Raw genomic sequence first — 55,727 nt, 5'->3', positions numbered from 1 at the left:
CCGCCAGGGTCCTGGTCCCCTCGACCCGGCTGGCGACCACCTCGCGCTTGTGGTCCTCGCTCCAGCGCCGGTCGCCGATGCCCGCGCCGGCGAGATGGATCACCGCCTCCGCGCCCTCCAGCGCCTCCCGGTCGACGACCCCCTTCGCCGGGTTCCAGAAGGCCTCGTCGTCGCCCTTCGGCACCCGCCTGACCAAACGGACCACCCGGGCGCCGTCGTCCCGCAGAGCCTTGACCAGAGCCGATCCCAGCAGGCCCGAGGACCCGGTCACTGTGATCTTCATGTCGTCCAATGTAATCGACCTCCCCCCGGATCTTCGGAAACCGGGCGTCCACCGGATTCGCGTCACCGCCGCGGGCTCTCGGAGGGCTACCGGGCCCCGAGACCCCCGGTACCGGCGAGACGCGGGAAGCCGCCCGCGCCCGGGGGAGAACGAGCCGGGCCGGCCCGCGAGATCGCGGACCGGCCCGGTGGGAGAGAACGGGTGACTAGCCGTTCAGGCCCAGCTGGTTCTCGAAACGGCCCTCCTCGAGGCGACGCTTGACCGTCGTCAGGAAGCGGGCGGCGTCGGCGCCGTCGACCAGGCGGTGGTCGTAGCTGAGCGCCAGGTACATCATCGAGCGGACGGCGATGACCTCGCCCTCGGGGGTGTCCAGGACCACCGGGCGCTTGACGACGGCGCCGGTGCCCAGCATGCCGACCTGCGGCTGGTTGAGGATCGGCGTGTCGAACAGCGCGCCGCGGCTGCCGGTGTTGGTCAGCGTGAACGTGCCGCCGCCCAGCTCGTCCGGGCTCACCTTGTTGGTGCGGGTGCGCTCGGCGAGGTCGGCGATCTTACGGGCCAGCCCGGCGATGTTGAGGTCGCCCGCGTCCTTGATCACCGGGACGATGAGGCCGCGCTCGGTGTCCGTCGCGAAGGCCAGGTGCTCGGCGTCGAAGTACGTGACCTCGTTGGTCTCGCTGTTGATCGTGGCGTTCAGCTTCGGGTGCTGCTTGAGCGCCTCGATCGTGGCGAGGGCGAAGAACGGCGTGAACGAGAGCTTGACGCCCTCGCGCCGCAGGAACTCGCCCTTCGCCTGGTCGCGCAGCCGCGCGATCTTGGTGACGTCGACCTCGACCACGCTGGTGAGCTGGGCCGAGACCTGCAGCGACTCGACCATGCGCTTGGCGATGGTCTGGCGCAGCCGCGACATCTTCTCGGTGCGCCCGCGCAGCGTGGTGTCCACCTCGACCGGCTCGGGGGCCTGCGGGGTGGACGCCTGGGCCGGAGCCTGGGCGGCGGCCTGCGGAGCCTGGGCCTGGGGGGCCTGGGCCGCGGCGGCACGCTCGCGCTGGTCGCGGGCGGCCTCCAGCACGTCCTGCTTGCGGATGCGACCGCCGACGCCGGTGCCGGTCAGCGCGTCGAGGTCGACGCCGTGCTCGCCGGCGAGCTTGCGCACCAGCGGGGTGACGTACGGGCTGTCGCCCGACGGCGGCGCGACGGGCTCGGACGCCGCGATCGGGGACGGCGGCGCGGACTGGGAGGGCTGGACGGTCTGCGGAGCCTGGACCTGGGGGGCCTGCTGCGGGGCCGGAGCCTGCTGCGCCGGGGCGGGGGCCTGCTGCGCGGGCGCCGGGGCCTGAGCCTGCGGAGCGGGCTGCGGGATCGAGGAGGCCGGCTGCGCCTGCTGCTGCGGAGCGGGCTCGGGCTCGGGCTCCGGCTCGGGGGCCTTCTCCTGCGCCGGGGCGGCAGCGCCCTCGGTGCCGTTCTCGTCGATGACGGCGAGCTCGGCGCCGACCTCGACGGTCTCGTCCTCGGCCACCACGATCTTCGTGAGGATGCCCGCCGCCGGGGAGGGGATCTCGGTGTCGACCTTGTCGGTGGAGACTTCGAGAAGGGGCTCGTCGGCCTCGACGCGCTCGCCCTCCTTCTTCAGCCAACGGGTGACGGTGCCCTCCGTGACGCTCTCACCGAGCTGGGGCATCTGTACGGACTTCGGCATGGGTTGTCTTCTCTCGCGTTCCGAGTGAGGGCTTGCGTTAGTTGTGGACGTGGAGCGGCTTGCCGGCCAGCGCCAGCATCGCCTCGCCGACGGCCTCGGACTGGGTGGGGTGCGCGTGGATGAGCTGCGCGACCTCGGAGGGCAGGGCCTCCCAGTTGTAGATCAGTTGACCCTCGGTCACCAGCTCGCCGATGCGGCGGCCGACCATGTGGACCCCGAGCACCGGACCGTCCTTCGCCGAGATGATCTTGACGGCGCCCTGCGTCTGCAGGATCTGGCTCTTGGGGTTGCCCGCGAGGTCGTAGGTCAGCTCGACGATCTCGTGGCCGCGCTCCCTGGCCTGGGCGGAGGTGATGCCCACCGAGGCGACCTCGGGGTCGGAGTAGGTGATCCTGGGCACGCCGTCGTAGTCGATCGGCATGGGGTTCAGGCCGGCGATGTGCTCGGCCACCAGGATGCCCTCGGCGAAGCCCGCGTGCGCGAGCTGCAGGGTCGGGATGAGGTCACCGACCGCGTACACGCCGGGCACGCTGGTCTGGCAGAACTCGTTCACCGTGACGGTGCCGCGCTCGATCGCGATGCCCGCCTCCTCGAAGCCCATGCCCGCGGAGACCGCGCCGCGGCCGACCGCGACGAGCAGCAGCTCGGCGTCGAGGGTCTTGCCGTTGGCCAGGCTGACGACCACGCCGGTGTCGGTGGTCTTGACGCCCTCGAAGAAGACGCCCAGCTCCTGCTTGATGCCGCGGCGGCGGAAGGATCGCTCCAGCAGCTTGGAGCTGGACTCCTCCTCCAGGGGCAGCAGGTGCGGCAGGGCCTCGACGATCGTCACCTCGGCGCCGAAGGAGCGCCAGACGCTGGCGAACTCCACGCCGATGACGCCGCCGCCCAGGACGACCACCGAGGTGGGCACCCGGTCGAGCTTGAGCGCGTGCTCGCTGGTGATGACCCGCTCGCCGTCGATCTCCAGGCCCGGAAGGGACCTGGGCGCGGAGCCGGTCGCCAGCACGATGTTGCGGCCCTCGTAGACCTCGGAGCCCACCGACACCCGGTTCGGGCCCGCGAGACGGCCCTCACCCTCGATGATCGTGATGCCCTTGCTCTTGAGAAGGCCCTGCACACCCTTCCAGGCGCGAGTGACGATCTTGTCCTTGAACGCGTGGACCGCGGGCACGTCGATGCCCTCGAAGCGGGCCTTGACGCCGTAGGTCGCGCTCTCCCGCGTCTCGTCGGCGACCTCCGCGGAGTGCAGAAGCGCCTTGGTGGGAATGCACCCGCGGTGCAGGCACGTACCGCCGATCTTGTCCTTCTCGATCAGCGCGACCGTCTTGCCCAGCTCGGCCGCCCGCAGAGCGCAGGCATACCCACCGCTACCGCCACCTAGGACGACGATGTCGTAGGGGCCGCTGCCATCAGCCACAGGAAAGCTCCTTGTCGGATCGGAATACCGTCTTCGCGGTCGCGCCCCTCGTCGTGCCCTGGACGGCCGCGCGGATCCTCGATCGCATCCACGCCGCCGCCGAACCCGGCTCGGCGCCGTGCCGGTGCCCGCCCTCGGCCTGACCCCGGCAACCGCATCTTTTCATTTGTCTGGGTTGCTTGTGACCCGCTTGCGCGGCGACGACGGTTACCGCACGGGCTCGCCCGCGTGGCGTTCGGCGAGGCCGACGAGCGTCCGGGTGATCGCCCCGGTACCGCCCTTCGGCGTGTAGCCGTGGGCCTCGCCCTTGTTGAAGGCGGGACCAGCCATGTCAATGTGTGCCCAACGGACCCCGTCCGGTACGAATTCCCGCAGGAAGATGGCGGCCGTCAGCATCCCGCCGAAACGCTCGGGGTGCAGGTTGGCGATGTCGGCCACCGGGGAGTCGAGCCCCTTGCGGAGCTCGTCGGGCAGGGGCATCGGCCACGCGGCCTCGCCCTGCTCGCCCGCCGTGGCGACGATCTCCGCGCGGAGGTCGTCGTCGTTGCCCATCACGCCCGCCGTCCGCCAGCCCAGCGCGACGATCTGCGCGCCGGTGAGCGTGGCGACGTCGACGATCACGTCGGGGTCGTCCTGCCCGGCGCGGGCGATGCCGTCGATCAGGACCAGGCGGCCCTCGGCGTCGGTGTCGAGCACCTCGACGGTCTTGCCCGCGAAGCTGGTGAACACGTCGGAGGGACGCTGCGCGGTGCCGCTCGGCATGTTCTCGGCCAGGCAGAGGTAGCCGACCGCGTTGACCTTCAGGCCCAGCCTGGCGATCGCCAGGAGCGCGCCGAAGACCGCGCCGGCGCCACCCATGTCCGACTTCATCCAGTCCATCGAGGCCGTCGGCTTGAGCGACAGGCCGCCGGAGTCGAAGGTGATGCCCTTGCCGACGTACGCGAGCTTCTTGGTGGCCTCGGGGTGGCTGTAGGAGAGGCGGACCAGCCGGGGCGGGTTGGCCGACCCCTGGCCGACGGCGACGATGCCGCCGTAGCCGCCCTCCTTGAGCGCCTTCTCGTCCAGGACCTCCACCGACAGGCCGGCCTCGGTGCCCACCTGCTCGGCGATCTCGGCGAAGCGGGCCGGCCACAGGTCCGACGGCGGGGTGTTGACCAGGTCGCGGACCAGCGAGACCGACTCGGCCAGCGTGGTGGCGCGCTCGATCGCGGCCTGGGCGCCCTCGGCGTCGCTCAGCACGGCCAGCTCGCCCACCGGGGAGCTCTGCTCTCCCACGGTGCGGTACCTGGTGAACGAGTAGGCGCCGAGAAGGCCGCCCAGGGCGGCGGCGCCGGCGTGCTCCGCGCTCGCGGCGGGCAGGGCGAGTGCCACCCGGCCGGTGCCGGCCAGGGCGCGGACCGCGGTGCCCGCGGCGCGGCGCAGGACCTCGGCGTCGTAGCCGTCGCCGGGGGCGTCGCCGAGGCCGACGACGACCAGCAGGGGCGCGGTCAGCGAGCCGAAGGTGGGGATCTTGGAGATCTCGCCCGGCTTACCCTTGGCGCCCACGCTCTCGAGCGTGGCGGCGAGTCTGCCGCCGAGCGCCTGATCGAGGCCTTCGGCCCCGGGAGCGGGGAGCAGACCGTCCGGTCCGGTGTGGACGCCGACGACCAGCGCGTCGGTATCGAACGAGACAGCGTTGTCAGTTGGGGTAAGCCGCACAGTGGTCACGTAGGCCGATGCTAGTCGGGCTGGCGCAGTACGCATAAACGAGGGTTCGTCCTACGAATCCTGCCGCCCGATGGTGCTATTCGCAGTGGCACCATTCGAGGGTTTGGTGCTAATGTCGCTAGCACTATGTTGCTCACCTTGGATCTGAACGATCCCCGGCCGCTGCACGAGCAGGTCGCCGAGGCGATCAGACGTGCCGTCGCCGAGGGTTCGTACGCTCCGGGAGACCGGCTCCCGCCGGCTCGCGACCTGGCCGCCGCGCTGGGCATCAACGCCAACACGGTGTTGCGCGCCCTGCGGGACCTGCGCGACGAGGGGGTGCTGGAGTTCCGCCGGGGCCGTGGCGTGAGCGTGCTCAGCCGCCCGAACCCGCGCAGCGTCATCGAGGAGAAGCTGCGCTCCCTGCTCGACGAGGCGGTCCAGTACGGCTACCGCCACGACGACGTCATCGAGCTCATCAGGGAACTGTCGTGACCGGGCCGGGAGCCCGGTCCTTGGAAGGGTGACCGACGTGGGTTTGCGAGCCCGATTCCTGTCCATCGCCGCCGGCTGGGTCGCACTGGTGACCGCCGCACTGATCGCCGCGCCGCTGGCGCTGCGGGACCGGCTGCCCGATCCGATCGCCACGCACTGGGGGCCGTCCGGCGCCCCCGACGGTTCGATGCCGTTCACCGCCTCGCTGCTGTTCCAGGCGGGCCTGTGGGCGCTGCTCGCGGGCGGGGCCCTGGGGTTCGCGCTCGTCAACACCGCGATGTTCAGGCGCAGGGCGAGCCGCATGGCGATCGGCGCCCTGCTGGGCGGTGCCGGCCTGTTCTTCCCGGGGTTGCAGGCGGTCACGCTGGTGGCCAACCTCGACGCGCCCGACTGGGAGCGGGCCGCCGATCTGGGGTGGGGGGCGCTGCTCGCGGTCGCGGGATTGGTGCTGGGCGGCTGGCTCGGCGCCCTCGCCGCCCGCCCGGGGCCCGACGACCGTCCCGAGCCGACCGCCGTCCCCACGCGGCGGCTCCCGCTCCGCCAGGGCCAGCGCGCGGTGTGGGTCTCCTCGGTGGGCAGCGGCCCGCTCTCCGCGTTCGGCGGCTCCGTCCTGGCCGCGGGCCTCGGGCTCGCCGTGCTCGCCCTGGCCGGCGGCGACGGCGCGCCGTGGATCCCCGCGACGATCATGTTCCTGGCGGGCCTGCTGGCGCTGACCTTCAGCTCGGTGCGGGTGCAGATCACCGAGGAGGGCGTCGTGCTCTTCTACGGGCCGTTCCGCCTGCCCCGCAAGCACATCCCGATCGAGCGGGTGGAGCGGGCCTGGTCGGAGGAGCGGTTCCCGTCCAACGTCGGAGGCTGGGGGATCAGGGGCCTGCCCGGGGCCGTGACGGTCATGATCCGCGGCGGGGAGTGCCTCGTGGTGGACTACGTCTCCGGTGGCCGCTTCGCCGTCTCGATCGACGACGCCGAGAGCGGGGCCGCCCTGCTGAACACCTTCGTGGACCGGGTGTCCACCGGGCCGGCCGCCCGCTGACCTCCCGTGGCCGTCTCCGCTGCTTTCCGCTCCTCCCGTTCTCCCGCGCCCAAGCCCCCGAAGGCGGTGTCATGTTTCGCCGATCCCCTGACCTGTGGCTGTTCCTGCTCGTCGCGTTCGGCCTGTCCTGGTTGTTCGCCCTCCCCATCTGGCTGACGGACGCGTCGAGCAGCACGCCCGTGTTCCTGGCGATGGGGGTGGCGATAATGTTCACCCCGACGCTCGGGGTCCTCGCCGTCCGGCTGCGCGGCAGGCGGTTCGGGGATCCCGCCACCGGGCGCGAGTGGGCCGTGCGGACGGGCCTGTCGGCGGGCGGGAGCAGGGGCCGTACGCTCGCGCTGGTCGCGCTGGCCTGGTTCGGCATCCCCGCGCTGGTCGTCGTCGCGATCGCGCTGAGTGCCGCCCTCGGCCTGCTCTCCGTCGACCTGCGAGAGTTCAGCCTGTTCCGCGAGAGCCTGGCGGCCACGCCGGGCGGGCCGCCCCCGGTGGAGGCCGGAGTCCTGGTGGCCGTGCAGGCCTCGTCGATGGTTCTGATCGTCCCGGTGGTCAACTCGGTCGCGGCCTTCGGCGAGGAGTGGGGGTGGCGAGGCTGGCTGCTGCCGCGCCTGACGCCGCTCGGCACCTGGCGGGCGCTCCTGGTGTCCGGGGTGATCTGGGGGCTCTGGCACTTCCCGCTCACCCTGCGCGGATACAACTACCCCGAGCTCGAGGCGTGGGCCGCGCCGATGTTCATCGTCTTCTGCGTGACCTTCGGAGCCCTGCTCGGCTGGCTCCGCCTCTATTCGGGAAGCGTCTGGCCCGCGGTCGTCGGGCACGGATCGCTGAACGCCTCCGCGGGCCTGATGCTGCTCGTCGGTGACGCGGCCGAACCGCCGGTGTTCACCGTCGCGGGGATCACCGGCCTGGTCGGCTCGGCGCTGCTGGCCGTGGTCTCGGCACTGCTGTTCAAATACCGTCCGGTCGGGCGGCCGGTCCCGGTCGCCGCGTGAGATCCCGGGTGAGGGCCGCGTGAGGGCCGCGTGAGATCCCGGGCGGGGAAGGTTTCCCGGTCCCCGCCCCCCGGCCCTCGGGTCCCGGCCCTCGGGTCCCGGCCCGGGCCCGGGGAAAGTCAGTTCACGAGGATCGTGCAGGCCAGCAAGGTCGTCGCGGCGGTGATCTCGACGAGGGCGCCGAGTACGTCGCCGGTGACGCCGCCGAGCCGCCGCACGGCCCTGCGCCGTACGGCCCAGGCCGCCAGCAGCCCCACGAGCATGGCCAGGGGAAGACCCAAGGGGACGAGGAACGGCCCCAGGCCCGATATCAGACCCACACCGTGGGTGCCCGCCCCGAGGAAGTCGCGGTCTTCGGAATAGGTCATGTCCACATAGGCCACATAGCCCCATCCGCCGGAGGACTCGGACGGGGAGCCGGAAGACCACAGGTCGAGGGCACCGATGCCGTGGAGGTAGACCAGCGCCGTCGCTCCCGCGAGCACCAGCGCGGTCACGGCGACCGCGACGCTCCGCCGTACGGTGCCCGCGACCATCGCGCCGAGCCCGTCGGGGCGTGCCGGGGGAACGCCCGCGCGGCACGCCCAGGTGAGGGCGAGCCGTCCGGCCGCGCAGGCCGCGACCAGGGTGATCGCGCCCGCGCCCGCGCCGGCACGGGTGACGGCCTCCTGCAGGGCCGTCACCTGGACCAGCAGGACGAGGACCAGCGTCACCACGCCGAAGGGGCCGATGTCCGACCGCTTCATGATCTCCAGCGCCCGCTCGGCGGGTTTCCCGCTGCCCAACCCGTCGGCGAGGTCGGCCAGCCCGTCCAGATGCAGTCCCCGGGTGAGCAACGCCACGATCGCCACGGCCAGCACCGACGCCGGAAGCGGTGTCATCCCCAGCCACAGGGAGATCACCAGCACCAGCCCGCCGGCGGCCCCGATCGCCGCTCCCACCAGCGGCGCCAACGTCATCGCGATCCCCCCTGCCCGGCGGTCGACCGCTCCTGGACGGACCGGGAAGACGCTCAGCGTGCCGATCGCGAGGCGCACCCCGTCGGCGAACGTGGACGGGCCGTCCTTGGGAGGGGGCGAGGAGTCGGACATGACCGACGATCGTAGCCTTCGGCCTCTCCGGCGCCGTGCCCGTGTACGTCCATCGGGTCCGGCGGCGTGCCGTCTCGGGGACGGCCTCGGCCGGAGCCGTGCTGGAAGCCCGGTGAGGGCTGCCGGTCACAGTGTCAGGAAGGCCAGACAGGCAGGAAGGCCGGACAAACGGGGGTTGCCACGGGAGGGAGCGGGTGGGGGAGGTCAGAGGGGAAGGGGACCGCGGGACAGAGCGGAGGGGGAAGGCCAGGTGGGCGGGCATCAGACGGGGAGCGGGAGGAGACGGCCGGAGACCACGAGGGTGGCGTCCTCCGACTCCAGGGCGAGGCGCTGGTTCAGCCGGCCGAGGGCGTCCCGGAACATCCGGCCGGCGGCGGTGCCGGGCACCACGCCGAGCCCGACCTCGTCGGAGACCGCCACGACCCGGACCCGGGTCTGCCTCCAGGCCGCCACCAGGTCGTCGCACCGGGCCGCGACCGCCTTACCGCCGTTCCCGCCATCGCCGCCGTCCTCGCGGGTGGAGCCGTCGCCGCCCGGCCAGGCGTCGCACTCGTCGAAGACGGCGGCCACCCAGGTACCGAGCCCGTCGATCAGCAGCGGGACGTCGGCGGACCGCAGCAGCCCGGCCAGGTCGGTGGTCTCGACGGTCCTCCAGTGTGCGGGCCTGCGGTCGCGGTGCGCCCGGACCCGGCGCAGCCACTCGGGGTCGCCGGCGCCGGACGGGCCTGTCGCGACGTAGAGCACCTCGGGCTCCGCCGCCAGTCGCAGTTCGGCCTCCGCCGACTTGCCCGACCGGCTCCCCCCGAGCAGCAGGGTCCTCTTGGGCGGGGGAACCCGAGCGGGCGGAGGCTCGCCGGTGTCGACGATCGTGCCGTCCGGTACGACGCGCACGCCCCACAGCGCGGCCCGCCGGATCAGTTCCGCCTCCGTGGGGACCCGGTGGTCGACGCCGACGGCCACCACGTGTGTCCGCTCACCGACCAGGCCCCGCCGGCGCAGGTCCCCAAGCCGTTCCGGCCGGTCCAGCACGTCCAGCAACACCAGATCCAACGCCCCTCCCGCGCCCCCGGCGTCCCCCTCCCGGACGCCCCGCTCGCCGCGCGGAGGCTCGCCGTACGCGGGAGAGCCGGGCGAGGAGGAAGCGGCGTGGAGGACGCGCCGGCCGCCGGGGGTGGTGACGGCGAGGCCGTCCGGGCCGGTCGAGGTGTGGTAGCCGGGCGGAAGCGGGCCGGCCGGCGGCAGCCGCGCGAGACCGCCGGGTGCCGTAGAGCCGCCGGGTGTTCCCGAACCACCGGGCGTCACCGAACCGTCGAGGGGTACCGAGCCGCCGGGGCCGACGAGCGGCATCGGATCGCCGGGCATCAGGGCGCCGCCGGGTACCACCGGGACGTCGAGTATCACGGAGACGGGGCGGCGGCCCGGCGTGACACGGGCGCAGGAGGCGCACCCGCAGTCCGGCGCCGGCCATCCGCCCGCGCTCGCCGTGCCGGAGATCAAGATCTTCACGCCCGCTCTCCTGTCGGGTCGAGGAGCCGGTCGAGAGGTCGCGCGCCTGCGTATCCGGGCGGACGCCGACGACTCCCGCGGCGTGCCGGGGGCGCCGGGAACGTCCCGGCGGCGGAGCACGAGGTCATGATCTCGCCTTCATGCCCGGGAGTGCCCGGGAGAGGTAGTGTTCGCTGAGCCGCCGAGGGGCACCGGCAGGACCCGCGAGAAGGAGCTATGGCATGACGTGGCGCTGGCGTTACGAAAACGCGAATGGTGGCGAGGTGGTCGAGGGTGTTTCGCCGTCCGACACGTTCCCGAGCCAGGCGGATGCCGAGTCGTGGCTCGGTGAAAGCTGGCGTGAGCTGCTTGAGTCCGGAGTCGAGAAGGTCACCCTGCTCGAAGGCGAGCGCGTCGAGTACGAGGGAATGTCACTGCGCCCGGAGTGAACCCGGATGAACGGAGAACCCCTCGGACCCTCGGTGAAGATGAGGAACCGAGGGGTTCTTTCCCGTTCCACGCCCGCGCACGAACGCGACAGGCCCGATCAACGCCTCCGGCGTTCGCCCGAGGTCACCGCGCTACGGACGCCGCTCGGGGCTCACGGTCTTGGCGGGGTCGCGCTCGACGATCGGGCCGAGGATGTCGTCGATCTTCTTCAGCACCTCGGACTCCAGCTTCACCCCGGAGGCCTTGACGTTGTCGCGCACCTGCTCGGGCCTGCTGGCCCCCACGATGGCGGAGGACACGTTGGGGTTCTGCAGCACCCAGGCCACCGCGAGCTGGGCCATGGTCAGGCCGAGGTCGGCGGCGACCGGCTCCAGCTGCTGAACGCGGGTGAGCACGTCGTCGTTGAGCATCCGGGCGATGAAGTTCTTCCCTCCGGATTCGTCGGTGGCCCGGGAACCGGCGGGAGGCGGCTGCCCCGGCCGGTACTTACCGGTGAGCACGCCCTGGGCGATGGGGGAGAAGACGACCTGGCCGAGGCCCTCCTTCTCGCTCAGCGGCACGACCTCGGCCTCGATGACCCGCCACAGCATGGAGTACTGGGGCTGGTTGGAGACCAGGCGGTCGAAGCCCATCTCGTCGGCGATCTTCAGTGCCCGGCCGATCTGGTCGGCGGTCCACTCGCTGACACCGATGTAGAGGACCTTGCCCTGGCGTACGAGATCGTCGAAGGTCTTGAGGGTCTCCTCGAGCGGCGTCTCGTTGTCGAAGCGGTGTGCCTGGTACAGGTCGACGTAGTCGGTCTGCAGGCGGCGCAGCGAGCCGTGCAGTGACTCGGTGATGTGCTTGCGCGACAGCCCCCGGTCGTTGGGGCCGGGTCCGGTCGGCCAGTAGACCTTGGTGAAGATCTCCAGGGACTCGCGGCGAACCCCCGCGAGAGCGCGGCCGAGAACCTCCTCCGCCTTGGTGCCCGCGTACACGTCGGCGGTGTCGAAGGTGGTGATCCCCTCGTCGAGTGCCGCTCGCACGCATTGCTTGGCGGCGTCCTCCTCTACCTGGGAACCGTGTGTGATCCAATTGCCGTAGCTGATCTCACTGATCATGAGACCGCTGCGGCCAAGGTGACGGAATTCCATGGTCCGACATTAGTAGGCACCGTATTTCGGAATGATTCGGGATACCCTGCCGGGCGTGTTGCGGTTGATCACTTCTCGGAGGGTACGGTTCGCGCTCGCCGCGGCGGCGCTGGCGGCCGTCGTCGTGGCGGTCGCCCGCCTGTGGCGCCGGGCGGAGGACCGCCGGGCCGCCTCCCCGGTCGAGAGATCCGGGATCGCCTCCCCGGCCGGGGGATCGGGCTCCGGAGCCGGGCGCGCGCCGCGATGGCCCCCCGCGCCCATCCTCGGCACCCCCACGGACGAGGACCTCAGGCGGTACGCCGGGCCCCCCTCCGCCGTCCGGACCGCCGTCGAGCGGATGTTCGAGCGGGGGCCGCGGACGCCGGGAGAGCCGCTGGACGAGGCGGCCCGCAGCCGCCTGGTCCGCTGGGGCGCCGTGGGGATCGGGCTGTGCCTGCTCGCCTTCGGCACGCAGGTCCTGGAGAGCGCGGTCTTCTCGAACGGGGTGGAGACCGTCGAGGCGACCGGTTTCCGGAGCGCGGACGAGCAGTGCGAGCCGGAGCCGGACACCCCGCTGGAGCCGGGGTTGCGCTACCCGGCCGACGCGGAAGGGGCGGTCCGGTACGCCCGGTGTGTGGACGCGGAGGAGTTCCACCACATCGAGGAGCCGTATCCCGGCACGGAGTGGTACCCCCAACCGGCCGACCCCGTCCGGCCGGAGGAGACCCCGGTCCCGGAGGTGACCGCCGAGACCTCCGTGACCGTTCCCGACGCCGACTGCCACCCGCGGGCGCGGGCCGCGCGGGTGCGGGCGGTCGACCCGAGGGTGACCCGGGCGGTGAACCGCCAGTGGCGCCGCATCGAGAGGTGGCTGGAGGCCAACGCCCCCGCGAGCCTTCGCACGCTGGGCAAGCCCGCCAGAGCCCGTACGATCGCCGTCGCCGAGGCGCAGATGGGCCTGCGCTTCCCCGATGATCTACGTGCCTCCCTGCTGCGCCACGACGGGGCCTCCGCCGTGGCCGACACCTGGCCGTTCGGGTTCCTCGGCAACTGGAACCAGGGGGTCCGCGAGATCCGTGACACCTGGCGGCGGCTGTGCGAGATAGAGGGAGAGGTCAGGGGCGACGCCGACGCGCGGACGGAGTGGTGGGACGGGCGGATGATCCCGTTCGGCGCCGACGGGAGTGGCAACCACCTGGTGATCGACTCCGTGATACGTGACGTCGGCGACACCGATCACGAGGGCATGATGAGTTTCGCGCCCGGCGGCACTTGGATCGCTTCGTACTACGTCCTGCTGCGGGCGACGGCGAACGCCCTGGAGACCGGCGGGTCCATCGGGTTCTGGAAACCGGTGGTCACCGGCGGCGAGCTGGACTGGACCGTCGTGGAGGAGTGACCGTCGTCCAGGATGACGCTCGTCCGGTTCGCGAGCGGGGTGCGCCGGCGGGGACGCGAAGAACCCCGCCCCCTCGTGGAGGGGACGGGGTCCGGGAACGCGCTCGGCCGCGGTGCCTGCCGGGCTCCGCTGTCTCCGTGGCCGGCTTCGCCGTCAGTTCTTCGGCGGGACTGGCCTGCCGCCGGGCAGCACGGCGGGCGGCGGGAAGCGCAGCTTGCGGATCTGCAGCGCCCGCATGGCGGCGTAGAAGCCGACACCCTTGAGGTTCTCGTTGGGGAACTTCTCGGCGGTCAGCTTCTTCACCTTCCAGGACACCCAGATCGAGGTGAGGAGCACGCCGACCATCATGAGCGGCCAGCCGACCGTGATCACCGCGACGTAGACGTACCCGCGGATGTCAGCGGGGAAGGGGATCCAGGTGAGCAGCAGGATGAGGAGGGAGAACGGCAGGAAGTACTGGCTGGCGAGACGACGGGAGTCGACCCAGTCACGCGCGAACTTCCTGGCGGGCCCCTTGTCCCGGGCGGGGAAGTAACGCTCGTCGCCACGCAGCATGCCCTCGCGCGCCTTGACGCGTTCGCTGGCCTGGCGTTCGCGGAGGTTCTTGTAGGCCTCTTTGCGGTTCTGGGGGGCGTTCACCGGCTGCCGGCGACGGCCTTCGGCGTCCCGTCGCTTGGGTGTGGGACGCCCCTTGCCCGCAGGCTTAGGATCGTTGGCGGAGGCGGGGGAGTCGTCCGCGGTGGTCTGGGTACGTCGGAACACAACGTCAGCCTACCGGGAGTGCAACTTAGTGACGCCCCCGCGCGTTATGCGTAGGGTGAACCCTATGGTGGCTCCGGTGCTTTTCGGGGGGCTGGACTCACTTGGGGTGACCCGAAGCGCACTTGAAGAAGGGGACGGCCGACGCGCATGAGCGTGATGAAGAGACTTTCGCTGATCTTCAGGTCCAAGGCGAACAACGCGTTGGACAAGATGGAAGATCCTCGCGAGACCCTGGACTACTCATATCAGCGCCAGCTGGAGTTGCTGCAGAAGGTGCGCCGTGGTGTGGCGGACGTCGCCACCTCGCGCAAGCGCGTGGAGCTTCAGATCAACCAGATCGAGGCGCAGTCGCGCAAGCTTGAGGAGCAGGGCCGCAAGGCGCTCGGAGTCGGCCGCGAGGACCTGGCCCGTGAGGCGCTGACCCGCCGTGGCAGCCTGCAGACCCAGATCGCCGACCTCCGCGTGCAGCACGACAACCTGCAGGCCGAGGAGGAGAAGCTCACCACGGCCTCCCACCGGCTGCAGGCCAAGGTCGACTCCTTCCGTACGAGGAAGGAGACGATCAAGGCGACCTACACCGCCGCCGAGGCGCAGACGCGGATCAACGAGGCCTTCTCCGGCATCTCCGAGGAGATGGGCGACGTCGGCCTGGCGATCCAGCGCGCCGAGGACAAGACCGCCTCCATGCAGGCCCGCGCGGGCGCCATCGACGAGCTGCTGGCCAGCGGCGCGCTCGACGACTTCAGCGGGCAGCGCGGCGACGACATCCAGGCCGAGCTCGACCGCATGGGCGGCGGGCACGACGTGGAGCTGGAGATCGCGCGGATGAAGGCCGAGCTCGGCCAGGGCCCCGCGCCGCAGGGCGCGATCACGCCCGGCCCGGCCCAGCCCCACCAGCAGCCCCAGCCCCAGCAGCCGCCTCAGCAGCAGTCGCAGTCCAACCAGACGCAGCAGCTGCGCCAGCCGGGGGAGGGCCTGTGATCGTCCGCATCATGGGGGAGGGGCAGATCGACATCGCCCCCGCAGACCTCGACGTGCTGAACGCGCTGGACGCCGAGCTGGAGGCCGCCATCGAGGCCGGCGAGGAGGAGGCCTTCCGGGTGCGGCTGCACGCCCTGCTCGACAAGGTCCGTCACGTCGGCAAGGCGCTGCCCGACGACAGCCTGGAGTCCTCGGAGCTGATTTTGCCTCCGGCCGACGCATCCATGGACGAAGTGCGGGAGATGCTCGGCAATGAAGGGCTGATTCCCGGCTAGCTTGGGCATATGGCACAAACCCGGTTCGCCCCGGACCGGGGCCTGACCAGGCGCATGGTGATCACCATGTTCCTGCTCGGACTGCTCTACGTGATCTTCGTGGCCGTGTTGATCGCGCTGGGCGTCCGGGCCGTCGTGGTGCTGCTGATCGCCGGCGGCATCCTGCTCGTGCAGTACTTCATGTCCGATCGCATCGCGCTGTTCGCGATGCACGGACGTGTCGTCTCCCCGCAGGAGGCTCCGGAGCTACACGGCATGGTCGACAGGTTGTGCGCGCTGGCCGACATGCCCAAACCGCGGGTGGCGATCGCCGACTCGGACGTCCCGAACGCGTTCGCCACCGGCCGTGACCAGAAGAACTCCGTGGTCTGCGTGACCACGGGGTTGCTGCGCCGCGTCGACGGCGGCGAGCTGGAGGGCGTGCTGGCCCACGAGATGTCCCACGTGGCCCACCGCGACGTCGCGGTCATGACGATCGCGTCCTTCCTCGGCATCGTCGCCGGGCTGATGACCAGGGTCGCGCTCTACAGCGGCCTGGGCGGGCGCGAGCGCGACGACAGGGGCGGCCTGCCGATCGGCGTGATCATCCTGCTCGTCTCGGTCCTGGTGTACGCGGTCAGCTTCCTGCTCACCCGTGCCCTGTCGCGCTACCGCGAGCTGGCCGCCGACCGCGCGGGAGCACTGCTCACCCAGCGTCCCTCCGCCCTGGCCAGCGCCCTCGTCAAGATCAGCGGTGAGATGGCCCGCATCCCGACGAGGGACCTGCGCGAGGCCGAGCCGTTCAACGCCTTCTTCTTCGCGCCGGCCCTGTCCGGCAGGGCCGGCCTGGCCGCGCTCTTCGCGACCCATCCGCCGCTGGAGCGGCGACTGGAGCAGCTCGGCAGGATCTCCGCCCAGCTCGGGCAGGGCGGATGACCGGACGCCCGGTCGCACGGGGGCGTGAGGGGGAGTGATCCGATGCGCTGGTGGGACGCGCTGATGGGGCGCAGCGAACCGGCCAGGGCCGACCTGGACGCGCTGTTCGCGCTGCCCTCGGCCGCGGTCACCCTGCAGGCCGCCACCGATCTGGCGCCGACGGGGGTGGGGGCGGTCTGCTTCCGCTCGGCCGAGGGCGGGGCGTTCGCCGAGCTGGAGCGCGACGTCACCCAGCTGCTGGACGCCGGAGGCGGCCCCCCGGTGGAGGTGTCGAAGGACTCCTTCGGCTACACGTGGCTGCTGGTGCGCCGGGCCCCCGAGATGCTCGGCGACCTGGTCACGGACCTGCACGCGGTCAACTCCTCCCTCGAGGCGGCGGGTTTCGGCCCCTCCCTGCTCTGCTCGCTGGTCTCCTTCGCCGCCCCCGACGGTCGCGGGCTCGCCCTGGTCTACCTCTACAAGCAGGGCACCTTCTACCCGTTCGCCCCGCTGCCCGCCGAGCGGGCGGGTGGGCGGGCGTCCGGGTACGGGGCAGGACAGGCACAGCGCAGGGACAACGCGCTGGAGTTGCAGGTACGCGGCGCGATCGGCGGCGAGCTGGAGATCGAGCCGGACCTCGGCCGCTGGTTCCCCCTCTGGGGTGCGCCCGGCCTCTGAGAGGTCCTCGCGAAGCCCTTCCCACCCGGCCTTTCCGCGCGGTTCGCGAGGCCGTCTGGAACGCGCCATCGTGGCTGTCCGGCTTGCGATTTGATGTACGTCCTGTGACCCTTTGCCCCCACAATGGGACCGGAAATCCATCGCGGGAGAAGGGTGTGACCATGGCGGACCTCGCGTCCTTGCGGCCCGGGGATCCCGAGCACGTGCGGGAGTACCGGCTCACCGCCAGGCTCGGCGAGGGCGGCCAGGGCACGGTCTACCTGGGCGTTTCCCCGACGGGGGCGCGCGTCGCGGTCAAGTTGCTCCGCGCGGATCTCACGCAGGACGAGGAGGCGATGGAACGCTTCGTCCGTGAGGTCAGCACGACCCAGCGTGTCGCGCCCTTCTGCACCGCCGCGGTGATCGACACCGGGGTCGACCGGCATCGCCCGTACATCGTCAGCGAGTACATCGACGGCCCGACGCTCGACGCGGTCGTGACCACCGAGGGCCCGCGCGAGGGCGCGGGCCTGCACCGCCTGGCGATCGGCACGGTCACCGCGCTCGTCGCCATCCACCAGGCGGGGATCGTGCACCGCGACTTCAAGCCGTCCAACGTGCTGCTGGCCCCCGACGGCCCCCGAGTGATCGACTTCGGCATCGCCAAGGCGCTCGACCGGACCTCCACGCTGACCGCGATGGCGATCGGAACCCCTTCCTACATGACCCCCGAGCAACTGGCCGGGGAGAACGCGGGGTCGCCCGCCGACATGTTCGCCTGGGGCTGCACGATGGTCTTCGCGGCCACCGGGCAGCCGCCGTTCGGTACGGACAGCCTTCCGGCGATCTTCAACCGGATCATGAACATGGAGCCGGACCTGGGGGCGATCACCGACCCGGCGCTGCGCGACCTGGTCGGGCAGTGCCTGTCCAAGGACGCCGCCCAGCGGCCAGCGGCGGGTGAGGCGCTGCTGCGGCTGCTCGGCCACGCGGGCGGCCCGGGTGGCGTGGGCGGCGCGGGAGGCACAGGCGGCGTGACCGGTGCAGCGCCGCCCACCGCGCCGCGCGGCATCCTGGCCGAGGGCTCGGCCGCCGCGGCTCAGCGGACCGGTCCCGGTCCTGAAGGGAACGACCCCGGGCACACCGTGTACGGGCAGCGGAGCCAGGGCGGCGACGACCATGTCCAGTGGGCCCACCGGCAGCACTCCGGGCCGCAGCCGTTCGCCCGGCCGAGCGGGCCCGGCGGGGGATACCCGGCGCAGGGCCCGCAGGGCGGTCCCACCGGTCACGCCCAGCAGTCGGACCCGCGTGGTCACGTCCCGTACCCCCAGCACTCGGACCCGCGTGGTCACGTCCCGTACCCCCAGCACTCGGACCCCCGCGGTCATGCCCAGAGTCCCGGGCACGTTCGGCAGCCGGACCCCAGTGGCCACGTTCGGCAGTCCGGGCCCCACGGTTTCCCGCAGCAGGGGCCGCCCCACACGCGGTCCTCTCCCGGCGGGTATCCCGGCCCCGACGGCCACGCGGGCGGCTACCCCCCGCAGGGCTCCGGGCACCCGCCGCCGGGATATCCGGGACAGCCCGGACACCAGTCCTACGGCGGTCCCGCGACCTACCCCTCCTCGGAGGGGACGCCGTACCGGAACCCCGCGGCACCGGCGTACCCGGGACAGGCGGCCCCCGCCCGGCGCGGGGCGTGGCCGGCGATCGTGGGAGGCGTGCTGGTCACCGCCCTCGTGGCCGGGGGTGTCGTGCTGGCGCTGCGCGGCACCACCGAGACGCCGGGGACCACCCGGGCGGGCAGTACGAAGGCCACGAACACCCCCACTCCCACCGCTCCGACGGTGCCGGAGGCCGACAGCACGATCAAGCTGCCCGGCAGCTCGCTCACGCTCCACGAGAGCGACCAGGACCCGATCAAGCTGAGCTCCTACAGCCTCGACTGGGACAAGACCCTCTACGTCCGCGAGCGGGACACCGGGCGGTTCGTCAAGAACGGCAAGTACTTCCAGTACACGGTCAACGCCGAGGGCACCCAGGCGCTGGGCACCGACCGGATGTACGACGCGCAGAGCTACGCGATCGTGTCGATCGTCGATCATCGATCCGGTGCGGCGAGTAGGATCAGGATCACCAAGGCGCCGGTCTACCCGACGCTGCCGCAGTGGTCGCCGGACGGCAGACGCGGCCTGGTGACCCTCTACGAGGCGGTCGGCGACATCAGCAAGGAGTACGGCTTCGCGATCATCGACGTCGCCACGAAGAAGGCGAAGGTCGTCCGCGTGAAGGAGAAGGACGCGGGCAAGTGGAGCTATTTCTGGCGGGGCGACGGCCGGGCCGTCGGCACCTGGGCGCTCACCGGCAAGACCCAGCGCATCCGCTTCTACGACACGCAGGGCACCGTCCTGCAGACCCTGCTGGACGTGGGCACGCCGATCACGGTCGAGGGCGACGACATCTCCCCGTCCGGCTCGTCCCTGCTGACGTACTGCAAGGAGAGCAAGAAGGAGATCTGCGTCTGGTCCACCGGCTCCGACGCTCCGGCGAAGGTCCGGATCCCGTTCGAGACGGAGCGGCTCATCGGCTGGTACGACGACGAGCACATCGCGGGCTGGCGGCGCAAGGGCTCCGGCTACGAGGCGGTGGTGTTCGACTTCACCGGGAAGGTGCAGCGGTTGCTGGTCACCAGCACCGACGCCAGGGAGTACGAGAAGCAGTTCATGCGCTTCACGCGAGAGGGTTGACATGAGGGAGTGGACCCACGCCGAGCACACCGCGGCCGCCGCCACGGAGATCGCCCGGATGGCCGACGTCCTGCGGGGGCGTGACATGTCCGTCTCCGTGCTGACCTGTCCCGGCTGGGATCTGGCGAAACTCGCCGTCCACCTCGGAGGCGTGCACCGGTGGGTGGCCGCCATGGTGCGCGACCTGGCCGAGCGGCGCCACGACCGCGACGGCATGGACATGGGCCTGCCCGCCGACCCGGCCGGCTACCCCGCCTGGCTCGGTGAGGGCGCCACCTTCCTGCCCGAGGCGCTGCTGTCGCAGGACCCGCAGGCGCCGATGTGGGCCTGGGGCGGGGAGAAGCGGGTGTGGTTCTGGTCGAGGCGGATGCTCCACGAGACCCTCGTGCACCGGGTGGACGCCGAACTCGCGCTGGGTGTCCCGGTCATGATCCCCGAGCACGTGGCGGCCGACGGGGTCGAGGAGTTCCTCGACGTCCTGCCGTACGTGAAGTGGAACCCGAACGTGGCCGACCTCAGGGGCGGAGGCGAGACGATCTCCCTGCAGGCCGACACCGGAGCCGGGTGGGTGATCACCCTCGATCCCGACCGCTTCCACCACCGGCGGTCCCTGCAACCGGGCACCGTGACCGTGCGCGCCGCCACGTCGGCCGACCTGCTCCAGGTCGTCTGGGGGCGGCGCAGCCCCGACGACTACGCCATCGAGGGCGACGGCGGGCTGCTGGGCTGGTGGCGGGAACTCACCCGGATCTAGACCGCGTCCGCCCGCCCGGGCCTGGGCCGCGTTCACCCGCCCAGGGCCGGCTCGTGCCCGCTCGCCGTGATCCGGCCGGAATCCAACCCGGTCGGCGGCAAAACACCCGTCCGGGATTCGGCCAAGACACGACAGGGCCCACGCAGCGCTCGCCGCCGCGACCGCGGTCCCGTGGTGCCATGACTTTATGATCAAGACGTCTCAGGCGGTCGCCTCGGCCGTGCTCGTCTCCACGGGACTGTTCCTCGCCGGTCTGTCCGGCGGCGTCGCGCTCGCGGACTCCGAGCCCTCCGCGACCACCGCGGAGGGGAGCCGCCCCCAGATCACGATCGTGGGCGAGGGCACCGTTTCCACCACCCCCGACATCATGCGTCTGGACACCGGCGTCGAGGTGCGCCGCCCCACCGCCGGGGCGGCGTTCACCGCCGCCCGCACCGCCGCCGCCGGCCTGACGCGGGCGCTGCTCGCGGCCGGGGTCGCGGCGAGGGACCTGCGGACCGACGAGTTGACCCTCGGCCCCGAGTACAAGGAGTACCCCACGATCTCCGGCTACCGGGCCACACAGGGCGTCGAGGCCATAGTGCGCGACATCGACGACGCGGACGACGTGGTGGAGGCGGCGGCCGCCGTCGGCGAGGCGGTCCGGCTGAACGGCATCTCCTTCGAGGTGTCCGACAACCGCGCGCCGCTCAGGCTGGCGCGCGAGGCCGCCTTCAAGGACGCCCAGAACCGCGCCACGCAGTACGCCAGGCTCGCGGGCCGCGGGCTCGGCCGTGTCATGGAGGTAAGCGAGCAGAACGTCACCCCGCCGACGCCGATCCTCGGCTTCGCCGCGGCCGTCGACAGGGCGTCGATCAGCCCCGGCCGCCGGAACGTCTCCGTCAGCGTCAAGGTGGTCCACGAGCTCGAATAGGCCCCGCTCAAGCGGTGCTCCCCCGACCCCGGGTACGCGACAGGTCCCCGGCACGCGATGGGCCCCGGCGGGTCACCACCCGCCGGGGCCCGTCCACGCCGGGGTCCGCCGGAGTCCGCCGGGGTCCGCCGAGGTCAGGGCAGGGCCAGCATCCGGTCCAGGGCGACCCCGGCCCAGTGGGCGGTGTCGTCGTCCACGGTGATCTGGTTGACGACCTGGCCGGCGGCGAGCGACTCCAGCGCCCACACCAGGTGCGGCAGGTCGATCCGGTTCATCGTCGAGCAGTAGCAGACCGTCCGGTCCAGGAACGTCACGTTCTTGTCGGGGAACATGGCGCCGAGCCGCTTGACCAGGTTCAGTTCGGTGCCCACCGCCCAGGAGGACCCGGCCGGAGCCTCCTCGATCTTCTTGATGATGTACTCGGTCGAACCGACGTGGTCGGCCTTGGTGACGACCTCGTGCCTGCACTCGGGGTGCACCAGCACGTTGACGCCGGGGATGCGGGCGCGGACGTCGTCCACGCACTCGGCGCTGAAGCGGCCGTGTACCGAGCAGTGCCCCTTCCAGAGGATCACCTTGGCGTTCTCGAGCTGCTCGGCGGTCAGGCCGCCGTTCGGCCGGTGCGGGTTGTAGACGACGCAGTCGTCCAGCGACAGGCCCATCTCCAGCACCGCGGTGTTGCGGCCCAGGTGCTGGTCGGGGAGGAAGAGCACCTTCTCGCCGCGTGAGAAGGCCCACTCCAGGGCGCGCCTGGCGTTGGAGGAGGTGCACACGGCGCCGCCGTTGCGACCGCAGAACGCCTTGATGTCGGCGCTGGAGTTCATGTAGGTGACGGGGACGGTGACCCCGGCGATCCCCGCGTCCTCCAAAGCCTCCCAGCACTCCTCCACCTGGTCGAAGGTGGCCATGTCGGCCATCGAGCACCCGGCCGCGAGGTCGGGCAGCACGACCTTCTGGGAGCTCGACGTGAGGATGTCGGCGGATTCGGCCATGAAGTGCACGCCGCAGAAGACGATGTACTCGGCGTCGGGGCGGGCCGCGGCCTCCTTCGCGAGCTTGAACGAGTCGCCGGTCACGTCGGCGAACTGGATGACCTCGTCGCGCTGGTAGTGGTGGCCCAGTACGAAGACCCGGTCGCCGAGCGCCGCCTTGGCCCTCCTGGCGCGCTCCACGAGCGCCGGGTCGGAAGCCGACGGCAACTCGCCGGGACAGTCGACGCCGCGCTCGCTGTGCGGGTCGACACCTCTGCCGAGGACGAAGAGCGGAAGCCCGGTCTCGGTGGTCGTCATGGCCACACCCCCTTATCGTCGAAGTGACGACTAATGATGACACACAGGATTGGGGCTTTATTCCGGGGGAGGGGGTTTTGTCCAAGGGCGGATGTATCTGTCGTCTCAGGAATGTGTACAGGGAGACGGGTGTTGGTAGCGTCTGAGAAGGACGTCATAAACAGACAGCCGTTCCCGGGGAGCGGCTGACGCAGACGCGGGAGTCACCAACATGTCGGTTGAGAGCAGCGAGACCACGGCGCAGGGCCTGATCCTCAGTTCCGCGGCCGCGGCGAAGGTCAAGAGCCTGCTGGAGCAGCAGGGCGAGGAAGGTCTCCAGCTGCGCGTGGCCGTGCAGCCCGGCGGCTGTTCCGGTCTGCGCTACCAGCTCTTCTTCGACGACCGTTCGATGGACGGCGACGTCGTCTCCGACTTCGACGGCGTGAGCGTGGTCACCGACCGGATGAGCGCTCCCTACCTCGTGGGCGCCACCGTCGACTTCGTCGACACCATCGAGAAGCAGGGCTTCACGATCGACAACCCCAACGCCACCGGCTCGTGCGCCTGTGGAGACTCGTTCAACTAGGCGAGCTCGACAGGCGAGCCGGACCAGGCGAGCCGGACCAGCGAGAGCGCCCGGCCCCGCGGGGTGACATCGGTCACCCCGCGGGGCTTTGGCGTGCCCGATCGGGGTAGCCCTTGGGGTGAGAGCGGGACGCGGGAAAGGTCGCGTATTCTTGCGTGGCTCAACTTCCCGTGCGGCTCAATCGCCCACGTTCCGAAGATGCAGACAACGAGGAGAAGAACCCCGTGCGCATCGCCGTCACCGGCTCAATCGCGACCGATCAACTGATGACCTTCCCCGGCCGCTTCAGCGACCAGCTCATCGCCGGCCAGCTTGACCGGGTTTCCCTGTCGTTCCTCGTGGACGACCTGCAGGTCCGCCGCGGCGGCTGCGCGGCCAACATCGCGTTCGGAATGGGCTGCCTGGGGCTCAAGCCCCTTCTGGTCGGCGCGGTCGGCACCGACTTCGCCGACTACCGCTCCTGGCTGGAGCGCCACGGTGTGGACTGCGACTCCATCCACGTCTCCGAGACGCACCACACCGCCCGTTTCCTGTGCACGACCGACGACGACCACAACCAGATCGCGTCGTTCTACACCGGCGCGATGGCCGAGGCCCGCCTCATCGAGCTCGACCCGGTCGCCCGGCGGGTCGGCGGCCTCGACCTGGTGCTGATCAGCCCCAACGACCCCGAGGCGATGCTCAGGCACACCGCCGAGGCGCGCCAGCGCGGCATCCCGTTCGCGGCCGACCCCTCCCAGCAGCTCGCCCGCATGCCCGGGGAGCAGATCCGCGAGCTGGTCGACGGCGCCGCCTACCTGTTCGGCAACGACTACGAGAAGGGCATGATCGAGCAGAAGACCGGCTGGAGCGACGAGGAGATCCTCGATCGGGTCGGCGTCCGCGTCACCACGCTCGGTCCCAAGGGTGTCGTCATCGACCGCAAGGGCGAGCCGTCCCTGCACGTCCCCCCGGCGCCCGAGCTCGGCAAGGCCGATCCCACCGGCGTGGGCGACGCCTTCCGCTCCGGCTTCCTGTCCGCCCTGGCCTGGGGCCTGTCCCTGGAGCGCTGCGGCCAGGTCGGCAACCTCACCGCCACCCACGTCCTGGAGCAGGTCGGCGGTCAGGAGTACGAGCTCGGCCAGAAGGTCTTCCTGGAGCGCCTCGCCGACGCCTACGGCGCCGACGCCGCCGCGGAGGTGGCCCCCTTCGTGAAGTGCCACCACGCCTGAGCCGCCACGGCCGGACACCGGGCCGCCACCGGCCGCCACCGGCCGCCACCGATCCACCGCCGGGCCCCTCGCCCGGCGGTGGACGGCCGGTGCCGCCGGTACGGCGGCCGCCGTGTCAGGTGCTCGCGCGGGCCGGGCGTCAGCCGCCGCTCGCGTAGACGCGGTGCACAAACTCGGCCAGCTGGTCGTCGGACAGTTTCCTGGCCAGGTCGGCCTCGGTGATCATGCCGACGATGCGGCCTTCCTCGATCACCGGCAGCCGCCGGATCTGGTTCTCCTCCATCTTGGACAGCGCCTCCTCGACGCTCGCGTCCGAGGACACCCAGACCAGGCCGGTCGCGAGGTCTCCCGCGGTCATCTGGGAGGGGTCCAGGCCCTGTGCCACGCACTTGACCACGATGTCGCGGTCGGTGATGATCCCCTTCAGTCGGTCGTCGCTGCCGCAGATGGGCAGCGCGCCCACGTTCATGTCCCGCATCATCTGTGACGCCCTGTCGAGGGTCTCGTGTGCCTCGACGCACCGGACCCCGGCGTTCATCAGATCTCTGGCAGTCTCACCGCTCATGTCGTCCCCCCGAACCGTTTGGCGTGTTTTCGGGGGATGTCATACCCAATTTCAGGACATGTCAGTAGTTGCGGCGCACGTGAATGGCCCAGCCGCGCCCCGGGAGCTCGTAGCTGCCCACGTGGTGGTGTGACTTCAACCGGCACCAGGCGGGGATGTCGGTGAAGGCGGCCGGATCGTCGGCGAGGACCGCGACGATCCCGTTGCGCGGTACGTCGTTGATCTGCGCCGCCAGCATGATGATCGGAATCGGGCACTTCTTGCCCAGCGCGTCGATGGTCAGGGCGGGAGGCTGTGCCGATCCCGCCGGAGTGGTCTGGCCGGACGTCATCACGTCTTCACTCCCCGAATGTTGATCAAAGCTTGACACCGGCCTCCTCGCGTATCCTCCGCACCGCGTCCGGCAGGAAGGCGAGGAAACGGTCGACATCCGTCGCCGAGGTGCCCCGGGGCAGCGAAACGCGGACGTTCCCGTGCGTGAGCACTCCCATGGCCTCCAGAACATGCGACGGACGAAGCGTACTCGCCGTGCAGGAGCTGCCGGACGATACCGAGAACCCGGCCTTGTCGAGTTCCGTCAGCAACGCCTCACCTTCCACGTAAAGACACGAAAAGGTGACAATATGCGGCGCCCGTACGACCGGATCGCCGATGACCTCGACGTCCGGGACCAGCCGGGGCACCTCGGTCCTGACGCGGTCCACGAGCGCCGAGAGCCTGGCCGACTCCATGGCCGACTCGGCCACCGTGGCGCGCAGCGCGGCGGCCGCCGCGACGATCGCCGGCACGTTCTCGAACCCGGGGACCCTGCGGCGCTCGCGGTCGTCCTCGGGCAGCGGGGTGCGCCACCGGGTGCCCTTGCGGACCACCAGCACGCCGACCCCCGCGGGGCCGCCCCACTTGTGCGCGCTGGCGGCCAGCACCGACCAGCCGGGCGGCAGCGGCATCCTGCCCGCCGTCTGGGCCGCGTCCACCAGCAGCGGCACCCCCGCCTCGGCGCACGCCGCCGCCGCCTCGGCGACCGGCTGGAGCGTGCCGACCTCGTGGTTGGCGCTCTGCAGGCAGGCCAAGGCCGTGCCCTCGGCGCGGACCGCCTCGCCGAAGACCTCCGGGTCGACCGCGCCGGTGATCCCGACGCCGACCGTCTCGACCGAGCCGCCGTCGCGCTCGTGGACGCCCGCCGCGTGCAGCACGCAGGAGTGCTCCACGGCCGAGGTGACCAGGCGGCGCCCGGCCCGCCGGCGGCCGCGCAGGGTGCCGAGCACGCCCAGGTGCACCGCCTGGGTGCCGGAGGAGGTGAACGAGACCTCGTCGGCCCTGGCGCCCAGGGCCTCGGCCACCTCGGTCCTCGCCTGTTCCAGTAACATCCTTGCCCGGCGGGCGGAGCCGTACAGCCTCGCGGGGTCGGCCCAGCCGACATCGAGGGCCGCGATGAGAGCCTCGCGCGCCTGAGGGTGCAGCGGCTCCGTGGAGGCCGCGTCGAAGTACGCCACGTCCCAATCGTCGCACCACGCGCGGTGCGGGCGGGGGCTGCGGGGGAGGGCGAGGGGTGTCCGCGCTAATGTGTCCCCCAGTGTGAAGCTGTGAACTACGAAATCTTGAACGTGAACAAACGACCGCCCAGGAGCGACTCCTGGGCTTCATCTGTGGGGTAGGCGATCCGTGAGTCCGACCCGCCGTTCTGCACGGCGTTCGTTGGCCCGCCGCCGGGTGCCACGCGCTGCCGCTCTGGCGCTGCTGCTGGTTTCCCTGACGGCGTGCAGTGCCGAAGACTGGTCCCGAGCGGGCCTGCCCGAGGGCGTCACCAAGCAGTCCGAAGCCGTCCAGAGCCTGTGGAACGGCTCGTGGATCGCCGCTCTCGGCACCGGTGTGGTCGTGTGGGGCCTGATCCTCTGGTCCGTCGCCTTCCACCGAAAGAAGAAGAACTCCAAGGAGGAGCTGCCGCCTCAGGTGCGGTACAACCTCCCGATCGAGATCCTCTACACGGTGGTGCCGATCATCATGGTCGGCGTGTTCTTCTTCTTCACCGCGCGGGACCAGAACTACATCACCACCCTGTCCCCCAAGCCCGACGTGACGGTCAAGGTCGAGGGCTTCCAGTGGAGCTGGCGCTTCACCACGGAGTACAACGGCAAGACCGCCCAGGTCGTCGGCAAGCCCGCGGAGAACTACATGGCCGGGCCGCAGCTGGTGCTGCCGGCCGGTAAGAAGATCAAGTTCTTCCTCAACTCGCCGGACGTCATCCACTCCTTCTGGGTCCCGGCGTTCCACTTCAAGCTCGACGTGATCCCCGGCGTGAACAACAGGTTCGAGGTCGAGACCCTGAAGACGACCGGTACCTTCGCCGGCCGCTGTGCCGAGCTCTGCGGCGTCGACCACAGCCGGATGCTCTTCTCGGTGAAGCTCGTCACTCCGGACGAGTTCGACCAGTACATCGCTAGCCAGGCGGGTGCCCAGTGACCGCACTTAACGAACCCCTCGTCCTCTCCCCGGTGCCGACCCGCAAGGGCTCGATCATCACGAAGTGGGCGTCGTCCACCGATCACAAGATCATCGGACACCTCTACCTGATCACCTCGTTCGTCTTCTTCCTGATCGGCGGCGTCATGGCGCTGGTCATGAGGGCGGAGCTTGCGCAGCCGGGTCTCCAGTTCACCAGCAACGAGCAGTTCAACCAGCTGTTCACCATGCACGGCACCGTCATGCTGCTGATGTTCGCGACCCCGCTGTTCGCGGGCTTCGCCAACGAGCTCATGCCGCTGCAGATCGGCGCCCCCGACGTCGCCTTCCCGCGGCTGAACATGGTCAGCTACTGGCTCTTCACCTTCGGCAGCCTCATCGCCCTGTCGGGCTTCATCACCCCGGGCGGCGCGGCCAGCTTCGGCTGGTTCGCCTACGCCCCGCTGTCGGACGCCATCTACTCTCCCGGCGTCGGCGGCGACCTGTGGATCGTCGGCCTGACCATCAGCGGTCTGGGCACGATCCTCGGCTCGGTGAACTTCATCACCACGATCGTCTGCATGCGCGCGCCGGGCATGACCATGTTCCGCCTGCCGATGTTCACCTGGAACGTCCTGCTCACCTCGATCCTGGTGCTGATGGCCTTCCCGGTGCTCGCCGCCGCGCTGCTGGCGCTGGAGTCCGACCGCAAGCTCGGCACGCACATCTTCGACTCCCAGACCGGCGGCGCGCTGCTCTGGCAGCACCTGTTCTGGTTCTTCGGCCATCCGGAGGTCTACATCATCGCGCTGCCGTTCTTCGGCATCGTGACCGAGGTACTGCCGGTCTTCAGCCGCAAGCCGCTGTTCGGCTACATCGGCCTGGTCGGCGCGACGATCGCCATCGCGGGTCTGTCGATCACCGTGTGGGCGCACCACATGTTCCCCACGGGACAGGTGTTGCTACCGTTCTTCTCCTTCATGACGTTCCTCATCGCGGTGCCCACCGGGGTGAAGTTCTTCAACTGGATCGGCACCATGTGGCGCGGCCACCTGTCGTTCGAGTCGCCGATGCTGTTCTCGATCGGCTTCCTGGTGACGTTCCTGTTCGGCGGCCTGACCGGTGTCATCCTGGCCTCCCCGCCGCTGGACTTCCAGGTCTCCGACTCCTACTTCGTGGTCGCGCACTTCCACTACGTGGTCTTCGGCACCGTGGTGTTCGCGATGTTCGCGGGCTTCTACTTCTGGTGGCCCAAGTTCACCGGCAAGATGCTGAACGACACGATGGGCAAGATCCACTTCTGGACGCTGTTCATCGGTTTCCACACCACCTTCCTGGTCCAGCACTGGCTCGGCGCGCAGGGCTTCCCGCGCCGTTACGCCGACTACAGCCCGATCGACGGCTTCACCGACCTCAACATGGTCTCCTCGGTCGGCGCGTTCCTGCTGGGCGCCTCCACGCTGCCGTTCCTCTACAACGTGTGGAAGACCCACAAGACCGCGCCGCAGGTCACCGTGGACGACCCGTGGGGGTACGGCAACTCGCTCGAATGGGCGACGTCCTGCCCGCCGCCGAGGCACAACTTCACCTCGCTGCCCCGCATCCGGTCCGAGCGCCCGGCGTTCGACCTCAAGCACCCGCACATCCCGGCCCATGAGCTGGAGGAGAACCGATGAAGGTCCAGGGCTGGTTGTTCATCCTCTGCGGCGTCTTCTTCGCCGCCGTGGACGTCGTCTACTGGTACTGGTCCAAGGAGCCGGTCGGCACGACGGCGATGGCCATCTCGGTGGGCTTCGCGTTCATGATCGGTTACTACCTCATGTACACGGCCCGCCGGATCGGCGAGCAGCCGGAGGACGACAAGCTGGGCGAGATCAGCGAGGGTGCCGGCGAGCTCGGCTTCTTCAGCCCGCACAGCTGGTGGCCGCTCTTCGTCTGCCTGGCCGTCGCGCTCAGCGCGGTCGGCCTGGTCATCGGCTGGTGGCTCTTCCTGATCGGCGTGTTCGCGATCGTGATGAGCATGATCGGTTTCGTCTTCGAGTACTACCGGGGCAACTTCTCGCACTGACCTCGCGTTTCACCGCCGTCCGAGCGGGCCACGGAAAGCTTCCGTGGCCCGCTTTTTGGCGTTTATTTGGCGCCTAGGGTGGATGTCTTATGTGGTGAACCGCTTACTCCGGGTAATAACTGAATCAGTGGTTCAGTCCGGGACAGGGGAGTTCATGTGGGGCACGCGATCCGTGGTTCGAGCCAGGGAGCGGGACTGCTGACTCTCGCGCTGGTGGCGGCCTCCTGCTCGGGAAACACCGCCGTACAGGGCGGCCGGACGCCACAGGCGGCGCAGAACTCACCCGCCGCCGTCGCCGCGGCCGTCGTCACCGTGGCCCCTCTCGACAGGGCCAGGGGCGTTCCCACGGACACCCCCGTCCTGGTCGCGGCGCAGGGCGGCACCCTGCGACAGGTCGCCGTCAGGGCCGTGAAGGGCGCCAAAGGCTCCCTGCCGGGCGTTCTCAGCGCCGACGGTACCCAGTGGCGCAGCAGGGGTGTCGCGGCTCCAGGGGCCTCCTACGAGGTCTCCGTGACGGCCGTCAACCCGGCGGGCGCCGTCACCACCACGACCTCCTCCTTCTCCACGGTGAAGGGACGCGAGACCTTCGCGATCGAGAACTTCATGCCGGGCAGGGACACGACCGGCCTGACCGTCGGTGTCGGCATGCCGGTGATGATCACCTTCGATCGCGACGTCACCGACCGGGTCTCCATCGAGCGCAACCTGTTCGTCCGCACCTCCAGACCGGTCTTGGGGGCGTGGCACTGGTTCGACGCCCGGAACGTCCACTTCCGCCCGAAGAAATTCTGGCCCGCCGGTACGAGGGTCCGGGTCGAGGCCCGCCTGGCGGGGGTACGCGGCGGCAACGGCCTGTACGGAGCGGCGAACAAGACCGTCAACTTCAAGATCGGCCGCTCGCAGATCACCCGGGGCAGTGTCCAGACGCACCATCTCACCGTGAAGCGCAACGGCAAAGTCGTCCGCGAGATACCCATGAGCGCAGGGCAGGGCGGCAACTGGAAGTACCACACGACCAGCGGCGTGCACCTGGCCATGTCGCGGGAGGACGTCACCGTCATGACCTCCCCGGGCATCGGGCCCGGTTCCCCCGGCTACTACCAGCTGACCGTCTACGACACCGTCCGCATCTCCAACAGCGGTGAGTACATCCACAGCGCCCCGTGGTCGGTCGGCTCCCAGGGCAACTCCAACGTCAGCCACGGCTGCGTCAACGTCAGCCCGAGCAACGCCAAGTGGTTCCTCGACAACACCCTGATCGGGGACCCGATCATCATCACCGGCTCGCCCCGCGTCCTGGAGCCCATGAACGGGTGGGGGCACTGGCAGGAGAGCTGGAAGCAGTGGCTCAAGTGGAGCAGCCTCAAGCACTTCAACACCGACGACGTCTGACCGGCGGCGTCCTGACGTTCCCTGGGACCGCCGGGGAAACGGGATGGGTTGTTGCGGCCTCGGCCGGGGAAAGGCCCGCAGAAGCCTTCTGGAGGCCCCTGCGGGGGCCTTGTGGCAGCTCGGGGGCATCGCCGTACCCGTCGTCCGGTGACGTGCGAGGCCGTCGTCCGGTGACGCGCAAAGCGGAGGGCCCGGACACCACATGGTGTCCGGGCCCTCCGGGTGGCGTCAGCCGTGGCGGGTCAGCGGGTCAGGGACCTGTCGTCCCCGGCCTGGCCGACCGCCGCGTGCTCCCCGTGACCCGTGCCGATGGCGTCGTGGTCCTCGCCGTGGCCGTGGCCGTCGTCGAGCGGGATCTTCTCGCCGCCGTACGCCGCGCTCATCTTGGCGCGCAGCCTGCCGAGCGGGCCGCGCATCCCCTTGGACGGGATGTCGTCGCGGCTCTTCGGGCCCGCGCCGCCTCCGGAGACGATCGGGATCACCTCCTTGCCCCGCATGTGGGCCTCGATGGCCTCGTGCGGCGGGACGTGGACCTCGATGTACTCGCCGTGGGGCAGGCGCTTGATCACACCGGACTCCACGCCGTGGCTGATGATCGCCGCGTCGCTGCGCTGCAGGCCCAGGCAGATCCGGTAGGTGATGACGTACGCCAGCACGGGGCCGGCGATCACCAGGAACCGGCCCGCGTAGGTCGTCCAGTTCAGCGAGATGTGGAAGAACGCGGAGATCTCGTCGTTGGCGCCCAGCAGCCACAGGACGCCGTAGAACGTGACCGCCGACATGCCGATCGCGGTGCGGTGCGGGTTGTTGCGGGGACGCTCCGCGACGTGGTGCTCGCGGCGGTCGCCGGTGACCCACTGCTCGATGAACGGGTACAGCGCCAGGCCCGTCATGACGATGCCCATCGGCACCAGGGCCGGGATCAGCACGCTCATCGCGAGCGTGCCCCCCGCGCCGCCGAAGAGGTTGAGCTCCCAGGCGGGCATCAGGCGCAGCGCGCCCTCGAGGAAGCCCATGTAGAAGTCGGGCTGCGAGCCCGCCGAGATGTCGGCGGGGGTGTAGGGACCGAACAGCCAGATCGGGTTGATCTGGGCGAAGGTGCCCAGCATCGCGATGACCCCGAAGGTGAACATGAAGTAGGCGCCGGCCTTGATCATGAAGGCCGGGTAGAACGGCGCGCCCACCACGTTCTCGTTGGTGCGGCCCTTGCCCGGCATCTGCGTGTGCTTCTGGACCCACATCAGGATCATGTGAGCCGTGATGAGCGCGAGCAGGATGCCGGGGATGAGCAGGATGTGCAGCGAGTAGAAGCGCGCGATGACGTCCTCGCCCGGATACTCGCCGCCGAAGAGGAAGAAGGTGATCCAGGTGCCGACCAGCGGCAGCGAGATCGCCACACCCTCGGTGATCCGCAGACCGGCGCCGGAGAGCAGGTCGTCGGGCAGGGAGTAACCGGTCAGGCCCTCGAGCAGCGCCAGCGTGAGCAGCAGCACGCCGATCAGCCAGTTGAGCTCGCGCGGCTTGCGGTAGGCGCCGGTGAAGAACACCCGGAGCGCGTGCACCATCATGCCGCCGATGAACAGCAGGGCCGCCCAGTGGTGCATCTGCCGCATCAGCAGGCCGCCGCGCACGTCGAAGCTGATGCTCAGCGACGAGGCGTACGCCTCGGACATGGTGACGCCCTGCAGCGGGCCGTACGAGCCGGCGTACTCGACGTGGCCCATGCCGGGCTTGAAGAAGAACGTCAGGAACGTGCCGGTCAGCAGCAGGATGATGAACGAGTAGAGCGCGATCTCACCCAGCAGGAACGACCAGTGGTCGGGGAAGATCTTCCGCAGGTTGCGCCGGAGGAAGTTTCCCGCGCCGATGCGGTCGTCGACGAAGGTGCTCGCACCCTCGATGGGCTTGGGAACGGTCTCGATGCTCATGACTTTTGGGCTCCGTTCTCACGGACCTCGGCCTCGGCGTCGCCGCGCTCCCAGAAGCTGGGACCCACAGGGACCGCGAAATCCGCCGTTGCGACGAGATATCCCTCATTATCGACGGCGATCGGCAGCTGAGGAAGCGGCCGAGCGGCCGGGCCGAAGATGACCTTGGCGCCGTCGGCGGCGTCGAAGGTCGACTGGTGACACGGGCACAGGATGTGGTGGGTGGTCTGCTCGTACAGGGCCGCGGGGCAGCCGACGTGCGTGCAGATCTTGGAGTACGCCACGATCCCGTCGTGCGTCCAGTTCAGGTTGGTCCCGGATTTGAGCTCCTCGGGACGGAACTTGATCAGGATCAGCGTGGCCTTGGCCAGCGCGTTCAGGTCGTGCTCGTACCCTTCGGGCACCACGGAGAGGATGCCGCCGGGGGAGTTGAAGTCGGCGGCCCTGATGGGCGAGCCGCTTCCCTCGACGAGGAGCTTGCGCGGCTTGCCGTCCTTGGTCTTCTCGCCCCAGACGGTGTGCCGCAGCTTGGCCGGGAAGTTCGTGTGGCTCGGGCCGAGGTCGCGCAGCAGGACCAGCGGGGCCAGGCCGAGCGGGGCGGCGGCGGCCAGCAGGGTGCGGCGCAGCAGCGGGCGCTTGACGATGCCGCTCTCGTTCGCCCCCTGCAGGAAGGTCTCGGCCACGTAGGACCTGGTCTCGGGGTCGGAGGCCATCGTGTGGCGCTCCTGGACCAGGTTGTACTTGGGCATGACCAGGCGGACCCAGGTGGTCAGGCCCGCGGCCAGCCCGAGCAGGGCCAGGGTGAGCGTGCCGCCCAGCGCGAGGTTGGAGACCTGCGTCTTCTCGATGTCGCCGACCTGGAAGACGACGTACGACACCACGAAGCCGATGCCCCCCAGGAAGGCGACCAGGAAGCAGAGGGCGGCGTACCGCTCGCCCTTCTTCGCGGTCGCCTCGTCCTGCGGGACCACCCCGGGAACCTGGACGACGTCCGTCTTCCTCGGCTCGTCGCGGCCGAGAAGCGAGGTGCTCGCCGCCGGGGAGGGGGTGCCGATCACGCGCTTCGGCGCGCGCTCCTCCGGCTGCTCGATGTCGTGATTGTTGTCAGTCATTTGGCCTGTCGCCTCTTCGCGGTGATCCAGATGGCGGCCAGGGAGAGGAGGCTGAGCCCGACGACCCAGGCCACCAGACCCTCCGTGACCGGGCCGATGCGGCCGAGACCGGCGCCGCCCGGGTTGGGCTCCTCGCGCACGCCCACGATGTAGGCGATCATGTCCCGCTTCTGCTCGGGGGTGATGATGCTGTCGTTGAACACCGGCATCGCCTGCGGGCCGGTGATCATCGCCTCGTAGATCTGCCTCTCGCTGGCCTGGTGGAGCGGCGGTGCGTACTTGCCCTGGGTCAGGGCGCCGCCGGAGCCGACGAAGTTGTGGCACTGGATGCAGTTCGCGCGGAACAGCTCCCCGCCCTTGGACTTGTCGCCCTTGGAGGCGTCGACCTGCTCGTCGGTCGGGACGGTCGGGCCGCCGCCGAGTGACTGCACGTAGGCGGCGAGCTGCCGGACGGTGTCCTCGTTGACCCAGGGCGCCAGGGGCTTGCGCGGTGCCTGCGCGCTGGGGTTGGCCAGGGGCATGCGGCCGCTGCCGACCTGGAAGTCCACGGAGGCGGCGCCGACGCCGATCAGGGTCGGGCCCTGCGCGGTGCCCTCGGCGTTGAGGCCGTGACAGCTGGAGCAGCTCTGCTCGAAGAGTTTCTTGCCCTCCGCCACGTCGTCGGCCCTGCCGGACGCGATGGCGGCGTCGGCCTGCCGGCTGGGGGAGACCGCGAGCGCGACGGTGTAGACCCCGCCGATCAGGCCCAGGGCCAGGAGCAGGACGGCGTATCTCGCGAGGGGATGCCGCCGCCCAGCGGTGATCCTATTCACAGAGATCCCCGATTCCTTAGTGAATGCCATAGATGGTTACGAAAAGGCCAATCCAGACCACGTCGACGAAGTGCCAGTAGTAGGACACGACGATCGCGCTGGTCGCCTGCTCACGGGTGAAGCGCTTCGCGGCGTACGTGCGTCCCAGCATGAACAGGAACGCGATCAGTCCACCGGTCACGTGCAGGCCGTGAAAGCCCGTGGTCAGGTAGAACACGGAGTCGTACGCGGAGTGCGACAGCGTGTGCCCCTCGTGGACCAGCTGGCTGTACTCGTACAGCTGGCCGCCCACGAACACGGCGCCCATCAGGAAGCTGACGACGTACCAGAAGCGCAGCTTGGCGACCTGGCCCTTCTCTGCCGCCCACACGCCCAGCTGGCAGGTCACACTCGACAGGACCAGGATGATCGTGTTGACAAGGGCGAACGGGACGTTCAGATGGGCCTCGGGCCAGGGCAGGCCCTGGCCGATGCTCACCGACCGGATGGTGAAGTACATCGCGAACAGCGCCGCGAAGAACATGAGCTCGGAGGACAGCCAGACAATCGTCCCGACGCTGACCAGATCGGGTCTGCGGGACGAGTGTGCTGTCGTCGTCGTTGAAATTGCGGATGCTGTCGCCACGGGCAGCATTATTGCGGCTCTCCTGCTCGGGTCGCCGCACGACCCCCCGATAGCGGGTGCGCACGTCCCCCCAAAGTGGACGTATGGGGCAATTCGCTCGCCCTCGGCTCCGGCCTGGGTCTCCGGACCGGCTGACCGGTAGCATCCCAGGTGACCATACATCGACGAGGGATAGTGAGCGCGACCGTGAGCACCGACGACAAGATGAGGGTCCTCGTCTACAGCGACGACGCGAGCACCCGCGAGAAGGTGCGGCAGGCGATCGGCCGCCGCCCCGCCGGCGACGTGCCCCTCGTGGAGATCGTGGAGTGCGCCACCCACGCCAAGGTCGTCCAGCACTTCGACTCCGGCGAGATCGACGTCGCCGTGCTCGACGCCGAGGCCCAGCCCGCCGGCGGCATGGGCGTGGCCCGCCAGGCCAAGGACGAGGTCCACGACTGCCCGCCGATCTGCCTGCTGATCGCCCGCCGCGACGACCGCTGGCTGGCCGAGTGGTCGCGGGCCGAGGCCGTCGTGCCGCAGCCGATCGACCCGGTCGTCCTCGCCGAGACCGTCGCCGACCTGATGCGCCGCCGCCTGTCCACCCGCCTGTCCGCCCGGTAGCCCCCCGGAAACCCCCCTGGAGACCTCCATGGACGCGCGCACCACCTGGCCCGCGCTGTTATCCGCCCTGATCGCGGGCGAGCACCTGACGGCCGACGAGGCCGCCTGGGCGATGAACCAGATCATGTCCGGCTCCGCCACGTCCGCCCAGATCGCGGGCTTCGCGGTGGCGATGAGGGCGAAGGGCGAGACGGTCGCGGAGGTGACCGGCCTGGCGCGCACGATGCTGGAGCGGGCCACCCCGCTGTCGGTCGAGGGCCCCGTCGTCGACGTCGTCGGCACCGGCGGCGACCGGGCCCACACCGTCAACGTCTCCACCATGGCCGCGATCGTGGCCGCCGCCGCCGGGGCGAGGGTCGTCAAGCACGGCAACCGGGCCGCCTCCTCCTCCTGCGGCGCCGCCGACGTCCTGGAACACCTCGGGATCGTGCTCGATCTGGCCCCGGCCGACACCGCCAGGGTCGCCGTCGAGGCGGGGATCGCCTTCTGCTTCGCGCCGGTCTACCACCCGGCGCTGCGCTTCGTGGGCCCCACGCGCAAGGAGCTCGGCGTCCCCACGATCTTCAACTTCCTGGGCCCGCTGACCAATCCGGCCAGGCCCGCCGCCCAGGCGATCGGCATCTTCGACGCGGGGATGCTCCCCACCGTCGCGGGCGTCTTCGCCGAGCGCGGGGCCTCCGCGCTGGTCTTCAGGGGCGACGACGGGCTGGACGAGCTCACCATCGCCACGACCTCCACGGTGTGGGTGGTGCGCCGGGGCGCCCTCGAGAAGGTCGTCTTCGACCCGTCAGCCCTCGGCATCCCCAGGGCGGCGCCCGACGCGCTGCGCGGGGGGGACGTGGTGTTCAACGCCCAGGCCGTCCGCGACCTGGTCGGCGGCAGGACGGGGCCGGTCCGCGACGCGGTGCTGCTGAACGCCGCCGCCGCGCTGGTCGCCCTCGACGGCGCGGGCGAGGGCGCGGACGACGGTGCCGGTGACGACCTGAACGCCGCGATGGCCGCGGGGTACGAGCGCGCGACGAAGGCCGTCGACTCCGGTGCCGCGGCCGAGACCCTCGACCGCTGGATCGAGGTCAGCCGGGCCCTGAAGCCGTCCTGACCTCCGTCGGGGAGGGGTCCGGGCGAGGCCCCGGCCGCCTCGCTCGCGAAGGCCGTCCCGGCGTCGTCGTCCCGGATGGCCGGAGGTGTCCCGGCCGGGCGGCCGGGGTCGCCACGGTGTGCCGGGCCGTCCCGGTGCCGGAGGTCCTCCTCTCGTGGGCGGATGCAAGATCCGCCCACGAGGGGATGTATCGCCCCGGGTGGCCGTTCTAGATTGCGGCCATGTGGCGTGCCGACCTCCTGACCGGGCAGATGTTCCCCATCCTGCTGTCGTGCGCGGCGCTCGTCCTGTGCGTGGCCGTGGCGGGCCTGGTGCGGGAGCGCAGGCTCCTGCTGCTGAGGCTCAGGTCCTGGGAGGCCAGGTTCGCCGACCAGGGGGAGGCGCTGGCCGGCGCCCAGCTCGCCCGGAGGCGGGCGCGCATCGCCCGCGAACTGCACGACGTCGTCGCCCACGGGATCAGCATGATGACGCTCGGGGTGGGCGCCGGGCGAATGATCATGGACAAGGACCCCGAGCGGGCCAGGGAGACCCTGAGGGTGGCCGAGGAGTCGGGGCGCCAGGCACTCGTCGAGCTCCAGCGCACCCTGGCGCTGCTCGACCTCGACGGTCTCCCGGCCGGCAGGACGCCCCAGCCCAGGCTGTCCGACCTGCGCGACCTGCTCGCCGGGGTCAGGGCGCGGGGCCTGCGGGTGGACGTGGTCGAGGACGGCAGGCCCGCCGAGGTCGGGCTCGCCCTCGAACTGGTGGCCTACCGCATCGTCCAGGAGGCGCTCGACAACACCCTGCGGCACGCCGGTGCCCGCTCGGCCCGCGTCACGCTGCGCTGGCGGCCGGGTCTCCTCGACGTTCTCGTACGGGACGACGGCAGGACCGTCCCCACGGCGGCCGCGGGGCACGGTCTGCTCGGCATGCGCGAGCGGGCCGCCCTCTTCGGAGGGACGCTGGCGGCCGGCACCCTGCCCGGAGGGGGGTTCGAGGTGCGGGCGCGGCTGCCCACCGCGGGCGAGGCCGGCGGCCGTACCGGCGAGGGTGACGTCACCGTCATGGCGCGCCTCGGGCCGCGTCCGGGCTCCGCCGGCCCGGGTGAGACGGCCCCCGCCGGATCCGCCGGGCCGTGCCCGGGTGCCGGCCCGGGTGAGGATCAGTCGGACTCGCCGAGGCCGATCGAGAAGGCGGCGTCCAGGTCGTGCCGCGAGTAGGCCCGGAAGGCGACGTGGGTCTCGGTGTGCAGCACCCCGTCCACCTTGTTGATCCGGCCGGGGACGACCTCGGCGATCTCCTCGTAGGCGGGGACGCGGACCATGGCCAGCAGGTCGTACTCCCCGGTTATGGAGTAGACCTCGCTCACCCCGTCGATCTCGGCGACCGTCTGGGCGACCTCGGAGATCCGGTCCACCTCGGCGTTGATGTGAACGATCGCGGTGACCACGAGCTTCCTCCTCGTTGAGTGCGGCATTTCGTCTCAGAAGCTATCAGCGCAGCGGGCGGCCCTCGCGCGCCCGGCGCGGCTCGGCCGTCTGGTAGGCGCGGTCGATACGGGCCTTGAGCCGCCCCGCGCCCGAGACGGGCAGACTCCAGGTGCCCTCGACCTGCACCAGCCGCACCCCGGGGGTCTCCAGCCAGCGCAGGACGCACTCGGTCTCCTCGGCGCTGGCCGCGTGGACCGGCCCGGGGCCCGGCGGCACCGTCTCAGCGGTGGCGGTCAGCGCCTCGACGAACGGGGTGGGGTGGGCGCCCTTCGGCATCACCCCGGCCGAGGCGAGCCGCCCGTACCGGATGACGTGGATCTCCCAGACGCCGCCCGGCAGGGGGGCGGCGGCGACCATCTGGGAGATCGCGGTCAGCGACCGCAGCCGCTGCATGCGGGCCGAGGTGCGGACGTAGGAGGCGAGCCGGTCGCGGTCGGCCGCGGCCTCCTCGTAGCGCTGGTCGAGGGCGAGCCGCTCCATCCTGGCCTCGATCGCGGAGAAGACCGGGGCGGCGTCCAGCTCCATCGCCCGGCGGGCCGCCACGACGTGCACGGCGTACTCGCCGGGGCTCTGGCGGCCCTCGCACGGCGCCCCGCACCTCCCGATCTCGGCGAGGGCGCAGGCGGAGCGCCTGGTGCGCGGGGTGATCCGCTCGGTGCACTGCCGCAGCGGGATCGTCTCGTGCAGGGCCGTGCGGGCGTCCTCGGCGGCGCGGGTGCTGTTGAACGGGCCGAGGTAGGAGGCCTCGTCGTCCCTCACCTCGCGGACGACCGACAGGCGGGGGAACGGCTCGTCGGTCAGCTTGAGCCAGAACATCTTCTCGGGGAAGCGCGACCTGCGGTTGTAGCGGGGCTTGGCCGAGCCGATCAGCCGCAGCTCCCTGACCTCGGCCTCCAGCGAGGTCGCGCAGGCGATCGACCTGACCCGCGCGGCGATGCCGATCATCTCGCGGACGCGAGGCCTGGTCTCGCTCGCGGTGAAGTAACTGCGCACGCGGTTGCGCAGGTTGGTGCTCTTGCCGACGTAGAGCGGGTCGCCGCCCTCGTCCTCGAACACGTAGACGCCGGGGCCGGCCGGCACCGAGTCGGCCAGGTGCCGCTTGCGGCGCTGCTCGGGGGTGGGCGCGCGGACGAAGCCCTTGAGCTCCTCCAGCGTCTGCACCCCGAAGGAGCCCGCCCGCTCCAGCAGGGCGTGCAGCACGTCGACGGTGGCCCGCGCGTCGGCGAGCGCCCGGTGGCAGGGCTCGGTGTGGCTGAAGATCTTGGCGAGCGTGGACAGCTTGCAGTTGGGCGCCTCGTCGCGGGTGAGCAGCTTGCGGGCCAGGTCGACGGTGTCGACCACCTGGTGGGCCGGTGGGGGATAGCCGTGCGCGGCGCAGGCCGCCCTGACGAACCCCAGGTCGAAGCCCGCGTTGTGCGCCACCAGGGTGGAACCCGCGGCGAACTCCAGGAAGGACGGCAGCACCGACTCGATCCTCGGCGCCGCCACCACCATGCTGTCGGTGATGCCGGTCAGCACCGAGATGAACGGCGGGATCGGCGAGCCGGGGTCGACCAGGGTGGCGAACTCGCCGAGCACCTCGCCACCCCTGACCTTGACCGCCCCGATCTCGGTGATCGCATGCTCGCCCGCCGAGACGCCGGTGGTCTCCAGGTCGAACACGACGAAGGTGATCTGGCTGAGCGGGGTGCCCAGCTCGTCGAGTGTTCCCTGCACGGCGTAGTCCACGATTCACGACCATAGAAGCCCCGACCGACATTTACCGCACCGGGCCCTCCCCGGGCCGGTGCGCGCCGGTGCCGGGAGAACCCGCGCCCTCCGGGGCCCGTGAGGGCCTCCGGAGGGCCTCAGCTCCAGTGACTCCCGTCCAGCATCCGTTCGAGGAGGGCCCGGTGCATCACCAGGTCGTCGGGGTCGTCGGGCATGGCCTGCTCGCCGAAGTGGACCTGGCGCTGCCGGACGCGGGCCATGATGATGCCGTGCCTGAGGGCGGCGTACGTCTCGTAGAACTCCATGTCCCGGGGCTTGTATCCCGTTATTTCGTGGTACGTCTGGCAGACATCCTCGCGCCGCATGAAGTCGGGCATCCCCGGCAGTTCCATGAACTCGGTGATGTCCTGGAAGAAGGTGTGCAGGAAGATCATCCAGGAGATGTCCAGCTCGCGGGGGGCGATCGCGGCCATCTCCCAGTCGAGCACCGCCACCGGGGTGAAGTCGCGGTACATCACGTTCCCGATGCGGGCGTCGCCCCAGTTCAGCACGTCGGGCCCCGGATCGGCCGGCCAGTGCTCCTCCAGCCAGCCGAACGCCCGCTCCAGCAGCGGGACGGGCATCGAGCCGTGCGCCCACTCGTAGTAGGCCCGCTGCTCGTCGACGTGCCTGCGCAGCGCCGTCCCGCCCGTCCCGGGGGTCTCCAGGGGGCGCAGCTCCTCGGCGGTGAACGGGGCGTCGTGCAGCGCGGCCAGGATCTCGACGCTGCTCCGCTGCAGCCGGCCGCGGTCGGCGGGGGAGGCGTCCAGCAGCCAGCTCCCGAAGGTGTAGGGCATCACGTCCGGCGGCACGTCGCCGGTGAGCCGCTCCATCACGAAGAACGGGGCGCCCAGCCGCCCGGGGTCGGGCTCGTACCACAGGGCCCGGGGCGCGAGCACGCCCGCCCGCTCCCTGACCATCCGCATGACCTCGTACTGCCTGCCGAGGTCGTAGCCGGGGAAGACCGGCACCGCCTCGCTCGCCGGGGCCATCCGGGCGACGCACGCGACGTCGTGCCCGCCCTCGGCGGAGGTCCAGGAGGCGTCGAAGAGCAGGGTCTCGCTGGACATGCCGTTGCCCGAGGGGCGGGACAGCGGGGAGACGGCGACGGGAGAGCCCACCCTTCCGGCGAGCCATGAGCGCATCCGCTCCCGCAACTCCTCGAGGTCGCGGGTCGATGTCCGCATGCTCTTGTCGGCCTGCCGGCCGGCCTCGTTCGTCGGCTCGTCCATCGCGCTCTCCCGGGTGGCGTGCGTCACAAGGCGATCCGCACAGTCGTAACCCACCAGCAAGCACTTGTCCATGAAGCGTTCACGGGCTCGTCGGCCATCGGTCGATTCACGGTCAGGTCGGGGTCAGGGTGCGGTAGCCGTACCCTTGACGTGAAGACCGATCCGAGTAGGGGCCGTGATGAGTTCAGCCGGAGAGGGCCTGTCTCGTCCGTTACCCGAGCAGGTTCGCTTACATGTCGTGGAGCTGGCCTCCCAGATTCTCGGTTCGATGCCCGCCGCCTCGGTGCCGCTGCCCCTGAAGGGGATCGCCAAGTTCGACCCCCGCAAGCGGGCCAGGCTGGGCGGGGCGCCGATCGCCGCACAGCTGGAGACCGACAAGAAGTTCCGCGAGCTGGTCGCGGAGACGCTGACCGAGGGCTGGCCCGAGCTGATCGCGAGCCTCGCCGAGGGCACGGTCCCACCGGCCGCCGAGCCCGTCATGGTGGCCGCGGCCGCCTACCTGACCCGGCCGCCCGGCTGGGTGGACATGGTGGAGACGGCCCGCGCCGACCTGGAGCGGTCGGCCGCCGCGGCCGAGGGCTCGGCGCAGGAGCAGACGGTCTCCCGGCTGCGCGAGCAGCTGGCCGCCCAGAAGACCGCGGCCAAGGAGGAGTCGGAGCGGCTGCGCGAGCAGCTCAAGACCTCGCGCTCGGAGGTCTCCGACCTGCGCCGCAGGCTGCACGACGCCCGTGAGCGGACCAGGGCGGCCGAGGCGCGCGCCGCCGCCGCCCAGGAGGTGGCCGACGAGGCGCGCGCCGCCGCGCTCTCGGCGGGGAGCACGGTGGAGAGCGAGCTGCGCCGCCTGCGCGAGCGGCTGGCCGACGCCGAGCGGCAGCTGGAGTCGACGCGCAGGGCCGCCCGTGAGGGCCGCAGCGTGGAGGACACCAAGGTGCGCATGCTGCTCGACGCGCTGCAGGACGCCGCCGCCGGGCTGCGCAGGGAGCTCGCCCTGCCCTCGGGCATCCACCGTCCCGCCGACTCGGTGGCCTCGGTGGCGCCCGGCAGGCAGGGGGTCCAGGCGGTTCCCGCGCGGGCGCTCGCCGACGACGACCCCGCCCTGCTCGACCAGCTGCTCGCGCTGCCGCAGATCCACCTGATCGTCGACGGTTACAACGTGACCAAGACCGGTTACGGCACGTTCACCCTGGCCGACCAGCGCACCCGCCTCCTCACCGGTCTCGGCGCGCTCTACGCGCAGACCCGCACCGAGCTGACCTGTGTCTTCGACGGCGCCGAGCTGAACGGGCCGGTCCCGGTGTCGGCGCCCAGGGGGGTGCGCGTGATGTTCAGCGCCCCGAACCAGATCGCCGACGACCTGATCCGCCAGCTGGTCCGCGCCGAGCCCGCGGGGCGTGCGGTCGCGGTGGTCTCCTCCGATCGCGAGGTGGCCGAGTCGGTCCGCAGGATGGGCGCCAGGCCGGTGCCCTCGGTGCTTCTTCTCCGGCGTCTGGGGCGCGCGTAAACCTTTCGCGGTCGCCGAGCATCGGATCACCCAGGAGGTTTGATTCGATGAAGAAGATCATAACGCTCGCCCTCGCCGTCCTGGCCGCCGGAGCGACCGTCACCACACCCGCGGCGGCCACGACGGCCGCCATCCCCAAGGGCTTCCTGCTGTACGAGAAGGACGCCGCCAAGAAGGACGACGACCCCGAGACCAACTGGCGGGTCGGCAACTCGGCGAAGGCCAGGCTGGCCGTCAACCCGTGCGACAGGAGCACGCTGGCCGCGACCGGCCGGGTGGCCGCGCGGACGGTGACCTTCACCGGCGTGCCGGACTTCATGAAGGTCGAGCAGGTGGTCCTGTACGGTTCGCGGGCCTCGGCCGCCTCGGCCGTCGCCCAGGTGCGCGCCGCCCTGACCAGGTGCGGGGCCAGGACCGACTCGGGTACCGGCTACCGCTACGCCTCCTCGCGCCTGACCGGGCTCGGCGACGAGGCGCTGAGGATCTCCGGGCAGGTCTACTACGGCAGAAGGGCCGGGGTGGGCGGCGAGCGGAGCGTGCTGGTCAGGAAGGGCAACGCCGTCCTGGTCTACCTCTGGGCGGGCGAGTACGCCAAGCCCGCGAAGAGCGACTGGGCCGTTCAGCTGCGTGACGCCAGGAAGATGACCGCCAAGATCTGCGACATCGCCACCTGCGGGTAGCGGGACCGGGCGGGGTCCGGGGCGGACCGCCCCCGTGGCCGGGGCGCCGCCGGTCGCGAGACGGGCGCCGCCGGTCGCGGGTAAAGGGTTTCACCTGCAATTAAGGAGCAAACCCGGCGAAAAGGTGAGTCAATCATTACTTCTTCTGTACTATTCGCCGCAGGTCTGGTGCAGTCGGGAGGCGTTGACGTGGCCGTGGCGGGTTTGCCGGTTGGACTGATTCGGATACCGGTGGCGGTCGGACTCGCTCTCGCGTTGCTGACGCTGCCGATGGGCGGAGCGTCCGCCGAGCCGAAGCCGACGGCCGCCCAGGCCAAGAAGAAGCTGGAAAAGCTCAACGAGCAGGCCGACCAGGTCGTCGAGAAGTACAACCAGGCCTCGGAGAAGTGGAAGCGGGCCAGGAAGAAGTACCGCACGCTCAACGAGGACCTGACCCGCCAGAACGAGCAGGTCGCCGGGCTGCGCAAGGAGCTCGTCACGATGGCCGTCAGCACCTACCAGGTCGGCGTGATCAACGGCTGGGAAGGCATGATCTACCAGGCCGATCCCGGCGCCCTGCTGAGCGGCCTGGCCGCCGCCGACCAGATGTCCACCTCCCGCGCCCAGTCCCTGAACGCCTTCGACGAGGCCACCAAGGCGCTGCGGACCAGCCGGGACCAGGCGAAAAAGGCGCTGGCCGAGGCCGACGAGACGCGTGACGAGCTGGCCAGGGAGAAGGCCAGGGCCGACAAGATGGTCAAGGCCCAGACGAAGATCCTGCGCGAGCTCAACGCCTTCAGGACGGGCAACCCCGAGAGCGCCGGGATCCAGTACAACGGCTCCGCCTCGGGCAACGCCCGCGCCGCCCTGCAGTTCGCCTTCGCCCAGGTCGGCAAGCCCTACCGGTACGGTGGCACGGGCCCCGGCGGCTGGGACTGCTCCGGCCTGGTCCAGGGCGCCTGGCGCAGCGGGGGGGTCAGCCTCCCCCGCACGACCTGGGAGCAGTGGAGCTGGGGCGCGAGCCGCAAGGTCTCGCTGAGCGAGCTCCAGCCGGGCGACCTCATCTTCAGCGAGGGTCTCGGCCATGTCAGCATGTACGCGGGCAACGGCCAGATCGTGCACGCCCCGCAGACCGGCGACGTCGTCAAGGTCGTCCCGCTGTCCGCCTACGGCCGCCGCATCGTCGGAGCCGTCCGCCCCTGACCGCGCTCCCGCCGGGGAGGTCCCGGCCCCGCCTCGCGCGTGACGGGGTGCCGGAAAAAACCGGATGTGCCGGACACGGCGGTACTGCCAGCATCGGGACATGATCAAGCCGTGGATGCCCGACGAGCTCGCGTACGCCGGTCCCGAGCACCTCGACGCCGCGTTCGTCGCCGGGTTCGACCGCAAGCAGGGCAGGCCCGACCCCGGGGAGGACCTCGCCGTGCTCGCGGGGCACGGCGTGGGGGAGGCGGCGACGGTCGTGGAGTTCGGCGCGGGGACGGGGCAGTTCGCCCTCGCCGCGGCGCGGCGGTTCCGGCGGGTGGTGGCGGTGGACGTCTCCCCGGCGATGCACGACTTCCTCGGCGCCCGCGCCGCCGAGGAGGGGCTCTCCGGCCTTGAGCGCGTGCGTGCGGGCTTCCTGTCCTACGAGCACGCGGGGCCGCCCGCCGACGCGGTCTACACCCGCCACGCGCTCCACCAGCTCCCCGACTTCTGGAAGGCCGTCGCGCTCGACCGCGTCGCGCGGATCGTACGGCCCGGGGGCGTCCTGCGCCTGCGGGACCTGATCTTCGACTTCCGGCCGGCCGACGCCGACGCCGTGCTCGGCCGCTGGCTCGACGGCGCGGCGGGCGATCCCGCGCTGGGCTACACCCGCGACGACTACGCCGAGCATCTGCGCACCGAGTACAGCACCTTCAGGTGGCTGCTCGAACCGATGCTCGACGCCGCCGGATTCGAGATCGTCGAGGCGGGCTTCCGGGAGTCGATGTACGGCGCCTACACGTGCGTCAGGCGCTGAGGTCACCCGGCCGGATCGTCCGGGACCGCTCCACCGGCGGTGAGTGTGATGAAGATTACATAAATCGTGATTTGTCGGACTAGAGAGAAGGGTGTGACGAGAGTCATATCTCAATAGCATAAATAGCCATTAAGCAGGGGTAACAGGAAGATCAAGAGGGGTAGTAGATCTTCCAATTTGGCGAATGCTTTGCCGAAAGTTGGAGATCGGGGTAACTTCTGGCGTCGCGACGTGCAAGCCACGCCGTCGCGGTGAATGTCGGTCTTCGGGCCGGTGTCCCTATAGAAATCCAACCGGCCGCCGCGCCCCCACCCGGGGGCAGGGCTCGTCGCGGCGGCCCGCCGAATCTATGCAGCCAGGAGGCATGGAACCGGGGACCCAAAAGGCCCGATACAGCGTGGCCAGGGGTGAATCGGCGCGTTTGTGCCGTAGGGCATCTTCCAAGCCCGAATCCGTCAGCTAACCCGGTAGGCATCAGTGGAAGTCCCAAGGAGAAATCCTGTCTACCACCCCGTACAACCCTCGTCTGTCGCGCCTTTTCCGCCTTTCCCTCGGCGGCATCGCCCTCACCCTGACCGCCTCAGCCGGAGCGGTCACCCTGGGGTCCACGGCGGCGCAGGCGGTGGACGGCCCCTCCGAGATACTGGTCAACAGCGTGGCCGGTGTCTCCGAGAAGGCCGAGAGCACCAAGAAGACCGCCTCTCAGACCGGGACCAAGGCCAAGGCCGAAACCAAGGCCACGGTCAAGGCCAAGGCCAGGAAGAGCAGGGCGGCACTGCAGAAGGTCCGGGCCGGCAAGGCGGTCTCGGCGGCCAAGAGGCAGATCGGCGATCCGTACCGGTGGGGAGCCTCCGGTCCCGGAGCGTTCGACTGCTCGGGGCTCGTCCGGTACGCCTGGCGGAAGGCGGGCGTGTCCCTTCCCAGGATCACGCACAGCCAGTACAGGTCGATCAGGAAAAAGGTCTCGTGGAGCAATTTGCGCCCCGGTGACCTGCTGTTCTTCAGTGGAAAGGGTCATGTCGGCATGTACGTCGGCAAGGGCAGGATGGTCCACTCGCCGAGCAGCGGCAAGACGGTCCGTGTCGTGAGGCTGGCGGGCTACTACAGGTCCTCCTTCGCCGGAGCGGTACGGCCCGGGGCCTGAGCCCCGCACGAAGCCCGGGTACGGAGCCCGGGTACGGAGCCCGGGTACGGAGCCCGGGACCCGCGCGTGAGCACGGAGCCCAGGTACGGAATCCGAGCCCGCGCCGGAGCACGCGCCCGAGCACATGCCCGAGCACGCGCCCGAGCACGGAAAAGCGGCCCCGGTCCTCCACCAGGAGGACCGGGGCCGCTCCATGCCGGTCGAGTACCATCGGCTCGTGTCCGTCCCGAAAGGGCGCCGCGCCGTGCTCGCCGGGATGCTGGCGCTGATGAGCGCCGGCCCGTTCGCCGGGACGGGACCTCTCCTGGCCGGAGCCGCACCCCTCCCGCGCGCCCCCCGCCCCCTCGTCCCGTACGCCTCCCGGAGCCCGCGCGACCCCCGAGACCTGTGGCGGGGCGCCGCGGTCACCGTCCGGGGCGAGCACTCCCTCGTGATCGGCCACGGCGTCCCGGCCGCCGTCCTGCGGGATCTGGCGGCCAGGGCCGACCGGGCCCGCGCGACGATCGCGGCGATCTGGGGGCCGGTCCCCGCGGTGGTCCTCTTCCCCGCCACCGACGCCGAGGCCGCGGCGCTCGCCGGGGCCGGGAGCACCCGCGGCCTGGCCGCGATGGCGACCGCGGACCGGGTGGTCGTCCTGCCGTCGGGGTACGCCCGGCTCACCGCGACCGGCAGGGACGTGGTGATCACCCACGAGCTCGCCCACGTGGCCACCGGCGCGACCCGCGGCGGCCGGGTGCCGATGTGGCTGTCGGAGGGCTTCGCCGACTACGCGGGCTACCGCGACGCCGGGATCGCGGTGCGTACGGCCGCCGCCGAACTGGCCGCCGAGGTGCGCTCGGGCGTCCTGCCCGCCAGGCTCCCCGGCCCGGCCGACTTCGCCCCCGGCGCGCCGAGGCTCGCGCAGGCCTACGAGGAGGCGTGGCTCGCCTGCCGGTTCGTCGCGGAGCGCTTCGGGGAGAAGGCCCTGGTGAGGCTCTACGGTAGCGATGTCGAGAGCACGCTCGGCCTGCCGGTGGACGAGTTCACCCGAGCCTGGCGCGACTACCTCAGGGAGGAACTCACGTGACGCTGAGCACGACGGACACGCCCGCGGGCGTGCGGTCGGCGGGGTGGGCGCTGGCCGCCCTGGGGGTGGTCACGCTGGCGGTCGTGGCGTTCATGACGCCCTGGAGGGCGCTGCCCGAGGGGGCCCCGGCCGTCGTTCCCGATCCGGCCCGCGACTTCACCGCCGAGCAGATCGCCAGGGCCGGGACGTTCGACGCGCTGGTCAGCCTTCCCGGCTATCTGTCGCTCGGCCTGACGCTGGTCGTGGCGGGGGTGCTGGTGGCCACCCCGCTGGGCGCGCGGCTCGCCGGCCGGCTGCCGGGGCCCTGGTGGCTGCGGGCGCTCCTCGGCGTGCTGGCGCTGTCGGTGGCCGTGGCGATCCTGCGCTGGCCCCTGGGGATGTGGTCGGAGAGCCACCTGCGCGACTTCGGGCTGTCCACCCAGGCCTGGCCGGCGTGGGCGGCCGACCGGGCCAAGAGCACCGGCATCGGCACCGCGCTGACCGCGATCATGGTGCTGGCGGTGATCGCCCTGGCGCGGCGCTACCGGCGCTGGTGGATCCCCGCGGCGGCCGGGGCCTTCGCCCTGACCGTGGTCGCCTCCTTCGCCTACCCGGTGCTCATCGAGCCGGTCTTCAACGACTTCAGGCCGCTGGAGGCCGGGCAGCTCCGCGACGACCTGCTCGCCATGGCCGCCAGGGACGGCGTGCCGGTCGAGAACGTGCTCGTCGCCGACGCCTCCCGGCGGACCACCGCGCTCAACGCGTACGTCTCCGGATTCGGCGCGACCCGCAGGATCGTGGTCTACGACACGCTGCTCCGCGCGCCCGCCGACGAGGTCGAGCTGGTGGTCGCCCACGAGCTGGGCCACGCCAAGGCGGGCGACGTGCTGTCGGGCACGCTCGTCGGCGGCCTGGGCGCGGCGTTCGGGGCGTGCCTGCTCTACGCGGTGACCTCCGCCGGGGCCGTACGGCGCCGGGCGGGGATCTTCTCCCTCGGCGACCCGAGGGCGGTGGGACTGGTCATGGGGCTGCTGAGCCTGGCCACGGTCCTGTCGGGACCGGCCCAGAACCTGGTGAGCAGGCAGATCGAGGCCCGTGCGGACGTGCACGCGCTGGACCTGACCAGGGACCCGGCGACGTTCGTCGCCATGCAGAGACGACTGGCGGCCACCAATATTTCGGATTTGTCGCCAGATCTAGTCGAATATGTACTTTATGCATCGCATCCCACGACGCCGCAGCGCATCGCCCTGGCGCGATCCTGGGCACGGCTGAACGGCCTCCCCGAACCGTGAGCCGCACGCTGGTCGTCACGAACGACTTCCCGCCCCGCGCAGGGGGGATCCAGTCGTTCGTGTACGGTCTCATCGCCCGCCGCCCGCCCGGCTCCGTCGTCGTCTACGCCCCCCGGTGGGCCGGCAGCGCGGCCTTCGACCTGCGCCAGCCGTACCCCGTCGTGCGGCACCCGACCTCGCTGATGCTGCCCACGCCCGCCGTCGCCCGCCGGGCCGCCGGGCTGGTCGCCGAGTTCGGGTGCGACACCGTGGTCTTCGGGGCGGCGGCGCCGCTCGGGCTGCTCGCGCCCCGGATGCGCGAGGCCGGGGCCCGTCGCGTCGTCATGGTCACTCACGGCCACGAGGCGGGCTGGGCCGGGATCCCGATCGGCCGCCGGGTGCTCGCCAGAATCGGGGCGGACGCCGACGTGGTCACCTACCTGGGGGAGTACACCCGCCGGCGGCTGGCCAGGGTGATGGCGGCGGACAAACTGGTGCGGCTCGCGCCCGGCGTCGACACCGAGGTGTTCCACCCGGGGGCCGGCGGGGGGCGGGTGCGCGCGCGACTCGGCCTGGGGGAGCGGCCGGTGGTGGTCTGCCTGTCCAGGCTGGTGCCGCGCAAGGGCCAGGACACGCTCCTGCGGGCCTGGCCCGGCGTGGTCGGGGACGTGCCCGGCGCGGTGCTCCTGATCGTCGGCGGGGGCCCGTACCGCAGGACCCTGGAACGGCTGGCCCGGCCGATGGGCGCTTCGGTGAGGCTCACCGGCCCGGTGCCGGAGGCGGAGCTGCCCGGCTACCTCGCCGCGGGTGACGTGTTCGCCATGCCGTGCCGCACCCGTCTGGGCGGCGTCGACGTGGAGGGACTCGGCATCGTCTACCTGGAGGCCTCCGCCAGCGGCCTGCCCGTGGTGGCCGGTTCCTCGGGCGGCGCCCCCGACGCCGTGCTGAACGGGGAGACCGGCCTGGTCGTCGACGGCACCCGCCCCGAGGAGGTCGCGGCGGCCCTGGTCGGCCTGCTCAAGGATCCGGCCGGGGCGCGTGCGATGGGGGAGCGCGGGCGCGAGTGGGCGGCGCGCGAGTGGAACTGGGACCTCGCCGCCTCCCGCTTCGCCCGCCTCCTGGAGCCCGCGGAGGCCCCCTAGGCGAGCAGGTCCCGATGCCGGGAACAGTCCGGGAACAGGCCGGGAACAGTCCGGGAACAGGTACGGCGACGCGTACCGGTCGGTGAGCCCGCCCGTGAGGCACGTCCGTGGCGGGCCGGATGCCCCCGTGCCGTCCGGAGACCGGACCGCGTCGGCCGCCGCCATCTGGCGCAACCGCGGCACCGGCCGGCCCGTCACCCGGTCACCGACCGCCTGCGGCCACCGACCGGACCCCGAGCGAAACGGTCCCCGCCGGATCGCGGGCCGGTCGGTAGGCCGCGCATCGTGAACGCATCGCGGAGATATCAACCACGGCTCGCAGGATCGGTGTCACAAGGAAGCACTACCAGGGAGTGTCCCCATGTCCACCACTGCCGTCGTCGTCACCGTCCTCGCCGCCCTCTGGGTGGGTTTCTCGGCCTTCTCTCTCCTCCGCCGCGCTGATTGGGTCGTGGAGCCGCTGATGGACTACGGCGTCCCCCGCTCGTGGTGGACCTGGCTCGGCGCGGCCAAGGCCGCGGGGGCCGCGGGCCTGCTCGTCGGCCTGTTCGTGCCGGTCATCGGCGTCCTGGCCGGGATCTGCCTGGTGCTGTACTTCGCCGGAGCCGTCGTCACCGTGCTCCGGGCGCGCTCGTACTCGACCGTCGTCTTTCCCCTGCTGTACATGGGCCCGGTCATCGCCGCCCTGGTACTGGGACACGTCGCCTGACACCGACGCGGATCACAGCCGCAGGCTGTCATGTCGCCGCCGGGCCGCGCCGAGCCGCACCGGAGACCCGCGCGGGCTCCAGGGTGCCTGGAGCCCGCGGAGACCCCTAGCTGTAGAGGGAGTCGACCTGCTTGGCGAAGTCGCGCATCACGATGTTGCGCTTGATCTTCAGGGTCGGGGTGAGGTGCCCGCTCTCCTCGCTGATGTCGATGTCGAGGATGGTGAACTTCTTGATCTGCTCGGCCTTGGAGACGAATCTGTTGGCGCCGTCCACCGCCTTCTGCACCTCGGCGACGATCGCCGGGTCGGCGCTGAGCTCGGTGAGGTCCGCCCCCGCCTTGCCGTTGGCGGCCTTCCACTGCTCCAGGGCCTCGACGTCGAGCGTGACGAGCGCCGCGACGAACGGCCTGTCGTCGCCGACCACCATCGCCTGGCTGATCAGCGGGTGGGCGCGGATGTGGTCCTCCATCGGGGCCGGGGCGACGTTCTTGCCCGCGGCGGTGACGATGATCTCCTTCTTGCGCCCGGTGATGCGGAGGTAGCCGTCCTTGTCGAGCTCGCCGATGTCGCCGGTGTGGAACCAGCCGTCCGCGTCGATCGCCTCGGCGGTGGCCTCGTCGTTGTTCCAGTAGCCCTGGAAGACGTGGCGGCCCTTGACGAGCACCTCGCCGTCGTCGCCGATGCCGATGGTGACGCCGGGGAACGGCTTGCCGACGGTGCCGATCTTGTTGGCCCCCGGCATGTTGACCGAGGACGGCGCGGAGGTCTCGGTGAGGCCCCAGCCCTCCAGGGTCTCGATGCCCACGCCGCGGAAGAAGTGGCCGAGCCGCTCGCCGAGGGCGGACCCGCCGGACACCGCCGTCGTCAGCCTGCCTCCGGTCGCGGCGCGGATCTTGCGGTAGACGAGCTTGTCGAACAGGGCGTGCTTGAGCCGGAGGCCCAGGCCCGCGCCGCCCGCCGACTCCGCCCTGCTCCACGCGACGGCGGTGTCGGCCGCGGCGTGGAAGATCTTCCCCTTGCCCTCGGCGGACGCCTTCTGCTCGGCGCCGTTGTAGACCTTCTCGAACACGCGGGGCACGCCCAGCAGGAACGTGGGCTTGAAGGCCTGCAGGTCGGGGGCGACGTTCTTCATGTTGGGGGTGTGGGCGAGGATCGTGCCGGTCTCGATCAGCACGATCTCGATGATGCGGGCGAAGACGTGCGCGAGCGGGAGGAAGAGCAGCGCCGCCCTGCCGTCCACGACGAACAGGCGCTCCAGCGGTCCCTGCGCGACGTTCCTGGCGGTGAACAGCAGGTTGTCGTGGGTCAGGCCGCAGCCCTTGGGCCTGCCGGTGGTGCCCGAGGTGTAGACGATGGTCGCCAGGTCGGCGATGCCGCGCCCGGTCCTGCGCTCGGCGAGCGTGCCGTCGGGGACCTCGGCGCCGAGCGCGGTGAGCTCGTCCAGGGCGCCGCCGTCGATGCGCCAGACGTTCTTGAGACCCGGCAGCCCGGCCGCGTCCTCGCGGACGGTCTCCTCGTGCGACTCCAACTCGGCGAACACGGCCTTGGCGCCGCTGTCGGAGATGATCCAGGCGACCTGGTCGGCCGAGGAGGACTCGTAGATCGGCACGCCGACCGCCCCGGCGGTCCAGATCGCGTAGTCGATCACGGTCCACTCGTAGCGGGTGCGCGACATCAGGGCCACCCGGTCGCCGGGCTCCACCCCCGCCGCGATCAGGCCCTTGGCCACCCCGGCCACCTGGTCGCGGAACTCCCTGGCGGTGACCGCCGTCCAGTCGTCGCCGACCTTGCGCCGCAGGGCGACGGCGTCGGGCTCCTCCTCGGCACGCCGGAACACCGTGTCGGTGAGGTTGGCGGAGGCGGGGACATCCACCAGCACGGGGACGCTGTACTCGCGCACGGGTCACTCCTGGAGACGCACGATCGATGGGCTGCCTGGAAGTTATCGCGATAAGTTACGCATGAGTAAATTCGTCACCCAGGCGTTATGAAGAGGGATTTCACCGTAGCAACTACTGCCGCGCCGGACCGTCGGCCGCGCCGTGCGTCCCGTCGCGTTCCCGCCTCGCTGGGTTCGTCACATATGTCCCTGTTTATTGGTAGTTAGGATGTCCGGCATGCGGGTTCATGTCGTCAGCGATGTGCACGGAAGAGCCGACGCGCTGGCCCGCGCGGGAGACGGCGCCGACGCGCTGATCTGCCTGGGCGACCTGATCCTGTTCGTCGACTACGAGGACCACTCCCAGGGCATCTTCGCCGAGCTCTTCGGGGCCGAGCGGGCGGGGGAGTTCATCGCGCTGCGCACGGCCAAGCGGTTCGACGAGGCACGGGCGATGTCCTCCGTGCTGTGGGCCTCGCTGGAGGGCGACCCGCGCGACCACATCGAGCGCTCCGTCCGGCGGCAGTACGGCGAGATCTTCGCCGCGATGCCGACTCCCGCGTACCTCACCTACGGCAACGTGGACCTGCCGGTCTACTGGCCCGAGTACGTGCGGGAGGGCCACCACGTGCTCGACGGCGAGACCGTGGAGATCGGCGGCCTGCGTTTCGGCTTCGTCGGGGGCGGCCTGCGCACCCAGTACCGGACGCCGCACGAGATCGACGACGAGGAGTTCGCCCGCAAGGTCGAGGCCGTCGGCGAGGTCGACGTGCTCTGCTGCCACATCCCTCCCGCGATCCCCGAACTGCTCTACGACGTGGTCGCCCGGCGCTTCGAGCGGGGCAGCGAGGCCACCCTGGAGGCGATCAGGCGGACCCAGCCGCGCTACGCCCTCTTCGGCCACGTGCACCAGCCCCTCGCCGCCCGCACCCGGATCGGCAGGACCGAATGCCTCAACGTAGGGCACTTCCGGAACAGAGGCGTCCCCTACGTCCTGGAGTGGTAGCCGCGCGGTCCGGCAGAGCGCCCTCTCTCATCCGGGCGGTGACCCTTCGACGTCCGGGCGGTGACCCTTCGACGGGAGCGGCGGACACGCGAGGTGTCCGCTTCGTGTCGCCGCCTCCCGTCGGCGCGGTGGCCGCGCCCGGCCCCGCCGGGCGTACGCGGACGATCGTGAAGCAGTACGGTTGCCCCATGGCTGATCGCACCACCTCCAGCATCACGATCGGCGCGGACCGGTCGACCATCATGACGGTCATCGCCGACTTCCCCTCGTACCCGGAGTGGGCCGGGCAGGTGAAGGCCGCGCGCGTCCTCTCCACGGGGGAGGACGGCCGGCCGGAAACGGTCCGGTTCGTTCTCGACGCGGGCGTGATCAGCGACGAGTACACCCTCCGCTACACCTGGCACGACGACGAGTCCGTCGACTGGAGCATCGCCGAGGCGGGAAAGATGGTCTCCAGGCTCACCGGAAGTTATCGTCTTGCCGACGCGGGCAGCGGCACCGAGGTGACGTACGAGCTCGCCGTCGACCTCAAGGTGCCGATGATCGGCATGATCAAGCGGAAGGCGGAGAAGGTCATCATCGACACCGCCCTGAAGGGGCTGAAGAAGCGCGTCGAGACCCCATGAGGGAGCGGGGCGCGCGGCACGGCGCGGTCGCGGAGCGGAGTCCCGCGCCCTCCCGCCGGGAGGCGGCGTGAGCAGGGTCCTGCTCTTCACCGGCAAGGGCGGCGTCGGCAAGACGACCGTCGCCGCCGCCACGGCCACGCTCGCCGCCAGGTCCGGATTGAAGACCCTGGTGGTCTCCACCGACACCGCCCACTCGCTGGCCGACGCCCTCGGCGTGCGGGCCGGCGGGGAGCCCACGGAGATCGCGCCCGGTCTCTCCCTCCACCAGGTCGACACCCAGAGGGCGCTGGAACGCCAGTGGGGTGAGCTGCGCGACTACGCCAGGGGCGTCTTCGCCGAACTCGGCCTCGACGAGGTGACCGCCGAGGAGATCACGGTGCTGCCCGGCGCCGAGGAGGTCATCGCGCTGCTGGAGCTGCGCGAGCAGGCGCGCACCGGGCTGTGGGACGTCATCGTCATCGACTGCGCCCCGACCGCCGAGACGCTCCGGCTGCTCGCCCTGCCCGAGGCCCTCGACTGGCACGTGAACCGGTTGCTGCCCATCGGCAGGCGGCTGCTGAGCACCATCTCCCCGCTGGTCCGCCGCCTGGCGCAGGTCAGCATGCCGGAAGACCACGTGATCGGCGCGGGCGAGCGGCTCCACCGGGGCCTGATGGAGGTGCGCGAGCTGCTCACCGGGCCCGGGGCGAGCGTCCGGCTGGTGCTCACCCCCGAGGCCGTCGTGCTCGCCGAGGCCCGGCGCACGCTCACCTCCCTCAGCCTGTACGGCTACCGGGTGGACGCGGTGATCGCCAACCGTGTCTTCCCCTCCGAGGGCGCCGACCCGTGGCGGCGGAAATGGGTGCGGGCCCAGGCCCGGCACCTGGCTGAGGTCGGGGAGTCCTTCGCGCCGCTGCCCGTGCACACCGTGCCGTACCTCGAGGCCGAGCCCGTCGGCCTCGACGCCCTCGCCGCCGTCGCCGAGGCCATGTACGGCGAGGGCGACCCCTTCGCCCCGCCCTCCGTCGACCCGCCGCTGCGGATCACCGCCGAGGGCGAGCTGATCCTGGCCCTGCCGCTCGCGGACAAGGACGAGGTGGATCTGGCGCGCAAGGGCGACGAGCTGATCGTCAACGCCGGTTCCTACCGCCGGGTCCTGGCCCTGCCCGCCGCGCTGGCCCGCAGGTCGGTGCGGGACGCCGCGCTCCGAGACGGGTTTCTCCGGGTACGGTTCGAATCGGGAGGGCCTGATGACCGATAACACGAACGACGCAGAGAAGACCCCGAAGCCGCGCGCGCCGAGGAAGCCACGGAAGGCCGCCGGCGCCGTGACGCCGCCGTCCGAGGCCGGGGGCATCGAGAGCACCGAGAACACCGGGATCGCCGGAAGCACCGAGGGTTCCGAGGGTACCGGCAAGGCCCAGAAGGGCCGGCGCGCGGGGAAGACGACCCAGAAGGGGCGGAGCGCGGACCCGGCCGGGAAG

Annotated in this window: 55 protein-coding genes and 1 riboswitch (2 of these 56 cut by a window edge); of the genes, 35 read left to right on the top strand and 20 right to left on the bottom strand. The window is 71.1% G+C overall.

Annotated features, from left to right (window positions below):
* The 3 genes from ACVCAG_RS03165 to lpdA all read right to left on the bottom strand — a co-directional run.
* On the bottom strand, positions 1–283 hold the 5' end (the start) of the coding sequence (locus ACVCAG_RS03165) for a TIGR01777 family oxidoreductase (RefSeq protein ID WP_440081781.1). Its footprint begins 614 nt before the window's first position; the window shows 283 of its 897 coding nt (coding positions 1–283); it begins with the start codon at positions 281–283; its stop codon lies off the left edge, out of view.
* Positions 284–488: 205 nt separating this feature from the next.
* Positions 489–1,982, bottom strand: coding sequence for a 2-oxoglutarate dehydrogenase, E2 component, dihydrolipoamide succinyltransferase (gene sucB / locus ACVCAG_RS03160; RefSeq protein WP_440081782.1), 1,494 nt, complete (start codon positions 1,980–1,982; stop codon positions 489–491).
* A gap of 37 nt (positions 1,983–2,019) precedes the next feature.
* Positions 2,020–3,399, bottom strand: a complete 1,380-nt coding sequence (lpdA, locus tag ACVCAG_RS03155) for a dihydrolipoyl dehydrogenase (RefSeq protein ID WP_440065292.1) — start codon at positions 3,397–3,399, stop codon at positions 2,020–2,022.
* Between the two features lie 11 nt (positions 3,400–3,410).
* On the opposite strand from lpdA, the gene ACVCAG_RS03150 reads away from it, so the two are divergent.
* Complete coding sequence (locus ACVCAG_RS03150; protein ID WP_440081783.1) at positions 3,411–3,542, top strand: hypothetical protein; 132 nt, start codon at positions 3,411–3,413, stop codon at positions 3,540–3,542.
* 64 nt (positions 3,543–3,606) lie between these two features.
* Here the strand turns inward: ACVCAG_RS03150 and ACVCAG_RS03145 are convergent, their stop codons facing one another.
* Positions 3,607–5,106: a leucyl aminopeptidase gene (locus ACVCAG_RS03145; protein ID WP_440081784.1), complete on the bottom strand. Its 1,500-nt coding sequence runs from the start codon at positions 5,104–5,106 to the stop codon at positions 3,607–3,609.
* A 138-nt stretch (positions 5,107–5,244) separates the two neighbouring features.
* Here ACVCAG_RS03145 and ACVCAG_RS03140 point away from each other — a divergent pair, with 138 nt between their 5' ends.
* The 3 genes from ACVCAG_RS03140 to ACVCAG_RS03130 all read left to right on the top strand — a co-directional run bounded on the left by ACVCAG_RS03140 (position 5,245) and on the right by ACVCAG_RS03130 (position 7,602).
* Entirely contained in the window at positions 5,245–5,580 is a 336-nt protein-coding gene (locus tag ACVCAG_RS03140; RefSeq protein ID WP_344916610.1) for a GntR family transcriptional regulator, read from the top strand.
* A gap of 37 nt (positions 5,581–5,617) precedes the next feature.
* The gene (locus ACVCAG_RS03135) at positions 5,618–6,613 is read left to right on the top strand and encodes a DUF1648 domain-containing protein (RefSeq protein ID WP_440081785.1); all 996 of its coding nucleotides are present in this window, start codon (positions 5,618–5,620) and stop codon (positions 6,611–6,613) included.
* 71 nt (positions 6,614–6,684) lie between these two features.
* Positions 6,685–7,602 carry a CPBP family glutamic-type intramembrane protease gene (locus tag ACVCAG_RS03130; RefSeq protein ID WP_440081786.1) on the top strand — a complete coding sequence of 306 codons (918 nt, stop codon included), beginning with the start codon at positions 6,685–6,687 and terminating at the stop codon, positions 7,600–7,602.
* Between the two features lie 119 nt (positions 7,603–7,721).
* On the opposite strand, the gene ACVCAG_RS03125 is transcribed toward ACVCAG_RS03130, so the two are convergent.
* Both ACVCAG_RS03125 and ACVCAG_RS03120 read right to left on the bottom strand, forming a co-directional pair.
* A complete protein-coding gene (locus ACVCAG_RS03125) occupies positions 7,722–8,693 on the bottom strand; it encodes an adenosylcobinamide-GDP ribazoletransferase (protein ID WP_440081787.1) in 972 nt (323 codons plus the stop codon).
* 261 nt (positions 8,694–8,954) lie between these two features.
* Positions 8,955–10,199 carry a bifunctional adenosylcobinamide kinase/adenosylcobinamide-phosphate guanylyltransferase gene (locus ACVCAG_RS03120; RefSeq protein WP_440081788.1) on the bottom strand — a complete coding sequence of 415 codons (1,245 nt, stop codon included), beginning with the start codon at positions 10,197–10,199 and terminating at the stop codon, positions 8,955–8,957.
* Between the two features lie 221 nt (positions 10,200–10,420).
* Here ACVCAG_RS03120 and ACVCAG_RS03115 point away from each other — a divergent pair, with 221 nt between their 5' ends.
* On the top strand, positions 10,421–10,627 hold the full coding sequence (locus ACVCAG_RS03115) for a hypothetical protein (protein ID WP_362836278.1): 207 nt from the start codon (positions 10,421–10,423) through the stop codon (positions 10,625–10,627).
* A 132-nt stretch (positions 10,628–10,759) separates the two neighbouring features.
* Here ACVCAG_RS03115 and ACVCAG_RS03110 read toward each other — a convergent pair whose 3' ends face one another.
* Entirely contained in the window at positions 10,760–11,761 is a 1,002-nt protein-coding gene (locus ACVCAG_RS03110; RefSeq protein ID WP_440081789.1) for an aldo/keto reductase family protein, read from the bottom strand.
* Between the two features lie 55 nt (positions 11,762–11,816).
* Between ACVCAG_RS03110 and ACVCAG_RS03105 the strand changes: the two genes are divergently transcribed.
* Positions 11,817–13,139 (top strand): SMI1/KNR4 family protein, encoded by a 1,323-nt coding sequence (locus tag ACVCAG_RS03105; RefSeq protein WP_447189422.1) that lies wholly within the window; start codon positions 11,817–11,819, stop codon positions 13,137–13,139.
* A 153-nt stretch (positions 13,140–13,292) separates the two neighbouring features.
* Here ACVCAG_RS03105 and ACVCAG_RS03100 read toward each other — a convergent pair whose 3' ends face one another.
* Positions 13,293–13,901, bottom strand: a complete 609-nt coding sequence (locus tag ACVCAG_RS03100) for a DUF3043 domain-containing protein (RefSeq protein WP_440081792.1) — start codon at positions 13,899–13,901, stop codon at positions 13,293–13,295.
* A gap of 147 nt (positions 13,902–14,048) precedes the next feature.
* Here ACVCAG_RS03100 and ACVCAG_RS03095 point away from each other — a divergent pair, with 147 nt between their 5' ends.
* From ACVCAG_RS03095 to ACVCAG_RS03065, 7 genes are all read left to right on the top strand, one after another.
* Positions 14,049–14,882 (top strand): PspA/IM30 family protein, encoded by an 834-nt coding sequence (locus tag ACVCAG_RS03095; RefSeq protein WP_440081793.1) that lies wholly within the window; start codon positions 14,049–14,051, stop codon positions 14,880–14,882.
* Complete coding sequence (pspAA, locus tag ACVCAG_RS03090; protein WP_350947458.1) at positions 14,879–15,157, top strand: PspA-associated protein PspAA; 279 nt, start codon at positions 14,879–14,881, stop codon at positions 15,155–15,157. Before ACVCAG_RS03095 ends, pspAA begins: the two co-directional genes overlap by 4 nt.
* A 9-nt stretch (positions 15,158–15,166) precedes the next feature.
* Positions 15,167–16,072 (top strand): zinc metalloprotease HtpX, encoded by a 906-nt coding sequence (gene htpX / locus ACVCAG_RS03085; protein WP_447189421.1) that lies wholly within the window; start codon positions 15,167–15,169, stop codon positions 16,070–16,072.
* Between the two features lie 42 nt (positions 16,073–16,114).
* Complete coding sequence (gene pspAB, locus ACVCAG_RS03080; RefSeq protein ID WP_440081796.1) at positions 16,115–16,729, top strand: PspA-associated protein PspAB; 615 nt, start codon at positions 16,115–16,117, stop codon at positions 16,727–16,729.
* Between the two features lie 161 nt (positions 16,730–16,890).
* The gene (locus tag ACVCAG_RS03075; RefSeq protein WP_440081797.1) at positions 16,891–19,452 is read left to right on the top strand and encodes a protein kinase domain-containing protein; all 2,562 of its coding nucleotides are present in this window, start codon (positions 16,891–16,893) and stop codon (positions 19,450–19,452) included.
* Position 19,453: 1 nt separating this feature from the next.
* A complete protein-coding gene (locus tag ACVCAG_RS03070) occupies positions 19,454–20,206 on the top strand; it encodes a maleylpyruvate isomerase family mycothiol-dependent enzyme (protein WP_440081798.1) in 753 nt (250 codons plus the stop codon).
* A gap of 187 nt (positions 20,207–20,393) precedes the next feature.
* Entirely contained in the window at positions 20,394–21,119 is a 726-nt protein-coding gene (locus ACVCAG_RS03065) for an SIMPL domain-containing protein (RefSeq protein WP_440081799.1), read from the top strand.
* Between the two features lie 134 nt (positions 21,120–21,253).
* Here ACVCAG_RS03065 and nadA read toward each other — a convergent pair whose 3' ends face one another.
* Positions 21,254–22,408 carry a quinolinate synthase NadA gene (gene nadA / locus ACVCAG_RS03060; protein WP_440081800.1) on the bottom strand — a complete coding sequence of 385 codons (1,155 nt, stop codon included), beginning with the start codon at positions 22,406–22,408 and terminating at the stop codon, positions 21,254–21,256.
* Between the two features lie 211 nt (positions 22,409–22,619).
* On the opposite strand from nadA, the gene ACVCAG_RS03055 reads away from it, so the two are divergent.
* Together ACVCAG_RS03055 and ACVCAG_RS03050 are read left to right on the top strand one after the other, a co-directional pair.
* A complete protein-coding gene (locus ACVCAG_RS03055) occupies positions 22,620–22,973 on the top strand; it encodes a HesB/IscA family protein (protein ID WP_030910261.1) in 354 nt (117 codons plus the stop codon).
* 224 nt (positions 22,974–23,197) lie between these two features.
* Positions 23,198–24,184: a PfkB family carbohydrate kinase gene (locus tag ACVCAG_RS03050; protein WP_440081801.1), complete on the top strand. Its 987-nt coding sequence runs from the start codon at positions 23,198–23,200 to the stop codon at positions 24,182–24,184.
* A 139-nt stretch (positions 24,185–24,323) separates the two neighbouring features.
* Here the strand turns inward: ACVCAG_RS03050 and ACVCAG_RS03045 are convergent, their stop codons facing one another.
* The 3 genes from ACVCAG_RS03045 to ACVCAG_RS03035 all read right to left on the bottom strand — a co-directional run bounded on the left by ACVCAG_RS03045 (position 24,324) and on the right by ACVCAG_RS03035 (position 26,242).
* The gene (locus ACVCAG_RS03045; protein WP_440081802.1) at positions 24,324–24,749 is read right to left on the bottom strand and encodes a CBS domain-containing protein; all 426 of its coding nucleotides are present in this window, start codon (positions 24,747–24,749) and stop codon (positions 24,324–24,326) included.
* A gap of 61 nt (positions 24,750–24,810) precedes the next feature.
* The gene (locus ACVCAG_RS03040; RefSeq protein WP_440082174.1) at positions 24,811–25,080 is read right to left on the bottom strand and encodes a sulfurtransferase TusA family protein; all 270 of its coding nucleotides are present in this window, start codon (positions 25,078–25,080) and stop codon (positions 24,811–24,813) included.
* 25 nt (positions 25,081–25,105) lie between these two features.
* The gene (locus tag ACVCAG_RS03035) at positions 25,106–26,242 is read right to left on the bottom strand and encodes an aminotransferase class V-fold PLP-dependent enzyme (RefSeq protein WP_440081804.1); all 1,137 of its coding nucleotides are present in this window, start codon (positions 26,240–26,242) and stop codon (positions 25,106–25,108) included.
* Positions 26,243–26,459: 217 nt separating this feature from the next.
* On the opposite strand from ACVCAG_RS03035, the gene ctaC reads away from it, so the two are divergent.
* From ctaC to ACVCAG_RS03015, 4 genes are all read left to right on the top strand, one after another.
* The gene (gene ctaC / locus ACVCAG_RS03030; protein ID WP_440081805.1) at positions 26,460–27,209 is read left to right on the top strand and encodes an aa3-type cytochrome oxidase subunit II; all 750 of its coding nucleotides are present in this window, start codon (positions 26,460–26,462) and stop codon (positions 27,207–27,209) included.
* The gene (gene ctaD / locus ACVCAG_RS03025) at positions 27,206–28,864 is read left to right on the top strand and encodes an aa3-type cytochrome oxidase subunit I (RefSeq protein WP_440081806.1); all 1,659 of its coding nucleotides are present in this window, start codon (positions 27,206–27,208) and stop codon (positions 28,862–28,864) included. Before ctaC ends, ctaD begins: the two co-directional genes overlap by 4 nt.
* Positions 28,861–29,256, top strand: coding sequence for a cytochrome c oxidase subunit 4 (locus ACVCAG_RS03020; RefSeq protein ID WP_440081807.1), 396 nt, complete (start codon positions 28,861–28,863; stop codon positions 29,254–29,256). The genes ctaD and ACVCAG_RS03020 overlap by 4 nt, the downstream gene beginning before the upstream one ends.
* A gap of 156 nt (positions 29,257–29,412) precedes the next feature.
* Positions 29,413–30,648: an Ig-like domain-containing protein gene (locus ACVCAG_RS03015; RefSeq protein WP_440081808.1), complete on the top strand. Its 1,236-nt coding sequence runs from the start codon at positions 29,413–29,415 to the stop codon at positions 30,646–30,648.
* A 242-nt stretch (positions 30,649–30,890) separates the two neighbouring features.
* On the opposite strand, the gene qcrB is transcribed toward ACVCAG_RS03015, so the two are convergent.
* The 4 genes from qcrB to ctaE are packed head-to-tail and all read right to left on the bottom strand — an operon-like array spanning position 30,891 to position 35,134.
* Positions 30,891–32,576 carry a cytochrome bc1 complex cytochrome b subunit gene (qcrB, locus tag ACVCAG_RS03010; protein ID WP_440081810.1) on the bottom strand — a complete coding sequence of 562 codons (1,686 nt, stop codon included), beginning with the start codon at positions 32,574–32,576 and terminating at the stop codon, positions 30,891–30,893.
* A complete protein-coding gene (gene qcrA / locus ACVCAG_RS03005) occupies positions 32,573–33,688 on the bottom strand; it encodes a cytochrome bc1 complex Rieske iron-sulfur subunit (RefSeq protein WP_362676661.1) in 1,116 nt (371 codons plus the stop codon). The genes qcrB and qcrA overlap by 4 nt, the downstream gene beginning before the upstream one ends.
* Positions 33,685–34,500 (bottom strand): cytochrome bc1 complex diheme cytochrome c subunit, encoded by an 816-nt coding sequence (gene qcrC / locus ACVCAG_RS03000; protein WP_362676659.1) that lies wholly within the window; start codon positions 34,498–34,500, stop codon positions 33,685–33,687. Before qcrC ends, qcrA begins: the two co-directional genes overlap by 4 nt.
* 16 nt (positions 34,501–34,516) lie before the next feature.
* Positions 34,517–35,134, bottom strand: coding sequence for an aa3-type cytochrome oxidase subunit III (gene ctaE / locus ACVCAG_RS02995; RefSeq protein WP_440081811.1), 618 nt, complete (start codon positions 35,132–35,134; stop codon positions 34,517–34,519).
* Between the two features lie 195 nt (positions 35,135–35,329).
* On the opposite strand from ctaE, the gene ACVCAG_RS02990 reads away from it, so the two are divergent.
* From ACVCAG_RS02990 to ACVCAG_RS02980, 3 genes are all read left to right on the top strand, one after another.
* Positions 35,330–35,728, top strand: a complete 399-nt coding sequence (locus tag ACVCAG_RS02990; protein WP_344917239.1) for a hypothetical protein — start codon at positions 35,330–35,332, stop codon at positions 35,726–35,728.
* A gap of 28 nt (positions 35,729–35,756) precedes the next feature.
* The gene (gene trpD, locus ACVCAG_RS02985; RefSeq protein WP_440081812.1) at positions 35,757–36,827 is read left to right on the top strand and encodes an anthranilate phosphoribosyltransferase; all 1,071 of its coding nucleotides are present in this window, start codon (positions 35,757–35,759) and stop codon (positions 36,825–36,827) included.
* 221 nt (positions 36,828–37,048) lie between these two features.
* Complete coding sequence (locus tag ACVCAG_RS02980; protein WP_440081813.1) at positions 37,049–38,026, top strand: histidine kinase; 978 nt, start codon at positions 37,049–37,051, stop codon at positions 38,024–38,026.
* Here ACVCAG_RS02980 and ACVCAG_RS02975 read toward each other — a convergent pair.
* From ACVCAG_RS02975 to ACVCAG_RS02965, 3 genes are all read right to left on the bottom strand, one after another.
* A complete protein-coding gene (locus ACVCAG_RS02975) occupies positions 37,969–38,256 on the bottom strand; it encodes an Lrp/AsnC ligand binding domain-containing protein (RefSeq protein ID WP_440065255.1) in 288 nt (95 codons plus the stop codon). The genes ACVCAG_RS02980 and ACVCAG_RS02975 overlap by 58 nt on opposite strands.
* 43 nt (positions 38,257–38,299) lie before the next feature.
* Positions 38,300–40,024, bottom strand: a complete 1,725-nt coding sequence (locus ACVCAG_RS02970) for a DEDD exonuclease domain-containing protein (RefSeq protein WP_440081814.1) — start codon at positions 40,022–40,024, stop codon at positions 38,300–38,302.
* Between the two features lie 119 nt (positions 40,025–40,143).
* The gene (locus ACVCAG_RS02965) at positions 40,144–41,277 is read right to left on the bottom strand and encodes a phosphotransferase (protein ID WP_440081815.1); all 1,134 of its coding nucleotides are present in this window, start codon (positions 41,275–41,277) and stop codon (positions 40,144–40,146) included.
* A gap of 238 nt (positions 41,278–41,515) precedes the next feature.
* Between ACVCAG_RS02965 and ACVCAG_RS02960 the strand changes: the two genes are divergently transcribed.
* The 9 genes from ACVCAG_RS02960 to ACVCAG_RS02920 all read left to right on the top strand — a co-directional run bounded on the left by ACVCAG_RS02960 (position 41,516) and on the right by ACVCAG_RS02920 (position 50,753).
* Entirely contained in the window at positions 41,516–42,778 is a 1,263-nt protein-coding gene (locus ACVCAG_RS02960) for an NYN domain-containing protein (protein WP_440081816.1), read from the top strand.
* Between the two features lie 47 nt (positions 42,779–42,825).
* Positions 42,826–43,458: a hypothetical protein gene (locus ACVCAG_RS02955; RefSeq protein ID WP_440081817.1), complete on the top strand. Its 633-nt coding sequence runs from the start codon at positions 42,826–42,828 to the stop codon at positions 43,456–43,458.
* A gap of 231 nt (positions 43,459–43,689) precedes the next feature.
* Positions 43,690–44,640: an NlpC/P60 family protein gene (locus ACVCAG_RS02950; protein ID WP_440081818.1), complete on the top strand. Its 951-nt coding sequence runs from the start codon at positions 43,690–43,692 to the stop codon at positions 44,638–44,640.
* A gap of 100 nt (positions 44,641–44,740) precedes the next feature.
* Positions 44,741–45,439, top strand: coding sequence for a methyltransferase domain-containing protein (locus ACVCAG_RS02945; protein WP_440081819.1), 699 nt, complete (start codon positions 44,741–44,743; stop codon positions 45,437–45,439).
* Between the two features lie 329 nt (positions 45,440–45,768).
* Positions 45,769–45,928, top strand: a riboswitch (cyclic di-AMP (ydaO/yuaA leader).
* A gap of 133 nt (positions 45,929–46,061) precedes the next feature.
* Positions 46,062–46,583 carry an NlpC/P60 family protein gene (locus tag ACVCAG_RS02940; RefSeq protein WP_440081820.1) on the top strand — a complete coding sequence of 174 codons (522 nt, stop codon included), beginning with the start codon at positions 46,062–46,064 and terminating at the stop codon, positions 46,581–46,583.
* Positions 46,584–46,800: 217 nt separating this feature from the next.
* Positions 46,801–47,649, top strand: a complete 849-nt coding sequence (locus tag ACVCAG_RS02935; protein WP_440081822.1) for a hypothetical protein — start codon at positions 46,801–46,803, stop codon at positions 47,647–47,649.
* Positions 47,646–48,923, top strand: a complete 1,278-nt coding sequence (locus ACVCAG_RS02930; protein ID WP_440081824.1) for a M48 family metalloprotease — start codon at positions 47,646–47,648, stop codon at positions 48,921–48,923. Before ACVCAG_RS02935 ends, ACVCAG_RS02930 begins: the two co-directional genes overlap by 4 nt.
* The gene (locus ACVCAG_RS02925) at positions 48,920–50,044 is read left to right on the top strand and encodes a glycosyltransferase (RefSeq protein ID WP_440081825.1); all 1,125 of its coding nucleotides are present in this window, start codon (positions 48,920–48,922) and stop codon (positions 50,042–50,044) included. Before ACVCAG_RS02930 ends, ACVCAG_RS02925 begins: the two co-directional genes overlap by 4 nt.
* Positions 50,045–50,405: 361 nt before the next feature.
* The gene (locus ACVCAG_RS02920) at positions 50,406–50,753 is read left to right on the top strand and encodes a DoxX family protein (RefSeq protein ID WP_440081826.1); all 348 of its coding nucleotides are present in this window, start codon (positions 50,406–50,408) and stop codon (positions 50,751–50,753) included.
* Between the two features lie 106 nt (positions 50,754–50,859).
* On the opposite strand, the gene ACVCAG_RS02915 is transcribed toward ACVCAG_RS02920, so the two are convergent.
* The gene (locus ACVCAG_RS02915) at positions 50,860–52,653 is read right to left on the bottom strand and encodes an AMP-binding protein (protein WP_440081827.1); all 1,794 of its coding nucleotides are present in this window, start codon (positions 52,651–52,653) and stop codon (positions 50,860–50,862) included.
* Between the two features lie 217 nt (positions 52,654–52,870).
* Here ACVCAG_RS02915 and ACVCAG_RS02910 point away from each other — a divergent pair, with 217 nt between their 5' ends.
* From ACVCAG_RS02910 to ACVCAG_RS02895, 4 genes are all read left to right on the top strand, one after another.
* A complete protein-coding gene (locus ACVCAG_RS02910; protein ID WP_440081829.1) occupies positions 52,871–53,638 on the top strand; it encodes a metallophosphoesterase in 768 nt (255 codons plus the stop codon).
* Between the two features lie 188 nt (positions 53,639–53,826).
* Positions 53,827–54,264: an SRPBCC family protein gene (locus ACVCAG_RS02905; protein WP_440081830.1), complete on the top strand. Its 438-nt coding sequence runs from the start codon at positions 53,827–53,829 to the stop codon at positions 54,262–54,264.
* Positions 54,265–54,331: 67 nt separating this feature from the next.
* Positions 54,332–55,504 carry a TRC40/GET3/ArsA family transport-energizing ATPase gene (locus ACVCAG_RS02900; protein WP_440081832.1) on the top strand — a complete coding sequence of 391 codons (1,173 nt, stop codon included), beginning with the start codon at positions 54,332–54,334 and terminating at the stop codon, positions 55,502–55,504.
* Positions 55,494–55,727 carry the start of a hypothetical protein gene (locus ACVCAG_RS02895; RefSeq protein WP_440081834.1) on the top strand. It continues 873 nt past the right edge of the window, so 234 of the gene's 1,107 nt are visible here — the first part of the coding sequence; the start codon lies at positions 55,494–55,496; the stop codon falls past the right edge of the window. The genes ACVCAG_RS02900 and ACVCAG_RS02895 overlap by 11 nt, the downstream gene beginning before the upstream one ends.

This window comes from Streptosporangium sp. G12 (genome assembly GCF_052983175.1).
The sequence above is the reverse complement of the archived record's forward strand: the minus strand, read 5'-3'. Positions and strand labels throughout refer to the sequence as shown.

What these genes read in the sequence shown, in the direction of transcription:
- sucB (WP_440081782.1), bottom strand. Translation starts at nt 1,982, where the DNA reads ATGCCGAAGTCCGTACAGATGCCCCAGCTCGGTGAGAGCGTCACGGAG.
- ACVCAG_RS03130 (WP_440081786.1), top strand. Translation starts at nt 6,685, where the DNA reads ATGTTTCGCCGATCCCCTGACCTGTGGCTGTTCCTGCTCGTCGCGTTC.
- ACVCAG_RS03125 (WP_440081787.1), bottom strand. Translation starts at nt 8,693, where the DNA reads ATGTCCGACTCCTCGCCCCCTCCCAAGGACGGCCCGTCCACGTTCGCC.
- ACVCAG_RS03115 (WP_362836278.1), top strand. Translation starts at nt 10,421, where the DNA reads ATGACGTGGCGCTGGCGTTACGAAAACGCGAATGGTGGCGAGGTGGTC.
- ACVCAG_RS03110 (WP_440081789.1), bottom strand. Translation starts at nt 11,761, where the DNA reads ATGGAATTCCGTCACCTTGGCCGCAGCGGTCTCATGATCAGTGAGATC.
- ACVCAG_RS03095 (WP_440081793.1), top strand. Translation starts at nt 14,049, where the DNA reads ATGAGCGTGATGAAGAGACTTTCGCTGATCTTCAGGTCCAAGGCGAAC.
- htpX (WP_447189421.1), top strand. Translation starts at nt 15,167, where the DNA reads ATGGCACAAACCCGGTTCGCCCCGGACCGGGGCCTGACCAGGCGCATG.
- pspAB (WP_440081796.1), top strand. Translation starts at nt 16,115, where the DNA reads ATGCGCTGGTGGGACGCGCTGATGGGGCGCAGCGAACCGGCCAGGGCC.
- ACVCAG_RS03075 (WP_440081797.1), top strand. Translation starts at nt 16,891, where the DNA reads ATGGCGGACCTCGCGTCCTTGCGGCCCGGGGATCCCGAGCACGTGCGG.
- ACVCAG_RS03070 (WP_440081798.1), top strand. Translation starts at nt 19,454, where the DNA reads ATGAGGGAGTGGACCCACGCCGAGCACACCGCGGCCGCCGCCACGGAG.
- ACVCAG_RS03065 (WP_440081799.1), top strand. Translation starts at nt 20,394, where the DNA reads ATGATCAAGACGTCTCAGGCGGTCGCCTCGGCCGTGCTCGTCTCCACG.
- nadA (WP_440081800.1), bottom strand. Translation starts at nt 22,408, where the DNA reads ATGACGACCACCGAGACCGGGCTTCCGCTCTTCGTCCTCGGCAGAGGT.
- ACVCAG_RS03055 (WP_030910261.1), top strand. Translation starts at nt 22,620, where the DNA reads ATGTCGGTTGAGAGCAGCGAGACCACGGCGCAGGGCCTGATCCTCAGT.
- ACVCAG_RS03045 (WP_440081802.1), bottom strand. Translation starts at nt 24,749, where the DNA reads ATGAGCGGTGAGACTGCCAGAGATCTGATGAACGCCGGGGTCCGGTGC.
- ACVCAG_RS03040 (WP_440082174.1), bottom strand. Translation starts at nt 25,080, where the DNA reads ATGACGTCCGGCCAGACCACTCCGGCGGGATCGGCACAGCCTCCCGCC.
- ACVCAG_RS03020 (WP_440081807.1), top strand. Translation starts at nt 28,861, where the DNA reads ATGAAGGTCCAGGGCTGGTTGTTCATCCTCTGCGGCGTCTTCTTCGCC.
- qcrB (WP_440081810.1), bottom strand. Translation starts at nt 32,576, where the DNA reads ATGAGCATCGAGACCGTTCCCAAGCCCATCGAGGGTGCGAGCACCTTC.
- qcrA (WP_362676661.1), bottom strand. Translation starts at nt 33,688, where the DNA reads ATGACTGACAACAATCACGACATCGAGCAGCCGGAGGAGCGCGCGCCG.
- ctaE (WP_440081811.1), bottom strand. Translation starts at nt 35,134, where the DNA reads ATGCTGCCCGTGGCGACAGCATCCGCAATTTCAACGACGACGACAGCA.
- ACVCAG_RS02990 (WP_344917239.1), top strand. Translation starts at nt 35,330, where the DNA reads ATGAGGGTCCTCGTCTACAGCGACGACGCGAGCACCCGCGAGAAGGTG.
- trpD (WP_440081812.1), top strand. Translation starts at nt 35,757, where the DNA reads ATGGACGCGCGCACCACCTGGCCCGCGCTGTTATCCGCCCTGATCGCG.
- ACVCAG_RS02980 (WP_440081813.1), top strand. Translation starts at nt 37,049, where the DNA reads ATGTGGCGTGCCGACCTCCTGACCGGGCAGATGTTCCCCATCCTGCTG.
- ACVCAG_RS02965 (WP_440081815.1), bottom strand. Translation starts at nt 41,277, where the DNA reads ATGGACGAGCCGACGAACGAGGCCGGCCGGCAGGCCGACAAGAGCATG.
- ACVCAG_RS02955 (WP_440081817.1), top strand. Translation starts at nt 42,826, where the DNA reads ATGAAGAAGATCATAACGCTCGCCCTCGCCGTCCTGGCCGCCGGAGCG.
- ACVCAG_RS02945 (WP_440081819.1), top strand. Translation starts at nt 44,741, where the DNA reads ATGATCAAGCCGTGGATGCCCGACGAGCTCGCGTACGCCGGTCCCGAG.
- ACVCAG_RS02920 (WP_440081826.1), top strand. Translation starts at nt 50,406, where the DNA reads ATGTCCACCACTGCCGTCGTCGTCACCGTCCTCGCCGCCCTCTGGGTG.
- ACVCAG_RS02910 (WP_440081829.1), top strand. Translation starts at nt 52,871, where the DNA reads ATGCGGGTTCATGTCGTCAGCGATGTGCACGGAAGAGCCGACGCGCTG.
- ACVCAG_RS02905 (WP_440081830.1), top strand. Translation starts at nt 53,827, where the DNA reads ATGGCTGATCGCACCACCTCCAGCATCACGATCGGCGCGGACCGGTCG.